The organism is Actinotignum urinale DSM 15805 (assembly GCF_000420445.1).
In the GTDB taxonomy this organism is placed as follows: domain Bacteria; phylum Actinomycetota; class Actinomycetes; order Actinomycetales; family Actinomycetaceae; genus Actinotignum; species Actinotignum urinale.
In genome coordinates, this window is sequence record NZ_ATUY01000001.1 from 57,672 (window position 1) to 115,342 (window position 57,671).

A 57,671-nucleotide genomic window follows, 5' to 3' on the forward strand; every position below is an offset into this window, starting at 1 on the left:
CGTATCGGATAGCGGGCAACCCGTGGATCTTCCGGAAGTTGAAGAAAAGCGCGATGCTTCAGGGCGCGCGTTACCTGCACCCATCCACGGAATCGGGTAAGGCACCTACCTCAAACGGCCATTCAGAAAAATCCGCCCTGCACCCAACCACGGAATCGGGTAGGGCGCCTACAGCTGGTACATAAATGTTTTTGTTTCGGCGCAGGCGGTGAAGCCCAATTTACGGTAGACCTCAAGGCGGGACTGCTCACGTGTTTGGTCGCCCGGCATATGGAGTGGCGGGTCCTTAACGATAGTCACATCCATAACACTGTATTCCATCCCGGAAGCGTGCTGAGCCGTCGTCGTTACATCTAGAAGTGTCACAAGATAATCGGTACTATACGTAGAATGGATCGCGAGTTCGTCGATATATCCTTCCTTCCAACCTAACGCATCCCAATCCTGGGGGTAGGCAGAAGCCAAGGCATAACCGGCAACTCGTGGCCGATCCCCTCGTTCGTCGAGGAGAAGATAACTCCAATCGCGGCGCATACTACTGCGCTCAACCTCCCACTGACTTGCGGAAAAGATTGGGTAGTCAATTTTTTCGTCGTGGAAAGAATTGTGGGCGAGAAGCGCCGTGTTATCTTCCTCTTCCGTAACATTCACGAGCCGCATCCCGGCAGGTAGTGGACGCGCATGCTCCACAGGCTCCTCGTCAAGACGTCGGCGCATTTGCAGATAAGAATAGATGTGGGTGAAACCGGCATCAAGGAGGAGGTGGGCGCGCATAGTATCCCATTCTTCCGTGTAGGCAACCGCTGTTGCATTCGATACCCCGTTCACCACCGCCATTTCGCGAGCTATGCTAATAAGCTGTGTGAGCTGTTCTGTGCTAAGTTTTTTCGCCTCGGCTTCGCTCATATCTGGGGAAAGAACACTGGAAATGATAATATGCGGATCGCTACCGGCGACGCCCGCCATACGCACAAGACCATAGGACACAAGGTTTGCCTCGTCGTCAAGGGTTCCGAAAATTTCGTATCGTTGCGCGCTGTCTAAAAGTTCATAAATTTCGTCCAGCGAGGTACGGAACGGCGCCTCCACTGCTTCTTGATAGGTAACGAGAAGGGCATGCATAGCCGGGGCGTTACTGCGATTAAGCGGATACCAAACTGACCCGGTGTGCCTCATAGTCCTCCTTTATTTGCGTGCTGTGCGCACTTCATAACTTGTGCCCTTTTCGCGTACATTCAGGATTCTATACGGTTAAAAGATTTTTTGCCCGCAAAACGTATGTTTCTTCAATATTCGACGATAAATCGGCTCATTTACCGCGTATGAAAATCGAGCGTCGTGAGGCAAAACCCCGCGCATTACCAGGTATTAAACCTAGGCATCAATATTCGATAGGGAAACGCTACTGGCTCCTTCCACAATAAAATCGCGGCGTGGCCCGACCTCGGTTCCCATGAGGATGTCAAAAACTGATTCGGCTTCTTTGAGCGCGGCTTCGTCTTCGATACGGATTCGACGCAGGGTGCGTTTGCCCGGTTCCATAGTGGTTTCAGCGAGCTGGTGTGCATCCATTTCGCCCAGGCCCTTGTAGCGTTGGATGGGTTCCTTGTAGGTTTTCCCTGATTTTTCAAGCTTTTTGAGTTCCCTATGCAGCTCTTCTTCGCTGTAGGTGTATATGTATTGCCCCTTCTTTCCGCCTCTGCCCGAGACTTCTATGCGGTGAAGGGGCGGAACGGCAGCAAATACACGGCCAGCCTCAACAAGGGGGCGCATGTATCGGAAGAAGAGTGTGAGGAGGAGGGTACGAATATGGGCTCCGTCCACATCCGCATCCGTCATCATAATGACTTTCCCGTAGCGCGCCGCATCGAGATCGAAGGTGCGCCCGCTACCGGCTCCCACCACTTGAATAATGCTCGCAACCTCCTGGTTGCGCAGAATTTCTGCTGCGGAGGCGCGTTGAACGTTCAAAATTTTTCCACGAATCGGCAAAAGCGCCTGATATTCACTGGATCGCGCCAGTTTAGCCGTCCCCAAAGCACTATCGCCCTCAACAATAAAGAGTTCACTTTTTTCGACGTCATCACTCCGGCAATCCGCCAGTTTTGCTGGAAGTGTGGAATTTTCGAGCGCATTTTTCCGTCGTGAAATTTCTTTATGGACACGAGCCGCAACCCTTGCGCGCATTTCCGCAACAACTTTTTCAAGTAACCGGTTCGTTTCCGTTTTCTGGTCACGTTTTGTAGATCCGAGGATTTTCTTCAACTCGTCGGCAACAACCTTCGCAATAATCGCGCGAACCGGAGCTGTCCCAAGAATTTCCTTGGTTTGCCCTTCGAATTGAGGCTCCGGGCACCGCACGGTAACCACCGCTGTAAGCCCGGCGAGAATATCGTCCTTCTCAATTTTTGCGTCCTTCGCGGTGATTTTCAGTCGCCTCGTATTGGCCTCAATCAGGGCGCGCACGGTTTTCACAACACCCGCTTCAAAGCCCTGCAGGTGCGTTCCTCCGCCCGGAGTACGAATAATGTTCACGAAGGATTCTTCAAGTGTTTCGTAGCCTGTCCCCCACCGCAGAGCAACATCGACCTGGCAGGTGCGCTCCATCTCTTTGGTGCGCATATGCCCGGATTTCTTGTCCAAAACCTGCACATTTTCCGTGTAGGTTCCCTCGCCTTGTAAACGCATTGTTGCTGTCATGGCAGAATCGGGGGCAAGGAAATCAACGAAATCGACAACCCCGCCCTCATAATGGAAGGTTTCTTCGTGACGCCCATCCTCCCCCGGGGTTCCTTTCAGGCCTCGCTCGTCCACAATTGTGATGGATAAACCGGGAACGAGGAACGCTGTTTGGCGGACACGTTCCACGAGTTTTTCGTAGGAGAATTGCGCGGTTTTCAGGAAGATTTCCGGGTCGGCCCAGTAGCGTACCGATGTTCCGGTATGTTTTTTTGGTGTTTTTCCGACGATATCCAAGGCGCTTTCGTCGGTAAACGGGATAAATGAAGAATCTGGGTGGAGATTTTTTCCGGTATCTGTGAAACGGCCGGGTTCGCCTCGTTTGAACTGCATCCGGTATATTTTTCCGTTGCGTTTGACGTTCACGTCCATTCGTGCGGAAAGAGCATTGACGACGGATGCGCCCACGCCGTGAAGTCCGCCAGATGTGGAGTAGGTACCTCCCCCAAATTTTCCGCCAGCATGGAGTTTTGTGTAAACAACCTCAACGCCACTGAGCCCCACGCCGGGAACATTGTCCACGGGCACGCCTCGCCCGTTATCTGTTACTTCAACACTTCCGTCGCTGTACAAGATGACGTGAATTTCGTTGGCGAAACCTTCCAGGGCTTCATCCACGCCGTTGTCAATAATTTCCCACAGGCAGTGCATGAGTCCACGCGAATCTGTGGAGCCAATGTACATGCCGGGGCGTTTGCGTACCGCTTCTAAGCCTTCGAGAACTTGAAGATGCCGGGCTGTATAGTTATCAGATTGAGACACGCCTTCTATTCTATCGTGAACTTCCCCCGCTCTTTATGGTGAGTCGCCCACAACCCACAACCACACCCACAAGACGAACTCCCCGGGATTAGCCGGGGAGTTATTAATGGATATTATTTTTTGATATTTTTAACGGATAGATACGATATTTTTCCTGATATTTTTACCTACAGGATGCGGTATTTTTCTGTTTTACTGTTTTTCTCTTTATTACTTGATAGATGCACGTTCATCTTGAATGTACATCGCCCCGTCTTTCAAAACATCGAGGTGCTTATTGGCGTGGTGGCCACAAAAAAGGAGTTCGCCATAGGGCATGCATACGCGAACATACGCTTGTGCTCCACAGGCATCGCAACGGTCAACTGCGGTTAATGCTTCAACGTCTTGCGCTTGAGCGCGTTCATCTGTCATTAAAGTATTCACATATATATCAAAGCATTACACGGCTGTAATATTCCCGATTGTCCACATGGTATTGTGTTTTTGTTTTATCTCACAACGACGGCGGATTGCTCACAACCAGCAGAAACCACTTTATGGATTCCTCAACGGCACAAGGAAAAAAGAGGTGATGAAAGAAGGAGGTGAGCTGAGAAACGCTATGCCGTCGAACATCTGAGATTATCCTTCCACGTAGGGCGAACATCGTATGTCGACGAGGGCGCGCACGAACTGCTCGGAAAAGTTGCGGTACCTACAGGGTAAGCTGAATGGCATGGTTGATATTCGCCCGAATGAGACACGGGGTTTCGCGGTTGTCGATGTGGAAACAACGGGTTTGAACCCGATGAAGGACCGCATTGTTGAAGTCGGAGTTGTTCTTGTGGATACCGACGGGCATGTGACGGGTGATTTTTCGTCATTGGTTAACCCGCAGATGCCGATGAGGGCAACGTTTGTCCACGGCATTCGTGATGAGGATGTTCGATGTGCTCCAGTGATGGCTGATATTGTTCCGGATTTAATGTCGTTTTTTGAAGGTCGCGCGATTGTTGCACATAATGCGCGTTTCGATATGGGGTTTTTGAATATGGCCTTCGCTAATGCCGGGTATTCGGTGAAAATACCTGCCGCGGCAACGGTGTGCACTATGGAGCTTTCTAAAATTTATTTACCGCCTGGGCGTCACTCTTTGGTTGCCACAGCTGGGCGTGCGGGTATCGAGGTAACCAACCATCATCGTGCTTTAGCTGATGCATATACGGCGGCAGGGCTTTTACGCGAATATATCGAGCGCGAAAAACGCGGGGAACGCTACCTTGATTGTGCATTTTCCCGTGCGGGCGATAATGTTCTTCCCGCTTCCTGGGAGCTTTCTCTCAACGAAAGTATTCGTATCCAGTGGCCTTCTAAGCCTTCCCCTCAAGATGGTGCTCAAGGAACGTTATTTTAGCTTAGCAACCCTATGTGATCCGCACGATTCTTCTTGGAAGAAAGTGCTCATCGAACAACACAGTTGAAGTGCTCAGAATAATCGAATAACACTCTTGAATTGAACACAATAATCGAACAACACATTTTTAGCCTGACTACATAGTGCTAAATGCCCTAAATAGTCAGGCTAAAACTGAAAATATGCATTTCTCGCTGTTACGCCAAAGCTCTCGCGGTTATCTTAGTTAAAGTTAAACGAGTAATCGCGTTGACGGACTCATCGCGTTTAATCGAAGTAGTCGCGTAGAACTTTAATCGAGATAGTCGCGCAGAACCTGAGAACGGCTTGGGTGGCGTAGCTTGCTCATTGTCTTGGATTCGATCTGGCGGATTCGCTCACGAGTTACGCCATAAACCTTCCCAATTTCATCGAGTGTTCGTGGCTGGCCGTCGGTAAGACCAAAACGCATAGACACAACACCGGCTTCGCGTTCGGACAGTGTGTCCAGTACGCGCCCGAGCTGTTCTTGCAAGAGCGTGAAGCCCACTGCGTCTGCCGGAACAACAGCTTCAGAGTCCTCAATAAGATCACCGAATTCGCTATCTCCGTCCTCTCCAAGTGGTGTGTGGAGGGAAATTGGTTCACGCCCATATTTTTGAACTTCAACGACTTTTTCTTCCGTCATATCGAGTTCTTTAGCGAGCTCTTCCGTGGTTGGTTCACGGCCAAGTTCCTGAAGCATTTGACGCTGGACTCGCGCCAACTTGTTAATAACTTCAACCATGTGGACAGGAATACGAATTGTTCGCGCCTGATCTGCCATGGCGCGAGTAATTGCTTGGCGAATCCACCATGTTGCGTAGGTTGAGAACTTATATCCCTTGGCGTAATCGAATTTTTCGACCGCACGCACAAGCCCCAGGTTTCCTTCCTGAATAAGATCCAGGAAAAGCATTCCACGCCCTGTGTATCGTTTCGCCAAGGAAACAACCAAACGCAGATTTGCTTCCAAAAGATGGTTTTTCGCTAGTTGCCCATCTCTTGAAATCGCACGCAACTCGCGAATGTATTTCTTGTCATTATCGGGATCTAAATCGCCTTCTTGGAGAAGATGGGTTGCATACAAACCTGCCTCAATACGCTTGGCGAGTTCCACTTCCTCAGCGGCGTTCAACAATGCCACTCGCCCGATTTGCTTCAGGTAATCTTTCACGGGGTCCGCTGTTGCGCCCGCCACGTGAATACGTACCGCAGGTTCATCGGATTCATCAGAATCCTTCACGGTAAATCCACCACGAGAAACATTGCTGGATTGTTTGGAATCTTCTTCCTTAACCTTCGCTATTTCTTCGTTTTCTTCTTCCTTAACCTTCGCTATTTCTTCGTTTTCTTCTCCCTCTTCTTCGCCCTCGTCTACTTCTTCTTCAAGGTCTTCTTCAAGATCTTCTTCAAGGTCTTCATCAAGGTCTTCATCGTCGACGATGTCTAAATCTTCATCATCGAGTTCATCATCAGCTGAATCAACATCTTCATCGACGACGACATCCAATTCATCGTCCTCATCAGGTACAACTGGTACTGTTTTTTTAGCCGTGGTTTTGGCTGTTTTCGTAGACGTTGTTTCTTCAACTTCGGGCGCGTTATCTTCGCCCTTTACCTTTTTCTTCGTTGATTTTTTCGGCTTTTTTGCGCTTGATTTTGCGGGCTTTTCCGCCTTGTCTGTTTTGCTGGCTTTTTTCGTGCTCTTTGTGGCTGTGGCTGTGCCGTTTTCAACATTTTCTACAGTTTCATCTGCGTTTTCAGCTTTTTCTGTAGCTTTTTTCGTTGATGTTGCTTTCTTCGACGTTGCCTTTTTCGCAGTTGCCTTCTTTTTAGCGGTTTTTGTGGCCGTTTTTTTCGCTGAGGTTTTTCGTGCGGGCTTTTCGACCTCAACGTCTTTTTCTACAACTTGTTGCGTAACGACTGCTTTTTCTTCAGTTGCTTGTTCTTCTGCTTTTTTCTTAGCCGAAGCTTTCTTTTCCGCCACGTAAGACCTTTCCTTGCACAGGGACACACTGTATTTGGAATGAAGATATAACTATCCCACAATATATACCAATCACCCAAACGTTTCCCAATCGTTTTTCATTCCAAAAGAACGAAAAAGTAGCCCACGCCACACCTGAACGTGGTGATCCTGAAATATCCTCGCCTTTTAGGGCATCTTATGTTCCTTTCAGCTCACTTCATTTCGCCACGCATTACCCCCTCCCGGCAAGCGGGCCAAGCTCATCGGTAACCTTTCAGCTCACTTCATTTCGCCACGCATTACCCCCTTTCAACTAACCCCATCTTCGCTTTGCCTGACCGCCTCACAACATTCTTCATCTTCTTGGTCAACTTTCAACCAAGGCGGCAAGGCGGCACAAAGTGTGACTTTATACAGCAACTGCGCAAGACTATAATCTGGATCTTCCATTACTGCCTCGAACGCCCTAGCCGCCGTATAGCTCATATTCCCCATCCACCAGGATAAATAGGCCGAACCCGCGAGCGCCTGCACTTGTCCGTAGGGCGCAATTCGTGCCACGTCGTCCAAAAGTGTACGCATTTTTCGCGCCCTGTCGATATTGGGCAATTCCTTGCGTGTTTTTTCAAGTAGCGCTATGGAATCAATCTGCGCTAGGGGAACAAGAGGTTTATGCGCGAGGGCAATGTGAAGAATCTTGTCTCGAATCTTGTGGTGGCGTAATCCGCGTAGCATCCACGCTGCCCGCCTGTAGTTTTCTTCATTCGCGTCGAGAAAGTCGTGTTCTTCTGTATCGTTTTCATTTTCTTGTTTTTCCTCAGCCTCAAGGTGTGTGCGAATAATATCGTCGATTTGTCGCTCGACCTCTTCGTCGCTAACCTCCCATAGTGGTTCGAGATATTTTTCGACGGCTTCCCTCGTCGCTCTTTTTCCTAAGCGTAAGGTGAGCTTCGGTTCGTATTCAAAGTTATCTTCTATATCGATGATCTTCCCTTCATGAGTTATTTTGGGTAGGTTTTCCCATTCTGTGTATTCTTCTTCCATCATGTCCATGTATCCTTCTTTGTCCGCGATGAAGCAGTCAATTCTCCATCCTTTTGGGTCCTTCTCCTCCCACATACATGCGATTGCTTTGGATATTTCGCTAACGAGTAGGAATACGCGCTGTGCGCGTGGCGTGTGTAAAAATGTTGATATTCGTGGCACGTAGGCCGTAATAAAACATTTTTTGAACGCACATAAACGTATGGCGTCCACGAGTTGTTCGCGCACTCTTTCTGTTATGTCTCCCTCATGAAGGTTGAGCTTAATAAGGGGTTGTGTTTCGCTACCGGCACGGGAGTGTTCTCCGCATTCCACTCCATAGATCACGAGGTGATTGGTTGGGTGGAAACCAAGCATCGAGGGAACAAATCCGAGTATTTCTTCGGGTTGTGTAACGATGTATTTTTTCAGTGTCATGTGTGTATTTCACCAGGTGTGCAGTTCAGCGTTTTGGCTGATACCCATTTCTCTGGATAACTGCCATCCCCGGCGCCTTGTGGATATCTTTTTTTCCACATTCTCCACAAGGTGTGGAAAGAATTAGCGGTCACGCCTTGGGCATCGTAGGATAGGAGAATGCTCAACCTCCAGGATTTCCATGCCCGCGTCAATCTCTGTATTTCTCGCGCCTTGGCGTCGTTAGGGCGTTGGGGTACGCCTGTTATGGACGAGCTTTTCGCTTCGGCAATCACCATGTCGTCGAGTGGAAAACGTACCCGCGCAACGCTCGTGTATGCAGGTCTTCTTTCCGCGTGTCCAACGCCGTCTGAGGAACTCGTCTCCCAAGCTGTTCGCGCCGCTACCTCTGTTGAGCTATGCCAACTTGCCACTCTTATTCACGACGATATTGCCGATTCTTCCTCTACCCGTCGCGGTTTTCCCACAACTCACGCCAGCCTCACCGATTGCCATTCTCGTAACCAATGGGATGGGGATAGTGCGCATTTTGGTCTCGCTTCGGGAATCATGGCGGCTGACGCTATTTTCGCTCTATCGACTCGTGAAATGCTCGCAACCGGTTGCTTTGCTGCCGTCGAACTTTTATCGGATATGAATGAGGAGGTTGCCGTCGGCCAGTATTTGGATATGCGGGCCGAATGTCACCCTCACTCCACTTTGTCGGATGCTTGGTCTGTGATTACCCACAAAACTGTTTCCTATTCCGCCTTATTCCCTCTGCGAATAGGTGCGTCACTTTCAACGACGACGGCTGGCGCTGCGTTCCTCCCTCATGCCCCTTCTCTTTCTTCACGAGACGCCCATTATGGGATTTCCGAAGAACTTGACACTCACCTTCTTGCCTTCGCAACACCTTTTGGTGAGGCTTTTCAACTTCGGGACGATATTTTAGGGATTGTCGGAAATCCGGAAGAGACGGGCAAGCCCGCAGCTCACGATGTCAGCGAGGGTAAAAAGACTGTTCTCTACGCATTATTGGTGGATAAAATTTCTCCTCAAGAACTTTCCTGGTTGCTTTCTTTACAAGGTACGTGTTTAGACGGTGAACATATCGCCCGCATTCGTGAGTTATATCGAAATACGGGCGTGCTGGCAGAGGTTGAAGCGATGATTCATGTTCGTGAGAATGCAGCGCGCACAGCACTTACTTCGATGAACGCACCTGCACGTGTCCTTCTCACCGAGCTAGTGGATGCTCTATCGTCGCGCACTTCCTAAACACACTAACCACGCACTAAACCCACGCACCCACACACTTAGCACCCACTGAACACACACTTACACTTCCTCAACCCTCACTAAACACGCACCCACCACGCATCTAGCAAAACCCTAATAACACGCACCAAACACACAGTTATCAAAACCCTAATAACACGCACCCCAAAACCGCACCCCAAAAGTCCCATGTTTCTCAATTTTCGCAAACGTAACAAAACTATCTTCCATCTCATCTTTCACGATAGCGTGACATTTTCACAATCATCCACTATTGTCACTAGTGGATATTTGTGTACACACCCGCGCAACTCGCGCACAAGAACAAGGAAGAGGTTCCTATGAACTCTTCACAACGACGTGCCCTCCTTATGGAAGCGAAGGCCACCCACACGCCCCTCTTCAGCGTCGAAGAATTACGAGCACAACTTCAGCAAGAAAATCTTCCATCCCGTCCAGAAGTGCAAAAAATCGTCGCACAAACAGCAGCTCTTATGGGCGTGAACCCTAAACTTGCCATGGGGATTGCCTATATAGAATCCGGTTTCGATCCCGCCAAGGTCTCGGATACAGGCGCAATTGGCCCCATGCAACTTCTTCCCGGGGCGGTTTCTTGGGCAGAGAAAATGGTGGGGCGCCCACTTAATATGTATTCGCCGCGAGACAACGCAACCGCAGGCGTCGCAATCCTTCGATATCTGCAACGGCATACAGACTCCACACACAACGCCATTGCCGCCTACTACCAGGGCTTACGGTCACTCCAGAACGACGGCGCCTACCCATCCACACAAAAATTCGTCCTCCGAGTGCTCAGAGCAGTTTCGCAACTCTAGCGTCAAGAAGATGACGCAACTCTAACGTCAAGCACTTTCAAGCCACGACTTACGTAGCCTCTCATCTCAAACCGTACACACACCTGGATAACGCCTCACGCCACCCATTTACCACGTATCCTAAAACTATGCATTCTTTCACCCCCGGAACAACGGTTGACGGACGCTACGTTCTGCGTTCCCCGCTCGCATCCGGAGGCATGGCACACATCTGGCTGGCCCACGATTCACGCCTGGGACGCGACGTCGCCCTCAAGGCCATTCGAGACAATTATTCGGGGCACCCTGATTTTGAGGCGCGTTTCGATCGAGAGGCTCGCGCCATTGCGTCCCTATCCAATCCTCACATTGTCAACATTTTCGACCGCGGCTACTGGCAGGGCCAAGCATATATCGTCATGGAATACATCCCCGGCCCCAATCTTCGCCAGGAATTGCGCCGCCTGGGCACCTTCCCCCTCGGCCACGTCCTCAACCTTATGGAACAAAACCTCCAGGGGCTCTCCACCGCGCACCGCGCCGGAATTATTCACCGCGATATTAAACCCGACAATATTCTTTTGGACGCTCCCCTGCCAAGCTCGTGGCATAGCGACGCCCCAATGCCACTCCTTCTTCTCGCCGACTTCGGCCTTGCCCGCCCCGTTTCTTTTACGACGACGGCACAGGCTCCTAGGATGGTAAGCGTCGCCTATTGCGCACCGGAAATTTTAGATGGTGAGACTGCTAGCCCTGCATCGGATATATATTCTGAAGGTATTTTGTTCTATGAGTTGCTCATGGGGCGCCCGCCTTTTCTTGGCGAAAGCATGGAGGCAACGGCCCGTATGCACAGAAATCAGGATATACCGCGGGTGACTGATACCGTTTCGTGGATTCCGAAAACTATTGATTCGCTTATTGGATTGTGGACGGCTAAGGATGTTTCGAGACGTCCACACAATGCTACGGTTGCTTTGCGCGCGCTTAAAAATGTGCACGAGAGCATTGAACCTGAAATTCTTAAGATGCGTGTCCCGCTCCTGCAGCCTCAACACGAAACACCTGTACTTGCGCCGGGTTCTACACCAGAATCTGAGCCGGGTTCCGCACCGGAATTTACGCCGAGATCCGCACCCGGCTCCATACCACCCGTAGTCCACCCATCTGCCCGCAATCTTCCCACAGGCACGGAAACTCTCACCCCCACAAGGAAAAGGGCAAAACCTCGTCGTAAAATTTTCCGTTCAGTGCTCGCACATAGCGGGCTTCTTCTTCTCGCAACTGGTGTTGGTGTGGGTGTCGCCTATATTCAGTCAACGCGCCAAGATACGGTTGTTGTTCCTGACGTAAAAGGACAAACCGTTAGCGAAGCTCGCAAAATGATAGAAAAGAAAGGGCTAGTGGCCAACACCGTCACGGAAAAAACGGGTGATTCGAAATCTTCTGGGCGTGTTATCCTCACCCAGCCGGCAGCTGGGAAAAATGCGCGCACGGGTGATTCGGTGACGTTGCGAATTGCGCCATAGTTACCGACGCCCTAGATTTTTTGTTAAGAATGAAAAGATGGATTCTTATCAGTTGATGACAGCTCGTATTTCCGGTTCTAAGGACGCGCAGTATACGGCGAAATTATCTCGCGAAAATTAATTACATTTAGCGGTGGCATGCCGTGGGGCGGATAGCAACGCTTTTGAAACTACGAGCCCTCCCCTATAGGTGGAACTCCCGCAACATCTCCGCAATCTGGTAGGCGACCTCCAGGGACTGCTGATGGTTCAAGCGCGGATCAACCAAAGATTCGTAGCGTTCCGCCAACGTATCTTCAAGAATTTCCTCACTACCGCCAAGAATTTCTGTTACGTCATCCCCAGTGAGCTCCACGTGAATACCGCCAGGGTGTGTACCCAATACCTCATGGACCTCAAAGAAACCACGAATTTCATCCATAATGTCGTTAAAACGCCGGGTCTTAATACCATTCGACGCCTTAATCGTATTTCCGTGCATCGGATCAGACACCCACGTTACGGGACGCCCATCCTTCTTGGCCGCTTCAACAATCTTGGGCATCGCCTCACGAATAGTTCCCGCACCCATACGCGTAATGAACGTCAGCCTACCCTCTTCACCGTCGGGATTGAGCTTATCAATTAAACGCAAAACGTCATCGGGGTTCGTCGTCGGCCCTAACTTCACACCAATCGGGTTCCTCACGTGAGAGAACATTTCCACGTGAGCATCATCGATACCGCGCGTCCTCTCACCAATCCACAGAAAATGCGCGGAAGTAAAGTACGGCGTGCGCGTGCGCGAATCAATACGCATCAGCGCCTCTTCAAAAGGAATCACCAATGCTTCGTGCGAAGAATAAATCTGTGTTTGCTTAAGTTCCGGCCCTTCAATACCCGAAGCGTGAACAAACTTCATGGCACGATTAATTTCCGAGGCCATATTCTCATAACGCTCATAAGCCGGATTGGACACAAAACCCTGATTCCACTTGTGGACGTTACGCAAATCCGCGAAACCACCTCGCGTAAACGCACGAACAAGGTTCAACGTAGAAACAGAATACAAGTACGCTTTCGTTAAACGTTCCGGATCGTGTAACCGCGACTCAGGAGTAAAATCGAAACCGTTAATAGAATCCCCAAGGTACGACGGAAGAGTTACGCCATCAATCGTTTCCGTATCTGAAGAACGGGGTTTGGAATACTGGCCGGCCATGCGTCCAATTTTTACGACGGGAACAGACGCGCCATACGTCAAAATAACGGCCATCTGCAAAATGGTGCGGACCTTATTGCCGATACGGTCTGCCGTGGTGTGTTCAAAAGATTCCGCACAATCCCCACCGAAAAGCATAAACGCCTCGCCCTTTTGCGCGTTGGCGATTTGGCCTTTCAACTGGTCACATTCGCCCGCAAAAACAAGGGGTGGCATAGTGCGAAGGTAATCCGTCACCTCTTTGAGGTGCTTGGGATCTTCGTAGCACGGCTGATGTTTCGCCGGTTTGTTACGCCACGTCTGGGCAAGGGATGTAATGACTGAATTATCGTCCTGAAACATGCGTTCAATACTAACGTTTTTTCCCGGTTTTTTCTTGAATGAACACAAAAAGAGGGGCGTCCCGATGTTTCTCACATTCGAAACGCCCCACTTCAGTTATTGCCATGCCGCTGTGGCATCTTGCCCTGCCCTTTAAGGACAGCGTGGAACAACTGCTGAACCTGTTATCCAGATTCGTTATCCTAGATTGGTTTTGATTTTAATTGTGGGTTTACGACGGTTGACTATCGTGTATAACACCTGTCCCCCATCGCACCGTATGTTTTAGTGGCCCTTAACTTCCTGACCGATGGACTTCATCGTGTCCTGGAACCAGGGCTGGGTGATGTCGAAAGCCTTGTGGCCCTTAATGCGGGCGAAGGCAATGTTTGTCAAAACATCTCCGTTTTCTTCATCGTGCCCAATCACGCCGGACTTATCGCCCAGCGCACAATCCACAGCCAAATCAACCATGCCCTTAATGAGGCGCAGATCTTCAGCATTGGCGTGCCATGCGCGGGAGAAGTAGCCGGACTTCTGAACCATCACCTTTTCGGCACCGAGCTTGGCTGCGAACTGCTTGGCGAACCATGCACCCGGGTTAATATCGTCGAGGCGAACATGGCCGAAGGGATCACGCGGAACTTCTTCGCCAGATGCTTCCATTTCTGCCACGATTTCATCAACGCCTGCACCTTCGGAAAGGAAAATGTTGACGTTGCCAATTTCGTCCATGACGGCCTTCAAACGCTTTGCTTCCGCTTCAAGATCAATCTTCATTTCGGGGAGGAATACTGCGTGAACATCCCAGCGTTCCTTGGTGAGCCCAAGAGCCGGAGCCCATTCCTGCTTGCCCACCCAGTCATGATAGTTCTTTGCGGCCTGAGCGGTGAGGTAACCACAGTTACGGCCCATTACTTCGTGAACAATAAGCATACGCGGGTTGGAACGATGCTCACCAATCACGTGCTGAGCGAAAAGTGAACTTTCTTCAGCTGCAGTCCATGCTCCCAGCGACTGACGAATCGGAATAATATCGTTATCGATTGTCTTGGGAAGGCCAACCACCGTCATGTGATAGCCGTTATCCTCAAGGTAGTGCGCCAAATCAGCTGCGGTGGTGTTGGTATCGTCGCCACCAATCGTGTGGAGAACGTCAACGCCATCTTCACGCAAACGATTCGCGGCGAATTCGAGCGGATTCACGCCTTCCTCAACAAGTCCACGCTTAACAAGATCTTTAGCGTTGGTGAGCTTTACACGAGAATTACCGATGGGGCTTCCGCCGTAATTGTGGAGAATCTTCGCTTGCTTGCGACCTTCGTCGGTAATCTTGACATAATTGCCTGTCAACAGACCGTGATATCCATACTGATAAGCAATAATTTCAACATCGGGCGCTACTTCTGTGTAACGTTCAATTAACCCTCCCACTGCGGAGGACAGGCAGGGGGCAAATCCACCTGCGGTAAGAAGAGCAACACGGCGAACAGTCATCTTTAACCTTCCAAATTAGCCTGATAGGAAATCTTCCCACAGCCAGTATAACGGCTATGATGGTTTTTTATGGAAGATAAGCACGCCGATGATATCTGGAAACGCTGCGAGCGAGATTTAAGCGAGGGCGAAACGTCGTCGCTCGGGTCGCTAAACTGGACACCAGATACCACTACGCCATTAGGTGGTCCACGCGACTGGATTCCCGCCGAAGAACCCGAATTTGATACAGATGAGTTTTTTGAAGAAGAAGCACGAGCTGAATTTTCAACTCCCCTTCCCTCGGGCAACAGGTGGGCGCTTCCCGCTTGGATTGGATGTATAGTGGGTGCGATTATTGCGTTGCTCAGCGGTAGCGGTTTACTTTTTTCCTCTACAACTATTACCGCATGTGGCGGAATTCTTGCTGTATTCGGGGCTGTTGTTGCCGTATTTTGTAGCGCACCTAAACACTCCGACACCGATCCTTGGGACGACGGAGCCCGCGTATAAACTGGCGGTTTTTTCACCTCTCACACATTGGCAAGCATTTCACCATAGTAGCAAGCCGGCACAGTTTATCTTTTCTCTATGTACCAAGATTTTCTGCACCCGGAAATATTAACTTAAATCAACTCACCATAAACCAAACTAACAGCGAACCCAACTTTCCCGCACCATACCAACGAAAACCCAGCAAAAAACAACACGTTCTGGCCAATACGCCGAAAACCTACGATTTAGTCCTATGCCCCGAAACATGTTGGCCGGTGGTGTCTTAGACACCACCGGCCAACATGTTTCGATGTTTTAGCCCCTAGTAGAAGCAGAGAATATCGGCAACAACCGCAATAGCTTTATCGGGTTTTGACGGATCTGGTGAAGGCGCTGTAATGAGCACACGGGACCCTTCTGGAATTCCTGCGAGTTTCTTAAAGAGTTCTTGAGAACTGGGGAATTCTCTGGCACCACTCGGAACTTCTTTCTTTGTCGGCTGCCAGGTATTTTCGATGTAATCAGGGTCGTTATCCCAGGCTGCCACTGCGAACTGGAGAACATATGTTCCCTGTTCGGGCAGAGGATTTCCATGCCCTCTCGCTATCACCTTTACCTGAATTTCTCCAGGCTTTTCCTGACCGTCTTTCACTTTGAGTTTTGTTACCGGCTCACCAACCGCACCTTCGTAGGAAACGGGAAGATTCTCAGGCGAGATTTCAACTGTGGCATCTTTTTGCCCGGCAGATGAAGGATTCCAAGATCCAAGAACCTCAACGTAAAAAACAATAACGTCATCTTTCCCAATTCCTGCCTGGGCGCTACCTCCCTGAGGTCCATAACCTAACTCAGCAGGAACAGAGACAATGATTTTGTCGCCAACATGGGCTTTTTCTAGAGAATACGTCCACCCAGGGATAACTTGCGAAAGTGGGAAAGAGATAGATTGCCCGCGTTTAAATGAAGAATCGAAAGCCTTATCTTTTCCCCACACTTGCCCAACGTAGTTCACTTTCACGCTAGCATTCTCACCAACAACAGCGCCGGAGCCTTTCTCCACGCTTTTCACCGTCAGTTTTTCCGGAGCTTTTTTATCTGCCACAGAAAAATCAAGAAGCGTATCCGCACCTTCGCCCTTTAATCCCGGCATACCCTTATCTGTGTACACGATTTCAGGTTTCTCAGTGGACTTTTGAGATTGCGAGCTTTGCGACGGATTATTCGTAGCTTTTGCAGACTTACTAGCCGATGAGCAAGCTGTCAACGCGAACGCCATGAGAGTGGCGAGTGAAGTGGCAAGTATTTTTCGCATAGTCTTCTTTCTGTTAGGAAATATCAAAGAATGCCCGGGCGCTTGTTGCGCATGGAAAATGCACTACTTGGTTTCACCAATCTTCTTGAGCATCAAGGCTTCAGCCAAAATAGCGTTACGCCAATCTCCCAAATCGAGAGACTCGTTGTGCGCATGTGCACGAGTATCAGGATCTTCAATACCCGTAATAAGAATAGCTGCGTTCGGGAATACTTCTGCCAAATCGGCGACGAACGGGATTGACCCGCCGGCTCCAATATCAACAGACTTATGCCCCCAGGCTTCCTCGAAAGCATCACGAGCAACCTGGATGTATGGAGAACTGGTGTCCACCAAGAAACCGGGGCCATCCTCTGCAACCGTTGTTTCCACAATGGCACCCCAGGGAGCATGTGCTTTCACGTGGCGAGCAAGCGCTTCACCAGCTTCATGCGTGTTCTGCCCTGGCGCGACACGCAAGGAAAGATACGCCTTACATGTTGGAGCAAGAGTGTTGGTTGCGTGGCTTGTTGGTGTTACATCCATTCCAACGACGCAAACATGCGGTTTCGTCCACAACGTTGACGTAATAGAGCCACTACCGAGCAACTGAACCTGATCAGGAATTGATGCATCCTGGCGGAACGTTTCTTCCGGATAATCAACATCCGTATGTTCCCAACCATCGAGACCTTCGACGCGGACGTCACCATTTTCGTCGTGAATAGAAGCAATAATGTGGGACATTGCCGTCACGGCATCAATTGCCGGGCCACCCATCAGCCCAGAGTGAATACCGTGATTCAACGTACGAACATTCACTTCGAGGCGAACAACACCACGCAACATTACGGTTAATGCCGGAATTCCGACCTGCCAATTCGCAGCATCTGCCACAACCATCACGTCGGATTCCAGACGATCCTTATACTTTTCCAAAAAGGCATGGAATGTGGGTGAACCAACTTCTTCTTCGCCCTCAATAAAGAGAGTGACATTCACGTTGAGATCATCGCCGAGAGCTTCCAGCGCCCCGAAGTGCATCATTACGCCAGCTTTATCATCCGCCGCGCCACGCCCGTACAAGCGACCGTTGCGTTCCACGGGTTCGTAAGGATCTTCTTGATCCCATCCTTCCAGGGTGCCTTCGGGCTGAACATCGTGGTGTCCGTACAAAAGAACTGTTGGACGATCCGCACCAACATGCTTATGTGCGAGAACCGCAGGGCGTCCTTTGCGTCCATCTTCTGTTTCAAGTTCAATTATTTCGACGTCAAAGCCCTGCTTGCGCGCAAGATCGGCAACAAAATTAGCGGATTTTTTCAGCATCGACTGGTCGAAAGATTCGACGGAAACTGAAGGAATACGGATAAAATCTTCAAGTTGCTCACGATGAAGGGGCAACTGCTTGTCTACAATAGTAGTTAGTTCTTGACTCATAATCTTTAGAATAGTCGTTTGAAGAAAATCGTGCCTGTCTAAGAACGTTATCTTTTTCAATTCGGGCTAATGGCGAAAATTCGACGTTTTACATGTAGACTCAGTAAGATATTTATGGATTAAAGATGGGTAGCACCATCGTCGTCATAAACAAGTTATTTTTTTGGGAGCATACATGGCTTTTGGTCGTAAAAAGTCTAGTCGTAACAACACGGAAGAAGAGAAGGTCACCCCACCTGCTCTTCCTAAGGGGTACACCCCGGGTAAGGGCGCTCCCACACCAAAGCGACGTGACGTTGAATCGCGCAAACGCAAACCCATTATTCCCGATAAAGTTTCGATGACGAAAGCTGAACGCAAGGCTCTGCGTGCCGAAGAACGCGCACGCAACAGTGCCCAGTGGGAACGTGAACAAAAGGCCTTGAAAGAGGGCGATATTAAGAACATGCCGATTGGGCACCGCGGTGAAGAACGCGCTTTCGCTCGTGATGCGCTCGACGCTCGTTTCCAGTTCGCCTCATATATGGCACTCATGGCGCTTGTTCTGATCGTTGGCATGTTTGTTGTTGGCCAGTATGGAACTCCCGCCCAGTTCAATGCTTTCGTGTTGAGCGTGTACGCCATCATCATTCTGATGTTTGTGGAGGCCTGGTTTAAGGCACGTAAAATTCGCCGTCTTGTTGCCTATCGTTTTGGTGACGCAAAAGTTCCGCCGCGCCTTGCCGGGCAAATGACTTCCCGCGCATTTACGCCGCGTCGTTTCCGTTTACCGCGTCCGCGTGTCAAACGTGGAGAATATCCTAAGGGTGGAGGCCCGGAAGATATGAAGGCGGCAATGCAATCCAAGTAAGTGACACTCCAAATAAGTGACACTCCAAGTAAACAATGCGGGTCACGTAGGTAAATAGATAAGTAAACAATGCTCGACGTAATGGCGTCGAGCATTGTGCATTTATTGCTTCAACCCCTAGTACTATTTTTCGCTTTTTGGCCCACGCACGTTGACAACTCACGCTTTGTTCAAACGCATTCGTTACTTGAGCGCCATTGCTTCAAGCACGTTACTTCAACAACACCCATTATTTCAAACGGTATTACTTCAAGCCCGGTTAACCATTGCGAAGTTTACACATTGCGAAGTGCGTGATGTGCCGGGCGCGACCAAATGAGCCACGCGAGGGCAAGAATCGCACCAACTGTGGGGAGATAAAAATAGGTACTTCCGGCTTCAAACCAGGGGTTCACGCGGTCAAATAATTCCGGTTTTATTCCCCCAATAACTGCGCACACAACATTGACGAACCATCCACACCCGGAAATCCACCTCATGCGACGCCCGTTGTGCAGTGCTCCGGTGGCCGCGAGCAACCACACTGTAGCCGCGACAAGTGTTGTGATAGATGTGGAAACATTACCCAGTTGAAAATCAAGTGTTGCATTCACGATGCCACGCCAAGCGAAAATAAGCGAGCCTGTAGCGAGAATAATAAGGAAAATAAGGGGCAACCCGCTAGCCGACCTTCGTTTGTCGCGAATTATTTCACATTTAACTCGTTCCACACGACATCCTATTTCTGTTCATTTCCGGACAATAGCAACGTGCATGACATATTTCCTACTAAAGCACCCATTATATATCCCATTGAATATTTATGCACCCTGGGCGCGAGACTACGCACGTACACCACAACACACGATTAATCTCCACTTGCGAAGCAACCTCCGCGGAACTTACACACGCACGCCGTCGCACAATCTTTTAAGAACGATGCGTGGCGTTCCAGTGACGCATTGATTCCGGGTATCCGACCTTCACAATTTCATAGAGAGGTACGCCGATTTCGTGAGCAATTGAGGCGGCCTCTTTAATTCCATTCACTCGGCGCCTTGTCCATTCCCCACTGCGGGCAACACACAAAATTGCCGCAGATTCACGAGGGGTTTCCGTTTCAAAATAGGCTTCCACGCCCTCACGGGTTTCCACAAACTCACGAAGATGGACGACGACGTGTTTGCGTTGAGGAAGTTCTATATTATCTGAGGTACGTTTTTTTCGTGAAAAGAATCGCATGGCTGAAGTCTACAATGACATCAATGCGCTTATTGCGATACAGGTAACAAAATAACGCTACTTTGATTACACTTTTAGGCAGAGCTTCTATGCTCAAAAACATTTTTTCAGGGAAGGGATTCGCATGGCAGAAACGAAAGAATATGACATCGTTATTCTAGGTGGCGGTAGTGGTGGATACGCCACCGCGTTGCGCGCCGGTCAGTTGGGCATGAAAGTTGCGCTTATTGAAGCCGATAAACTCGGCGGTACATGTTTACATCGTGGTTGTATCCCTACCAAAGCGCTCCTCCACGCAGCTGAAATTGCAGACGAAATGCGTGAGGCTGCAAGTGTTGGCGTGAAGGGTAGCTTTGAAGGTATTGATATGCCAACCTTGAATGCTTACAAGGATGGCGTTATCGACAAGATGTTCAAGGGCTTAACGGGTCTTGTTAAGTCTCGTAACGTTGATCTTATTTCCGGTTGGGGACGCCTCGTCGCAAAAGACACCATTGAAGCAAACGGTGTTCACTACAAGGGTAAGCATGTTGTTCTCGCCTCCGGATCCTTCTCCAAGACAATCGGGCAGGAAATCACCGGGCGTGTCCTTACCTCCACAGAAGCATTAAACATGCATGAAGCCCCCGGTTCTGTCATCGTTCTTGGCGGTGGCGTTATCGGCGTTGAATTTGCTTCCGCATGGCGTTCTTATGGAGCAGAAGTTCAAATTATTGAAGGTTTGCCACGTTTGGTTCCCAATGAAGATCCCGAAATCTCCAAGAACCTTGAACGTCAGTTCCGCAAGCGCGGTATCAAATTCGCGACGAAAACAATGTTCGATCATCTCGAGCAAACGCCCAACAGCGTTAAGGTCTTCACTCAGGACGGTAAGACATTCGAAGCTGATTACCTCTTGATTGCCATCGGGCGCGGTCCTTCCACCGCAAATCTTGGCTACGAAGAGCAGGGCATCGCAATGGATCGCGGATTTGTTCTCACCAACGAACGCCTTCAAACAAACGTCCCGGGCGTCTACGCCGTCGGCGATATTGTTCCTGGCCTTCAGCTTGCTCATCGTGGCTTCCTCCAGGGCATTTTCGTTGCAGAAGATATTGCCGGTTTGAATCCGAAGGTTATTAACGAAGATTACATTCCACGCGTCACCTTCTGCACACCTGAAATCGCATCCGTTGGTTTGAACCAGGATAAGGCTGAAGAAAAGTACGGCAAGGAAAACATCGTTGCCGCCTCCTTCAACCTCACCGGTAACGGTAAGTCTCAGATGCTCGGCGCTAACGGTTTCGTGAAACTCGTCAGCGTGAAGGACGGCCCCATTGTTGGCTTCCACGCCATTGGTGCTCGCATGTCCGAACAAATTGGTGAAGGTGAACTCATGGTTGCTTGGGAAGCCTACGCAAAGGACTTCGATGGCCTCATCCATGCTCACCCAACTCAGAACGAAGCAATCGGTGAAGCTGCTTTGGCGCTTGCCGGTAAGCCACTCCATAATCACTAGAAAGAACGAGGGAAAAAATATATGTCAGAACCCATTAAGATGCCGGCTCTCGGCGAATCAGTCACAACAGGAACCGTCACTGCTTGGCTTAAGGAAGTTGGCGATACTGTTTCTTTGGATGAACCTATTGTTGAAGTTTCCACAGACAAGGTAGATTCCGAAGTTCCCTCGCCTGCTGAAGGTGTTCTTGAACAGATTCTTGTTCAAGAAGATGAAGAAGTTGAAGTCGGTACGGTTCTTGCCTACATTGGCGACGGAAGCGGAGTTGGGACTAGCGCACCTGCTCCTGCTACTGTTGCTGAACCGGCACCTGAACCGGCTCCGGTAGCTCCTGTAGCTCCCGCCCCAGCTCCGGCAACCGCTGGCGTTGAGGTGAAGATGCCCGCTCTTGGCGAATCCGTAAACGAAGGAACCGTTACCTCCTGGTTGGTTGCTGAAGGAGATACCGTCGAAGAAGGCGATCCTATCGTTGAAGTTTCCACAGATAAGGTCGATTCCGAAGTTCCAGCTCCTGCAAGTGGCGTGCTTCAGAAGATTATGGTTCAGGAAGATGAAACGGTTGCTGTTGATACCGTTATCGCCCTTATTGGCGACGGCGCAGCGCCCGCAGCTCCTGCCCCTGCAGCACCGGCACCAGTAGCAGCTCCCGCACCGGCTCCTGCTCCAGCCGCCCCCGCTCCCGTTGCAGCACCCGTAGCTCCTGCGGCTCGCGCAACGGGCTACACAGAACCTGATGCTTACATCACCCCGATTGTCCGCAAGCTTGCTAAGGATCTCAATGTTGACCTCAGCAACGTTCAAGGTTCCGGTGTTGGTGGACGTATCCGTCGCCAGGATGTTGAAGAAGCAGCCGCAAAGGCTAAGGCTGTGGCAGATGCAGCAGCCACTCCTGCTCCGGTCGCTCCTGCTCCTGCTCCGGCAAAGAAGGCTCCTGTAGCTCCGTCCGCAGATGCAGCAAAGCTCCGTGGAACAACCCAGAAGATGACTCGCCTGCGTCAGGTTATTGCCAGCCGTATGGTCGAATCCTTGCAGACATCTGCTCAGCTCACCACGGTGATTAAGGTTGATGTTACGAAGCTGGTTAAGATCCGTGAAGCGAATAAGGCCGACTTCCAGAAGCGTGAAGCTACCAAGTTGACCTACTTGCCGTTCTTCGTCAAGGCAGCTGTTGATACTTTGAAGAACCATCCGAAGCTCAACGCAACTATCAAGGATAAGGACGTCGAATACTTCGACTACGAAAACATTGGTATTGCTGTTGATACGCCGAAGGGCCTCTTCGTTCCCGTTATCAAGAATGCTGGAGATTTGAACATTGCAGGAATTGCACGTCAGATCAACAGCCTTGCAGCTAAGGTTCGTGAAGGCTCCGCTGGTGCCGATGAACTGACAGGTGGCACATTCACCATTACAAACACCGGCTCCAACGGCGTTATGTTCGATACCCCGGTGTTGAATATGCCAGAAGTTGCCATTCTTGGCATCGGTGGAATTATGCGTGAACCAGGCATTGTGAAGGATGCGGATGGTAACGAAACCATCGGTATTCGCTCCTACCTGTACCCGGCAATCACCTACGATCACCGTTTGGTTGACGGCGCCGACGCAGGACGCTTCCTCAAGGACTTCAAGAAGCGTGTTGAAGAAGCAGACTTCCTCGGAGATCTGTAAAAATATCCACAATATGCATGTGTCTTCGCACAACCTGCGAAGCTAACGCATAAAAGCATAAACGTGCGGTAGCGATACATGTACATACTCTAAGTGTGGTGTGAGTTGAATCCTCAACTCACACCACACTTATTGTTTACAAAGCCCAAATGTTACAGAAATGCTCGATACATTTCGCCAGTATCGCACATCAACAATCCTGCTTGATTGTGCGATACTTTATTTCTTAACGGCACATATTCTTATTTCTACTATCAATAAATGTACGCGTTCTCTCCGTAGGTTTATCCCACCTCCTCAGCATTACAGACACATCGCTTATTGGCACGGCTCAACCAGACGCACAAGCCTCAAGCGTTCTTGGAGTTCTTAAGTGTTGCGAACGTTTTGAAGGCTCAACCACACGCACACGCCTCATGCGCACGCACACCCCAACAGATACGCTGACACAAGTACCACTACGGACACGGCTCGACCGCATGAACACGCCGCTCACTTTTGTTTAACGTCCACAAGGAACATTGCTGGCGTTGTTCAGGAACCACTTTTCCATCACGAAAACGCAACTTTTCCTGGACTGAAAACACCATCAATTTTCCGGCATCTTGCCACATAGCATCCCGCACAACCGTTTTCACTTCAGCAACCGGATGCGCTTCCAAGAACGACGAAATATTGCGCAAATATTCGTCGTTCCCTTCCCCAATAACATCCTTAACGAATTCAGGCCCCTGTGTAAAAGCAGTATCTAAGCTGGCCAGTAACTGCTGAGCAATATGTTGGGGCGAACCGTCCGTGTACAAAGCGCATTTTGCACCGTTTTTACACGCATTTTGTGACGGTCTTAAGGCTTGCGAACCTTCCGAACCCCGAGAACCCCGAGAATCCTGCAAACTTTGCGAATCTCGAGAGCTCCGCGAACCTTGTGAATCCCCCGAACTTTGCAAACCTTGCGAATCCCGCGAAATTTGCGAACCCTGCGTAGCTCGGGTTACTCGTGAATCTTGTGTACCCTGCGGACGAAATGTCCGATGCTCAACTGCTGTGGTTTCACTGTCCCTCCCCTGAGAAGGCATCGTCAATATTCCCCACGACAAACCTAAATATAGACCTATTGCAAAGCCACACAGTAAAATTGTTTCAACGCTTCGGCCTCGTCGACACCTGATTCGTCTCATAGTTTTCCCTCTCTTACCACATTTTTTGCGGTCGCGAAATGCCTCCAGTGTGAAAAATGTTTGATTTGGGCGCTAGATAGAGCATTACTCAGACTTTTCCACTAGAATTCACAGAAGTGACATATGGAAGGAAGAGCATGGCGAAGGACAAGAAAGCCAAAAAATCTAAGAAACCCGGAATGTTTAAAACTTTCCGTGATGCTTACAAGATAACGAAGAAAACCTATCCGAAAATCGGATGGCTTATGCTCGGGGGCGCAATTCTCGTCCTTGCTATCGCTTTGGGCATCGCCGCAGCTACCCAAAGCTGGATTTCATGGTCCATTATCGGCATACTTCTTATGGTTCTCACCCCCCTTGTTATTTTGACTCGTGGCGTACGCAAGGCAAGTTATGCACAGATTGAAGGCATGCCGGGCGCAGTCACCGCAATTATTGACTCCATGCGTGGCTCCTGGGTCAAGCAAAATGAACCCGTTCGCATTAACCCACGTACCCAAGATTTTGTGTTCCGTATCGTTGGACGTCCAGGCGTTGTCCTCGTTACTGAAGGACCTATCAACCGCGTACAAAAACTTGTTGACGACGAACGTCGCGCACTTCGTCGTATCTCCGCAAACGCACCTATTCACGTTATTTATGCAGGTAACGACGAAGGTCAGGTTCCTCTGCCCAAGCTCGAAAAGGCAATTAAGCGCCTCAAGAATCAAATTAGCCCCGGCGAAGTGTCCGCTCTTTCTCAACGCCTTGAAGCCCTAAGTAAAAACGCCCTCAATATTCCTAAGGGAATTGATCCGACGAACCCGCGCGCAGGACGTCGTTCTATGCGTTAAACGTAGGCTAACAAAGCCAAGTTGAGGTTACGGGGTCACCATCGCGGTGGCCCCGTCGTCGTACTGTGAACACACACAAAAGAGTGCAACATTTCACAACACCTCCTTACATAGAATCGATGGAAATCCGGCGAAAACCCGCCGTAAAACGAACCGTAAAACACGCATACAACACATTCTTTTTCTAGAAGATTGCGCTTCCACAAGACTATGAGAAAAGTCCAAAGGATTTTTTTCTTATCCACAGGTAGCCAATTATGCTCGCCACACCCTGTGTACAACTCGGCACTGGCTACCCACTTCAGAGTAAAATATGGACAAGTGCCCTGCCCCATAGGGTTTTATCCGAAAGGTTCCCGCGTTATGTTCTCCTCAGTGGAAGAAGTCGCAGCTTATATTGCAGATACGGATAACGGCATCGAGTTCCTCGATATTCGTTTCTGTGATCTGCCCGGCGTCATGCAACATTTCTCAATGCCCGCAAACGAAGCTACTGTGGATAATCTCAATGCAGGTTTCATGTTCGACGGTTCTTCAATACGCGGATTCACTTCAATTCAAGAATCAGATATGAAGCTCCTCCCCGATCCTTCATCCGCATTCATTGATCCCTTCCGCTCAAGCCCAACACTCGTAATGAATTTCCACGTGGTCGATCCCTTTACGGATGAGCATTTCGAACGCGATCCGCGCAACGTCGCAACCCGCGCCGAAGCCTACCTCAAGTCAACCGGTATTGCAGACACTGTGTATTTCGGCGCAGAAGCAGAATTCTATATTTTCGACGATGTACGCTACCAGGTCACAGCAAACCACAGCACCTACTTTGTTGATTCCGACGAAGGTTTCTGGAACTCCAACCGCAAAGAAGACGAGGGGAACCTGGGCTACAAGATTCCGAGCCAAAGTGGCTACTTCCCCGTCGCACCAACAGATTCCTTCGAAGATATACGTGATCTCATGTGCCACAACCTCACAGCGGTCGGTCTTCAGGTCGAGCGCGCACACCACGAAGTCGGAAGCGGAAGCCAGCAAGAAATCAACTATCGTTTCAACAGTTTACGCGCCGCTGCAGACGACCTCATGAAATTTAAATACGTTATCCGCAGAACCGCAGATATGTGCAACAAAACCGTAACCTTCATGCCAAAGCCACTTTACGGGCAGGCAGGTTCCGGTATGCACTGCCATATGAGCCTGTGGAAAAACGGCGAACCCCTATTCCACGATGAACGCGGATATGGCGGATTATCTGATATTGCGCGCTGGTACGTCGGAGGATTGTTGAAGCACGGACGTTCACTTGTGGCCTTCACCAACCCGTCGATTAACTCCTATCGACGCCTGGTTCCCGGGTTTGAAGCGCCGATTAACCTTGTGTACTCCGCACGCAACCGTAGCGCATGTATTCGTATTCCCGTCACGGGTTCCTCACCTAAGGCAAAGCGTGTTGAATTCCGTGTTCCCGATCCGATGGCGAACCCATATTTGGCGTTCTCTGCGGAGCTCATGGCAGGGCTCGATGGTATCCGTAACCGCATTGAACCCCCCGAACCCATCGATAAAGATATTTACGAACTTCCCCCGGAAGAACACGCAGCTATCGAGCAGGTTCCGGCTTCTCTGGAAGAAGCACTTGAGGCGCTCGCCAACGATTACGAATACCTTTTGGAAGGCGATGTCTTTACGGAAGAATTCATTCAGGCGTGGATTAACTACAAGATGGACACGGAAGTAACACCCCTGCGGGCACGCCCCCATCCTTACGAGTTCGAACTCTACTACTCCATGTAGCCTTGACTCTTACAACTATGTAGTCGTGTGGGCTTGTGGTTGCGATTATATATCGTAACCACAAGCCCACCTTTTCATGGTTTCGCCAAATCGGCACCTGTATTCCGAAGCCAGCACGCGCAAAACCACCACGACGCGCATGTGACTCACCTAAATTCTCCAATTTGCCCACAACCCAACACTCATTATCCAGCAGCTCGCTATGGGTGACATCAGTGCCGATGGCATTAAAGGCTACGCGATATTTAGGAATCTTCGCTTTGGGACGTGTAGCCGAAGAACAACTCCACAACTTTTGTGCGAGCCAAACGCACAGCGCGCGCTCGTTCTTCCAATAGTTCGCGCGACGTAGGAAAGTTAAGAATCGACACAACCCGTTGAAGCTCCCCCGGGTGGGTTGGCATTGCTTCCATACGTTTCCCCGTTTTGCCTGTGGCAAGGAACCTCGCGTCCCGCAAGGTCGCCGAAAGACTCCAGGCACGATACAACACCATGTAGGTTTCCTCATCAATAATTTTATGTTCCTTAAGGGCAGACAAGGCGCGCAATGTTGACGTTGTGCGAAGTTCCGGCACACGCGCCCCGTGCATCATTTGGAAAAGCTGCACAGTCCACTCCACATCCAACATTCCGCCCGGGCCGAGTTTCATGTGATCTCTGGCTGGCACCCCGCCCGGAATACGCTCTTTTTCCACACGGATTTTCATTTTTCTGACATTGATAATGCGTTCGCCGTCGCATATTTCTGGGTAACGATACGGATCAATAAGTTCCATAAAACGTTTCCCGAGATTATCGTCTCCCGCAACATGCCGTGCCTTAAGAAGAGCCTGGAACTCCCACGTTTTCGCCCATTGTTCATAATAGTCACGGAAACTGTGCATACTGCGGGCAAGTGGACCGTTTTTCCCTTCCGGACGCAAACCTGCATCGACATTTAAGGAGGGTTCCTCCCCCAAACTCGATAATAGTTTTAGTGTTTGTTGGGCAATTTCGCCCGCGTATTTCGCGCACTGCCGGCAATTCTTCGGGCAATCGTAGACAAAAAACAGGTCAGCATCGGAATAATACCCACATTCTTTGGCGCCGAAACTCCCCATGCCAATAACAGCCATGGGTGTTAAAGAGCCCGCTTCGCAACTCGCTACCGGCATTTGCATTCGCGCAGCGTGGTAGGCGGCTATCACCGCAATCTCGATTCCGAGACTCAACCCCTCATGAATATTTTCCACACTACTTAAACCCAAGGTTTGCGCCATTGCTTCGCGCATCATTTCACGACGACGCAAATACCGCCCGGCCTGCGCAATGCTCTCTGGCGTACTACGGCGGTCAATCATAGCCTTCAACTCGGTAACTAGCTGATCACGTGAAGGAGGATGTAAATGCTTGTCATCCTCAAGCCACGCCACCGATTCGGGCAACTCGGGAATGGCTTCCGCAAGGTATTGAGAGGTGGAAAGTATGTGTGCAAGCCGTTTCGCCACAGGCCCGCCGTCGCGCAACTCCCTCATATACCAACCGGTTCCGCCCATTTTTTCGGACAAAACACGGAAAGCAAGAAGTCCGGCATCGGGATCAGCCCCTTCAGCAAACCATCCGAGCATCACCGGAATAAGTTGCCGAGCAATCATGGCGGTTCGGCTTGTTCCGCGTGTCAACACATCAATATGTAGCATCGCCCCTCGCGGATCCTTATACCCAATAGCCTCCAAGCGGTCTTGAGCCGCCTCCGCATTCAAAGAAATATCTTCCGGGCTGAGCTTGGCCGCCTCTGGAAGGAGAGGGCGATAGAAAGTGTCACGATGAAGTGTGCGTACCGCGTGGCGTCGTCGTTCCAACTCCGTTACGAATTCTCCGCCCGTCCCCAAACGCATGGAACGGGCAAGCACGCGGAGTTGATCCTCCTTCACCGGCAGTAAAGGATTGCGACGCAACCGCCCTATCTGTAACCGATGTTCCACGCATCGCAACCAACGGTAATGGCTGTCAAATTCTTGCACCACCCTGCGGGACATATAACCCGCTTTACCGAGCGCTTCCAAGGCTCTCGTTGTTGTGGTTACCCGGATGCGTTCATCCGCACGCCCGTGAACAAGTTGGAGAAGTTGTACTGTAAATTCGACGTCGCGCAAGCCTCCTCGCCCAAGTTTAATATTGCGCGCATCTTCCCGGCCCAAATTCTGCTCCACCCGAGCCCGCATTTTCCGTGCGTCCTGGACAAAATTCGGGCGCGATGCTGCCTGCCATACGAAAGGCTGAATCGCCTGAATGTACGCGGTTCCCAACTGCGTATTCCCCGCCACCGCGCGCGCCTTGAGAAGCGCCTGATATTCCCAGCTCGCGCCCCACTTCTTGTAATACTCCACATGCGAGGCGAGCGCGCGAACCAAAGGCCCTGCCTTCCCCTCAGGGCGCAACGCCGTATCCACCGTCCACAGTGCCGGCTCGTTACTAGGGGCAGAAAGAATTTTCGCAATTTCCATAGCAAGAAGAGTCGCCCTGTCCGTATCCTCACTATTACCGACGTAAATGACGTCCACGTCAGAAACATAATTGAGTTCCCAGGCTCCGGTTTTCCCCAGAGCAATAACGGCAAGATCTTCTGGCGGATGAATCGGTAACTGACGACTACCTCGAAGATTCGCATCCGCTATAGCAAGTGCCCCCTCAAGAGCGGCACCCGCGAGCGCCGACAACCACCCGCAGATAAGGGGCATAATGAGCGTGGGGTCGGGTGCGTTCATATCGTATGATGCGATGCGCAGGACGCGATTGAAATAGTGAGCACGTAAAGCATCGCGAAGTTCAATCGTTTCGGGTGCCGTTTCGATTGCTTCACGCATCAAGCGTTTTTCTTCACCCTGCCACTGTTCCAATGTTTTTTCTTCGACTACGATAGGTGCTTTCACCTCCGGAAATTCTTCACAAAATACGGCAAGACTTTCCGGGTGCTGGACAATATGGTCGGCAAGCGCACGCGAGGATCCCAGAACAGCAAGGAGCCTCTGTGTTGCTTGGGTATCGAAAGTTTCATTACACGAGGTGCGAAGGCACTCTTCTTGTGGCGTTTCTTGTTGAGGGTTAACTTTTACGACTGCTTCTGCTACGTGAAATTCTGCCCCTTTGCCAGCGGTCCGTTCGGGCGTTAATGTAATTGAAGGATTGCTGGTTTCTTGTGTAGGTGACGGAAAAGGAATACGTAAAAGTTCTCGAAGAGCCTGGTCGGGATATGCGCAGTGTGCGAAACTGTGCGGGGTAACATTCCAGGCGAGAATACCTGGATCATTGAAGAGCTTTTCCGAAGAATCAATATCGGTAAAACCTGCGCTACGTAACTGCGGGCGAAGTGTAGAGCGCCCTTGGGAGCCTGGAATACCGCGATTTGGGCGTCCTGGTTCTGAAAGTCGCATGTATCCCCTCCTACCTAAATTGTTATCTGTCTGCGCAAAGTGCGTCTATTGCGTAGAGTGTGGCTTTTGCGCAAAGCGCATTTTTACACAAAGCGCGTCTATTACACAAAGCGCATCTGCCGATTTAAAGTGCTGTATTCCTGCGCAAAAAACCTCTTCATAGGCACATATATTTTTACCTACCCCGATTTTCTCTTCGCAGAACACGACACCGAATACCCTTACCAATCTGACCTGAAGCGTGCCCGTTCTAGAGGCGTGATTTGGCGCCTGTAGTTGTGCCATTCCGCTCGTTTATCTCGCAGATAGTAGTCGAAAGCATCCTCTCCGAGGAATCGTGCAACAAGTTCCGAATTCTCCATGGCTCGTAGTGCTGAATGAAGGGAACTGGGCAGTGATGCAATGCCGTTCACTATACGTTCCATATCGCTCATGGATTCAACATCTGTGTCGGTGGGCTCTTGGAGTTCGTATTTTCCTTCGATCCCGGCCAGTCCTGCCTCAAGAACCGCGGCGAAAGCTAGATAGGGATTGGCCGCCGTGTCGATTGCGCGATATTCCAGGCGTGCAGATTCAGGTTTGTTCGGTTTATATTCGGGAACGCGCACAAGTGCGGATTGATTATGCGGCCCCCAGCAAATATATGCTGGAGCTTCACCTTTACCCCACAGGCGCTTATAGGAGTTAACATATTGGTTTGTGACCGCCGTGATTTCGCGGGCGTGAATCATGAGACCTGCAAGGAACCTGCGTGCAGTAATGGACATTCCGTATTGTCCCACCGGATCGTGGAAAGCATTTTTATCTCCCTCAAACAGCGAAAAATGGGTGTGCATCCCAGATCCTGGCCATTTTTCGGAAGGTTTTGGCATAAAACTGGCTTCCACACCATGCCTCAATGCCACTTCTTTAATAAGGGAGCGGGCTGTCATAATCGAATCCGCCATGTCCAGACAATCGGCAAAACGCAAATCCACTTCTTGCTGCCCCGGCCCAATTTCGTGGTGAGAAAATTCGACGACGATTCCCACATCTTCCAGCGCTAACACCATGTCGCGCCTAAAGTTATGCGCAACAGAACGCGTGACGTAATCAAAATATGAGGCCGAGTCTATCGGCGTAGGATCTTCGTTCAAGGAGGATCCAGGCCTAAACAGGTAAAACTCGATTTCCGGATGCGCGTATGCCGTGAAACCCAGTTTTTCTGCGCGCGCCAGAGTTCTTTTCAAAATTGCTCGCGGGTCGGAGCGTGCCGGTTCTCCGTCGCGCGTCAACACATCGCAAAACATGAAAGCGAGGGTATCCGCCGGATCTTTTCCTCGAACAATCCTGAAAGTTGAAGCATCTGGACGTGCCAACATATCCGATTCGTAGACGCGCGTAAGCCCCTGGATTGCACTTCCGTCAAATCCGATACCTTCCATGAAGGCATCTTCAAGTTCTCCCGGCGATACTGCAACGGATTTTAAGGTTCCTGCAATATCGGGGAACCACAATCGTACGTACCGAACTTTTTCGTCGTTAATTGTTCTTAAAACGTGTTCTTGTTGGTTGTCCATTATCGTTCCTGTTCGGTCGGTGTGGTATCCGGCGTTTCTACCGTACCATCCTGAATTCTCAAGTGTGATGGGACGGAAAGTCTCATCCATGGGTTCAGCGCTTTGAAACGCATGGGATTCGCTTTGCATAATAATGAGGTCATTGAGGAAGTCACGTTCAAAGGGATTCGAATTAATCCTTTTTTCCTGTCGCAGGCACCATGACGAGGTGGTTGTGCAGTTCCGAGCCTTATTCGACCTTGCTTACATCCACAACATACGATAGTGAATCCATATGTCCTCCTGTATCCAAGAGTACACAACTATGAGATTCTTCGTGAATGTCGACGAAAATCTTCAGGATAATTAGCTGTACATCTTTATGCGACACAAGTTATATAGGTAGTGTAACTCTACTACTTTCGTCTGCCCCATCCTCCGCTATCGCCATACGTCCCACCTTCCGTTACCACCATCCGACTCACCGCGCACCTCGACATTAAAAGGTTTACAGTGGTGTGCATGAAATCTTTCCGCTCAGCTTTCGAGGACACATCGCCAATCATTGTCGGCTACCTACCTCTTGCTGTAACCTTCGGCTTATTCGCCGTATCGCAAGGCTTTCATTGGTGGTGGGCTGTCCTAACAGCAATGTGCGTCTATTCGGGCGCTTTGGAATTCATACTTGTTGCGTTATATACGGGAGGCGCGAGCCTCGCAACAGTTGCCACAGCTTCATTTTTCGTAAGTTTCCGCCATATTTTTTACGGCTTATCCGTCCCTATCTCTCCCGTTAAACCCTTGGCACGCCTCTATGTTATCCACGCCCTGACGGATGAGACGTACGCTCTGCTGTCCTCCCCCGCAGCCAAAACCTTCACGGGAGCACGTATTTTTTGGTGCCAGTTGCTCTGCCACTCAACCTGGGTTGCCGGCGTAGCCGTGGGCGCACTTGCCGGCACATATATTTCCGGCGATCTCACCTGGCTCGCCTTCACCCTCACCGCTCTTTTTGTCTGCATGTCTATTGACGCACTCAAAGCCTCCTCCCAACCCTGGCTTCTAGGAGCGATTGCCCTTGCATGTTCACTCATTTTCCTCTGGCTCGCCCCCGAATATACGATGATTGGTTCGCTCCTCACCTACGCCTGCATTAGCCTGATTGTCGGAAAAACCGAATGACCGCAAATGAACACAAACACCTGAAGGGCGCGTTTCTTTTCATCACTATCCGCCTTCTCATCACTCCGCACATCTGAAAGAGAACCATGCGCCTTATTCTTATTGTTGCTATCGCTTGGGCAATCACGTTCACCCTACGCTCTCTGCCCTTCGTTATCCGCTCCCGCGTAAAGAATTCCCGTTTTCTTCACCGGCTCAGCATCCTTATGCCCATCGGCATTATGATCGCGTTAACGATATACAGCATGAAGGGGCTTGAACATTTCGGCAAGATTCCTCTCATCGCTGGAATCATTACTGTTGCCGTACTTCATATGTGGCGTTCACACATGCTCCTATCTATCCTTGGCGGACTAGGCGTGTATGCTCTCGTTCTTGCCCTCACCGGCGCAATGTAATCACGCTTTCCACAACACCTTTTCCACACCCCATCCATCGCCATCTCTATCCACATCTACACCTATCCACAACCACTCTTTTCCACACCACCCTTTTCCACAACTAATTCCCACCCATCTCTATCCACACATCTCCATCCACATATCGTCCACACCTACACATATCGTCCACACCTACACATATCGTCCACACCTACACATATCGTCCACAACTACACATATCCACACGCTTTCCACCGCATTCCACACAACCTTTTCGCGCGTTCCGTTACCCCTCACTCATCGGGACGTGTAGAGTTGATATGAAAATGTCATATTCCGACGCGGTATTCACGTTCACCTCATACCGCTTCGGGTTCGTTTCGATTATTTTTTCGACGACGGCGACGGTGGCTTCGGTTATCGTCGTCGAAAATAAAAATGCTACCGGAGTCGAAAAATAAGGGAGAAGATAACACTATGAATTCGGCTTTAGCTTCACGCGCACCCCTGGGAAATACGCGCCCCGGAAAGCTTTCACCGGAACGTAAAGTTCCTAAGGGAATTGAGCGTCCCGAATATCTTTTTCATGATGGCCCGGAGGTCGTCACCGCAAGTGATGTGAAAGATGAGGAAACGATTGAGCGGATTCGCATTGCGGGGACAATTGCGGCCGATGCGATGTATGAAGCGGCAAAGCTCATTGCGCCAGGCGTGACAACCGATAAGCTGGATGCAGTCGCCCACGAATACATATGTGACCACGGGGCCTATCCTTCCTGCTTGAACTACATGGGTTTCAAGAAGTCGATATGTACGTCCATTAACGAGGTGATTTGCCACGGGATTCCCGATTCAAGGCCACTTGAGGAGGGCGATATTGTCAATCTCGATGTCACCGCGTTCAAGAGTGGCGTGCACGGGGATACAAACGCTACATTCCCTGTTGGTGACGTTGATGAAGAGTCACGCTTGCTGATTGAGCGCACCGCGCAGGCAACACTTCGCGGTATGAAAGCGGCGAAACCTGGGCGTGAGGTGAATGTGATTGGGCGTGTAATTGAAAAGTATGCCTCGCGGTTTGATTACGGAACAGTTCGCGATTTTACCGGGCATGGCGTGGGCGAGGCCTTCCATTCGGGGCTCATTATCCCCCATTTTGATTCGGCTCCCCTACACAACGATGTGATTGAAGTAGGCATGGTGTTCACAGTGGAACCGATGTTAACGTTGGGCGGAGTTGATTACGACATCTGGGATGATGGATGGACAGCGTCGACAAAAGACCGTGGACGCACAGCCCAGTTTGAACACACTCTCGTTGTGCGCGAGGGCGGGGTGGAGATTTTAACGCTTCCCAGCGACCCTACTGTTGGCTTAAGGCTGTAGGCACTGTGGGGAACGTTCCAGCGTTCCTTACACAAGAATGCGAATAAGTCAGCCTGTACGCCGGGTTCTGTTCCGCGAGCGCTGTTGCGCCCACGGCGGCAATCATCCATCTACGCCTACTGTTACCAGCAGGCTCTAGCAATCCACCCGTGCGCTCGGCGGGTCACCTACAAACGCGCACTATCTGATCTTGCTCCCGGTGGGGCTTGCCGTGCCAGTCATGTCACCATGCCCGCGGTGGTCTCTTACACCACCGTTTCACCCTTACCTTGCGCTACTGCGCCTGGCGGTCTACTCTCTGTTGCGCTTTCCCGCGGGTCACCCCGGGTGGGCGTTACCCACCACCGTGCCCTATGGAGCCCGGACGTTCCTCGAATGCGGTATCACCGCACGCGCGATTGCCCAGCTGACTTATTCGCTCACCTATTATATACACACCGCAAATTCTTGCAAGCTATCCATGACTAACGCACCACCCGTCTATCTCTAGATGCTTTTCCCTAGAAAATGCGCACTTAATATTTAGCAGGATAATAAAAATCAAGGTAGAACCGGGAAGAATAACTCCAGCCACTCAGCCACGGAAAATCGGGACATTAACATCAGTCGCTATATCGAGCTAACCCGCGACAGACTTCACGAGGTGATATAGGAAAATCCTTACGTATTTCGATATAGCGCACAGCATATTTTTAAGAGGCGTCAAGAGGATCTACGGTTTTCAAACCGATTTTATGCGCAACTCGTGCCATATTTTCATTGTGTGTGGCAACTGTCGTTAAACCACCTAATCTTAATGCAGAGGCAAGATGAATAGAATCTAAGGTTTTAATATGGGGAACAATAGATTCCGCCATTGTAAGTATCATTTCATCAATAGGGATAGTCGCAATACTATCCAATATTTTATCCCGTTCAAAAACATCGCGTTTTTGACGTCGAAGAACACGCGTGATTTCAGTTTGTAATATTCGTGAGGAAATAAGTCGTCCTTGATCGGCCATACCATCAAACCATCGAGCAACTGAAGGATCCCCATCCAATGCAAATACAGCTACGGACGCATCTACATACACATACTGCATTCTAATCCTCAGCCATTTCTTGAAGAAGTTTTTCAACTTTTTCGCGACCCACACGTGGCAAAGTTGGGTCTTGAGAGAGTCTATATTTTCCCGGGTGGCGAGCAGGGATGATACTCAACCCTGCTACATTTTTATCCTCATTAATAGGAATAAGTTGAGCAATAGGCACCTGATGGCGAGTGACGATATACGTTTCTCCCGCCTGCACTTCATTGAGGGCACGAGTTGGATTCTGCCTCATTTGTGCTACAGATATGGTATTCATATGATAAGAATAGACATAATATCTACATATTTCTAGGTATGCGTGTTGACACTACACACCGAAAATGCGGGAATTCCAAAACTTCTTCATGACGAGTGTGCGTGCCGGAGCGTCACGGCGCTTTTGTCCACCGGAAAGTTCGTCGATTTTTTTGTTGAGGTGATCTTGGAGATCAAGGAGAGCAATCATGTCCTTGATTTCGTCGTCAGTTGAGATTCCTGGGTTGTTACGCAAACCGTAAACGATGAAGTCGTATGCGGAAAGGTTTGTCTCCAAATGCTGAGGTCATTTAGGGGTGTTAATCCTACTCAACTTGTCCGGTCTCGGGATTCATTGAAAGATTGTCAAGATTCCCTAGTTCATTGAATGTCTTTGATCTATTCTCGGATTTACGACATTCCTGCGCGAGGATTTCTACTTCTTGCATACCCTGCTTTTTTGCTTCATCTTTAATCATTTGACGTTGTTCGGGGGTAATTTCTTGTCCAGAGGATTTCTTGTAGAGGTCGACGGCGATTTGTATCCAAACATCCAACTGGGCGTCCTAATCCAACGAGATGTACTCCTCGCAGGTTATTTTGCCACCTTTTGCCGCGATGCTAGCAGAGTCCTCCTTTGTCGCTTTGATGCTAGCAGAGTCCTCCTTTGTTGCTTTTTCGCTTGATGATTCCTTTGAGGAGGAACCTCCTCCACAGGCGCTCAATATCATCCCTGCTACAGACAATAAAGCAGTCGCCCTTAACAATCGAGCTTTCATTTTTCCTTTCGGTAAAGAGCGTTAAATCTACAATTAATTCATAACTTTACAGCCTTGCTTGGCACTTAGGTCACGTTTTCTTCACAACGGGCCCCACAAGAAGTTGTGGAGCCCGTAAAAAAATTTAGAAGAGTTTGCTACGCATAGATTCTGCAAGCATTATTGATAACGAGGAATCAGAAATTGACGATGACCCAGAATAACTATCGTTTGAAGAAGATTTATTTTTTTTGGACGAAGAACCCTTATCCTTTCCCGAAGAACTGGGGTCACTGAACCCTAAAACTTCTCCTACGGTTTTAGAACCATTTCCATCCCTTTTGCATACTTTGACTACTTGTTTTAGCAAGTATTTATCTTCCTTATAGCTCTTTCTTACATCTTGAATTTCTGAATCACTTATTTTGAAATTGTTAGATTCGGCGTACTTTTTTATAACCTCAACTATCACATCAACTTTGCCATCATCACTCATACTGACGAAACTCTTACATGTGGTATCAGCACCGTTGCTTGAACCGCAAGCACTCAAACCAAGACCAACAAAAGCGACAAGCATTGCTACAAGAATTTTTCGAGGATTCATTAATTATCCTTTCGTTTCGGAGCGACTCGCCACTCCTTACCTCAATACTTAATATCGTACGCCACGTGTACCATCGACACGTTATATATACATCCCCTTCTAGTGCACATTGTTCGCCACACTACCCAACCGGTCTCAACACGTTCTACAACTAATTGAATATTCGTAGCAAGAGAAAGAAAATGACGTTATTTTCAAGGAAAATACTACTTACCCATTTTTTTGTTAAGATTTTCTACCATCTCTTTAAGAGTCTGATCGTCCTTACCCTGACATCCGAATTCTATAATGTCCGTGTACATCTTTTTTTGACTTTTAGGAGCTTTTTCGAGTTTTTTGACATCTTTTCCTTTGCCATTACTTTCTGCAATAGACATTAGGAGCTTAAATCTTTCATCAAAGTTCATTTTCTTGTATTCACCACATGTGGTATTTTCACCCTTTGCTTGACTACCTGAGCATGCTCCAAGCGAGATGACACTAAGACCAACAAGAACTGCGGATATGAGACGGTAACGCATGTTATTTCCTTTCATACGAATGTGGTTACACCATAACAATTATTGCTCATATTTTTTATTCACACACGCAATATTACTCATCGAAATAACTGCGTTAGAAATTTTACGCCGTGAAATCCTACGAAATCGTCCTATAGCCCTAAATATTCCTGAAATAAAAAATCCGGGCACCTCTCAGATACCCGAATTTTTTGTCACGTCTTTCCTACATAGATTGTTGTAAAGCAACTGCCATTAGCCTAGGACTAACAGCAACCACCCTCGCTAGTTCATTTCGGTAAATTTCCTATCCCACGCCGTGCGCAAGGGGTTGGCATTCGCCAAAAGGGTATCGAATCGATCGTTGGAGATTTCCACAATCTGTCCAAGGGTCACGCGTCGCTCCTGTTCCGTCGAATTTTCAAGACGTCGCACACCTTCGTCGATCACACTTTGAACGGTATCGGTGGTGCGCAGGTAGGCAACAAACGGCATATCGAAACGCTGCCGGTACTCTTCGGCAACATTCCTCACAAGCTCACGTTCTTCCTCAGTAGGCTTTGTCAGAGCGTAGGAGCCACCGCCCTGGCTTGTGGAGGAATCTTCTTTGGGCTTGGTCAACATCACGGTTGCCATATCGGGGTAGTCGTGAATGAGCTCTTCTTTGCGAGCATCGTTGGCCGTCAGCACAGCAACCTGGATGGCTTCACGAAGTGCGGTCACGTTATCGAAGGGACGTGATTCCCACGCAACTTCCAAGGGCCAGGTCTGATTATTAAACAGTGAACGGAATGTTTCGACGAACTCGCCCTTATCCATCCTGTTAATCTGCCCGAGGGACACGGCTTTACCCTTGGCGTCGGCAGCCACGTATTCCTTCTGCTTACGCCCGGTGTGGAAGAAGAGAAGATTCAAAATAATAGCGGTAATCGCACCGATGGACATACCAGAGGAGACGAAAATTCGTGCCCATGCGGGGAATGCCTGCGCAACTTCCGGACGGAAGGATACGAGCATTGCCAAGCCGAGCGCCGTCGTAACAATAACAGCGTTGCGGTTATCGGACATATCCGCCTTGGCAATGGTTTGAAGCCCGACCCACGCAACGTTAGCGAACAGCGCAAGAGAGGCACCACCCAAAACAGAAGGAGGAATAGATGCGACGACGGCACCCGCCTTGGGCAAAAGCCCCAAAATAATCATGAACCCGGCGGCGGCCGTGGCAACCCAGCGTGACTTTACGCCGGTAACACGCACCAACCCAACGTTCTGCGCAAAACACGTGTAGGGGAAGGAATTCATAATGCCACCGAGCGTGGTCGAGAGGCCATCGGCACGTAGCGCGCGGCTAATATCGTTTTTCTGGATACGTTTCTTCACAATCTCACCTGTTGCGAAAACGTCTCCCGTCGTTTCCACCATGGTAATAATCATGACGATAATCATGGATATGCAAGCAACAATATTGAACTGGGGAATACCAAAGTAGAAGGGCGTAGTGACACCAAAGTTCGCAGCCTGGCCAACCTTGTCGAAGTCACTGTGTCCAAGAATCACCGATACTGCGGTTCCGCCAACAAGACCGATAAGCACCGCAATTGTTCCGAGGAATCCTTTAAAGAAGCGCTGAATGAGGACGATGGCAAGGAGCGTTCCGAAACCATAGGCAAGATCGCGAATCGCCGGGGATTGAGCTTTTTGCGCCAACATTCCGTAATAGTTGGTGAAGTCGTTGGCGGATACGGCAAGGAGCGAGGTTCCCATCACCAAGAGCACCGTTCCCGTCACAACGGGCGGGAAGAAGCGGAGGAATTTCGCAAACACCGGGGCTGCGAAGAAGGTGAAAATACCGGAAACAATGATTGCTCCGTAAATCATGGGTAGCGAAGCAACTCCGCCTTTACCGTTGGTGACGCCCAGACCGATGGCGATAATCGGCGCAACAGCTGTTGTTGTCACACCTTGGACAATGGGAAGGCGAACACCAACCCATTTCGTCAGACCAGCGGATTGGATAATTGTTGCAATACTGCAGGTAAGTAAGTCTGCGTTAATGAGGTGAATTGTTGTTTCCGCATCTAATTTCAACGATTGTGCAATAAGAAGGGGAACAATGACCGCTCCAGCATAGAATGCCAGAACATGTTGCAGGCCAAGAACTGTCAAGGCTGCGGGGTTGGGCACTTGGTCCACTGGATGTTTGAATTTAGCCGGTGCCGCTACGTTCATTAAATCAAGTCTCCTGGTTGTATGGATAAAAAATAAAAAGCCTTCGAATAGAAATTCAAACGCCGGAGTTTTTGATTACTTCTATTTTCGCTCAAGGTAAAAGTTTGTGGCGAGCCAGGTGAGAAAAATTTGGGAATTGAGATACAGAATACCTATTTTTACCTTTCTTGTATCACCTTTTGATATTTCATGTCCGCTTTTTGAGATTTCCATTTTTATAGTGTTTTTCGACGACGATACCCTTGCTTTCGTTTGCTACGGCACAAGAGGCACGATCGCTTGGCGCGACGCAACAGAGGTTGTCGCTCACTTAATAGCTCGGCTAGCAACCCCACCTCATCGCTCACCGCGGCACAACAAAAACTACAGAAAACCTCGTGCGTGACATTGAAAAAAGAGGGCGCCGGGGCAATAGGATGCAAAACACAACCCACACCTGAGTGACAGTGAAAGAGGGCATATTGAAAAGAGGGCGCCCCCCATAAGGGGCACCCTCTTTTCAGCCGATCGTAGCCTTAGCTTTCAGAGAAAAGACTTTTCCCTCCGAACCAAAAGCTACACATCACGCATAACGCATTAGCTCCAGCTCGCCGAGAGCGGACGGCCTTCCTCGTAACCGGAAGGCGATTGAACTCCAACTACGGCTTTATCGTGGAATTCTTCAAGATTTGCAGCACCCGCGTAGGTCATGGACGAGCGCACACCCGAGGTAATCCAATCTGCTAGATCTTCCACACCGGGACGCTTTGGATCCAAATACATCTTAGATGCGGAAATACCCTCTTCGAAAAGACTCGCCTTCGCGCGTTCAAAGCTGGAACGATATCGTGTCCGGTACCGAACCGCACGAGCCGACGCCATACCAAAACTTTCCTTGTAAGCACGGCCTTTTGCGTCGTGCAATACATCTCCCGTAGATTCGTTGGTTCCCGCGAACCAGCTACCCACCATCACGCTACCGGCGCCAGCCGCGAGAGCCAGGGCGACATCGCGCGGATGGCGAATACCGCCATCGGCCCAAATTGCGCCCCCGAGTTCGCGCGCCGCCGCTGCACATTCGAGAACTGCGCTGAACTGCGGGCGCCCTACACCTGTTTGCATACGTGTTGTACACATGGCTCCTGGCCCAACGCCTACCTTAATAATATCCGCGCCGGCGTTAAGTAAATCAATCACGCCTTCTCGCGTAACAATATTTCCGGCAACAATGGGAACTCGACACCCTGTTTTTTCTGCGTATTCATCGCGAACTTTGCTGACCGCCTTAATCACGTCAATCATTCGTTCCTGATGTCCGTGGGCGGTATCCAAAACAAGCACGTCGGCTTCGGCTTCCAGTAATTGGCGTGCCCTGCCTACAGAATCACCGCTAATTCCAATGGCCACAGCGATCTTCAAGCGTCCTTTATTATCCAGTGCGGGACGGTAAATAGAGGAACGCAATGCGCCTTTAGGGCTCATAATTCCAATTAATGCGCCATCGGCGTCGACGGCGACAGCAAAACCTGTTCGGGTTTTTTCTAAAGTAGTGAAAACTTCCTGGGGTGTAGCCTGAGGCGAAACTAAAGTGAAGGAATTCGTCATAACTTCATGGCATTGAACGAAACGATCAACCCCATCCGTTTCCCGCTCCCCCACAATTCCGAGTGGCCTGCGCTGATCATCAATCACGAGCACGGCTCCGTGGGAACGTTTCGTCATGAGATTCATAGCATCCCCCACTGTTGTTGTGGGGTCAACGATAACGGGTGTTTCAAACTGCGTAGGAGCATTTTTCACACGAGCAATGGACTGAACCAAAATATCTACAGGAATATCTTGCGGAAGAACCGCTAAACCACCTCGGCGCGCAATGGTTTCCGCCATCCGTCGCCCCGAAATTGCCGTCATATTCGCCACAACCAGAGGAAGGGGAAGATTCACGCCATCGGTGGAGGTCAAATCGACGTCGAACCGGGATCCGACCGCATTGCGATTCGGTGCCATAAAGACATCATTGTAGGTTAGTTCGTAAGCTGGTTTTTCTGTTAAAAATCGCACCCATTAATTCTGCCTTGTTGAGCAAAGAATGTCATCAGGTTTGTGAACTTTAATTGATACGTTCTCAGCTTTTCATATCTTTGACGACGAAAACTTATCACTTTTTGTGCCGGGCACCACAAGACATACGCAACACACAATTCAAAACTATTCACACTATCCACATTCAGCTCACATTTTTGTGTTGACGGTCACAATAATCCTGTAAAATCATGCTGTACATGATTGAGGGAGAATACTATGCCAGCCAATCCGAAACCCAATCCTCACCCAACACATACCTCACAACGCAAGGCGACAACAAAACGATGGCTTGTCGTCGCTATTATTCTTGCTCTCGTTGTAGCTTTCGGAATCGGTGGATACTTCGGATACAACGCTCTAACGAAAAAGAAGACTGACACGCCGATTTCTCCTCAAGCAAACCTCGCGAACGGCATAGAGAAAGCGTGGGAAAAGCCTGCTGAAATACATGTTCCTCACCTCATCGCCACCGGTATGTCCCCGCACGCTCTGGTCTTAAACAGCTCCCCAACAGACACACGTTACGCAATTATTGCTAACACCAAAGGCTCATCTCTAGCAATCATTGTGGACGATGAAGGCAAGGAAGTAGGAGATTCTATCGAACTTCCTGAGTGCGATTTAAACCCTGAATTAGGTGGCCGCATTTACACAGTCGATAACGGCAAAGTCGTTTGCAACACCCCAGAACTCGACCGCAAAGATATACGTTCTCAGAGTTCTGCATCACCATCAAAGAAAAACTCTGGAAGTTCTGAAACGAGCACAGACAACACCGCAACACCCTCTCCAGATTCGCAAAAACGTGATTCGAGAACCCCCTACCCTTATACTTTCCGAGAACAACTTTATGCAGATGACTCTGTTGTTATCGGCGTAACTCCCAAACGTTTTGGGGCACGAAGCATAGAAGCCTACAGCCCGGGAGAAAACCCCAAATTCCTGTGGAAAGAAAACTTCGATGTTCCAAGTAACGTTACTGTTTTCAAAGATGGCGTGCTCGTCGTATCTGAACGATTGGATCAGATACTCAACTTCCAGGTCTATAAACCACGTAAGGAACCCCTAGCGGAAAATATGATCCCGAGCACCCGTGGGCAACACACCTGGTGAGCGGACGAGAATCTCCCGCTATTGAAATAAATGAGAGAGTCATAAAGTATGGATTCGGATCCTTAGATTACATTCTAGAATTCAGAACAAGGAACAACACACCCTACCTCGAAAGAAAAGATAACAATTTTAAGGGCGAGAACCACGCTCCCTAATATAAACAGCGCACGTCCTCGTCTTTTAAGTAACACAGTCCCTAACACGGGGCGGTAACACAGGGTGGCGCCACAACACAGGACTCCACAACACAGGACGGTAACACACGGTGGCACCATAATCCAGGACGGTAACACAGGACGCCACAACACAGGGGCGTCGTAACACTCTACAAGATAGGTTTTAGGATGCCTTATTAACTTCTTTGTTCCAATCCTGGACATCCTTGCGGTTCGCAACCGTTAATGTGGGGCCACGCTTTTCTTTAATTGACATCACCACATAGTTAGTACCGAAATATTCCGCTCCACCTATGCCGTTTGCGTCTTCCATAGCGCGTTTCGCGGTTTTTTCATCGGCACCAAGAAGTTTGATAATGCATTGGGCGTCATTTTTCGTGAGCATCATTTTCCCTTCACGTTTCTCACCCACGACAATTCGCATTGCCTCGCCTTTTCCGAGAGGTTCAATGGTGATGGGCTGGCTACTGTCCCCTATAGTTTTTTCGACACCACAGCCTGTAGCGGCACGATAAAATTCGCTTTTCCCGGGCATCTTCTCCGCGCTGGGCATGCTCGGATTGCTAGGGCGCGCCTCAAGCGGATCCTTTTGTGATGAACACGCCCCCAATAATGAAACCCCGAACAACACGGACATTACTGCGCCCATGTATTTTTTCATGACAACCTCGTTTTCCGTTCCCCAAAACTGTTCACTCGTTTGACGCAACTTTTCAGTCTTGGAATATATTTTTAGGTTTGAGCACCGCTAATCGGTCTCCCGTAGAGCCTCCAGCTCCTCAAAATCAACGGGGACAATAATGCAGTCGTAATCTTCAGACAAATACACCTCATCCTCACCCTTATTTTTCACCAGCGCGACTTCCACCGGGGATAGATGAATGCCACCCGTCGTCGAACCATTGGGCGTTAATGCCATAACGGCATAATGTCCACGATTAGCTGCTCGTTCATAGAGTCCAACGAGTTTGCTATCAAGATTCGTGGCCACCGCATCACGTTGTTTCTTCAGCTCCGCAATCTGGGCGTCGCTTTGCGCAACCACATCCTCAAGCTCACTTTTCACGCGAAGCATTGAGGCGGTAAGCTCTTCAAACTGCACACCGAGTGCCCTCACATTTTCCTCAGAAGCCTCAACTTCTTCGAGTGCCTCAAACTCTACGGTGGAAAGCTCCTCAAGTTGAGCGCGCAACGTCGCCATTTCCTCTTCCAGGGTAAGCAAATCGCGAGAAGTCAAACCAACCCCGGCATTATATTTTGCTTCCTTATCCGCAACCTGCAACTGGACAGTTTCCGCCTCATTTTCCGCTTTTCTTAAGGCACGTGCCGCATTGTGCGCGCGTTCGCTACCTAAACGCTGATCACGGGAACACGCAGCAATTGCATTGACCAGTGCGCCGAGCTCCTTGCGAAGAGGATGCTGTTCATTATTTTTCCGTAACCGATTAATGTGAGAATCTAGCGCGGCAATGCGCAATAACTGAACCTGATCTGCATGTGGTGCTTTCATACGAACAACTTTACAGAAAAATAAACACGACCCCACATATTTCCCACCGTGTACGACGGAAAAGCCTTCTTTCCGCACCAACACCATCTGATCTTTACGCCCCACCATATACGACGGAAACACGTCAACAGTTAAGAAAAGGCATGGCACAAAGAAAAGTTATTTCACACGCAAGGCATACGGGACATGAAGCACGCGGGCGTTTTGGGAAACACTTTCGTCAATGTGTTGCACGTAGTAATACGCTAGCGGAGCTTTTTATCCACGGACAGCAATATTCCACGCATCTGTTGAGAGAGTGGAAATATATGTGTCGAGTTCGGGCAGTTCTCCAAGGAGGCGTTCTTCCATAACCTTCAAAAGTGGCCATTCGCTAGCAAAATGTGTGGCGCAAATCAGCGCGCATCCCCCACCCCAGATGTGATCCGTTGCTGGATGGTGGCGTAAATCCGCGGTAAAGTAAGCATCCGCGCCACTCGCGTTGGCTGAAGCAAGGAAAGAATCCCCACTTCCCGAGGAAATTGCGAGGCGTGTAATGAGCTGGTCGGGATTCCCGGAAGCCAAAAGACCTGCGGGGACTTTCGGTAGCCCATCCGCAAATTTTTCGACGAGAGCCTTCAGGGGCATGGGCTCACGTAAGGTCCCCACGCCGCCAATGCCACTTTCTTCATCGAGGGGGCGTTCAACATCCATGCCAACAATATCGGCAAGCGCTTTCGTAGAGGCCAGGACATCGGCGTTCGTGTGGGCGCTAAACAGGGCAAGCTGAGCGCGAATTGCTCGTGTAACCCAGGAACCCTTTGGTGTTGTTGCCGCAACTGTGGAAGTTCCTCGTAAATACAGCGGGTGGTGAGTGATCAACATATCTGCACCGCGCTCCAGTGCTTCATTGACAGTGGTTTCACAAGGATCCACTGCGAAGGCAACCTTGTGTACTGGATCTTCAGGAGCCCCTGCAATTAAACCAACCCTATCCCAAGGTTCGGCTAGAGAAGGAGGAAAAAGTTTATCGAGGATGGCACAAACGCTCTCAACTGTGTACGTCATGCTTTAACCGTACACGAGCAAGCAGAATCTGTCCCACGTAAGCTGTGTTACTTATGCGTTCACTAAGTACTAGGTGCGCTATAGGCGTGCTGTGCGTGTATTTTTACTGCGCATGTAGTGATCGTTGTGTACTAAGCACTAATTGTGTACTAAGCGTCCATTGTGTTCAACGTGCGCAGTGTGCTCTATACGCCCATTGTGCTTAACGTGCGCAGTGTATTCTACGTGCGCACAAGATTTAAAAATTTTGGGCATACTGGTGGGCCCGACCGGATTCGAACCGATGACACCCTGGGTGTAAACCAGGTGCTCTGACCAACTGAGCTACGAGCCCACGTAGGAGCTTACACAACAAATGGGATATTCCCAAATTGTTAGCGGGAATGAGAGTCAGCTCACCGAACTTCGTCGTAAAAAACTAAAACAACTCACCGCATCAACGCGACAACTAGCGTCGCGAACCGAGGTTAGTGAGCCGTACACCCGTCCACTCTTTGGAAATCGCCTGTGATGTTGTGGGTTGCATCCCGGCGGTTTCCGCAGCCTCTTCAACGAGACTTAGGCTTACTGAATTTTGTTGACGCATGGAGGGAATAAGTAGCCAGCACAAAGCCTGTCCACCATCAAGATTAGCTTTCACATCGAGGAGAAGATCGGCTAGATCATCGGCATCGCCGTCATCATCGCGCCACCAAGCAATAGCACCATCCACAACATCAGGATAGTCCTCATCAGCGAGTTCAGAACCAATTTCATCTTCAAGTGCATCACGTACATCGAAGGCTACGTCCTCGTCGTAACCAAATTCTTGGATGACGTTTCCCTTGTGGAAACCAAACAGAGTCATGCTTAAAGCACACAATAAAACCTCGATTTTTGCAAGCTGAGTCCATATTTCGACGTAGATATTTTTCATTTTTAAGACACGAAAATCTGAACTTAATCAGAATCATTCAAGGAAAAGGCGAGATATCAAGCGTGATGGAAACCCGCGTCACACGCCTATAACCAAGGTCTCAACCGGATAGCGAAATTCTCCTAAACCTCGGGGCAAAGTTGTAAACTGGAATTACTTATGTAGCGCCACTCACAAGTGCGCCTTGTAAGCGTTTTTTGAGATAAAACAAGGGGATGAAGTGACAGAACACGACGATAAGCATTTGGTACACGGCTATCTTCGGCAGTTGCCAGATAGTGATGCAGAAGAAACGCGCGAGTGGATTGATTCCATCGACGATTTGATTAAAGTCAGCGGAAAAGAACGCGCACGATTCATTATTGGTGCTATTCGCGAGCATGCACGCAAAGCCGGAGCTATTACAAAACCAGATTTGATGACGCAGTACGTCAACACTATTCCTTGGGATGAAGAACCCGAATATCCTGGAACTCCCGAAGAGCAGGATTTGGAACGTCAGTTCCGTAGTTGGACACGTTGGAACGCCGCCGTGATGGTTACTCGCGCACAGAAGCCGGGTATCGGCGTTGGTGGGCACATTTCCTCCTACGCCGCACAGGCGACACTGTACGAAGTCGGACAAAACCACTTCTTCCGTGGGCAGGACGCTCCCGGTGGAGGCGATCAGATCTTCTTCCAGGGCCATTCTTCACCTGGAAACTATGCACGCGCCTACCTTGAAGGACGTTTGACAGAAGCAGATCTCGATTCCTTCCGTCAGGAAGCATCCCGTACTTCCGGCGGACGTGGCCTTCCGTCCTACCCGCACCCGCATCAGATGAAAGATTTCTGGCAGTTCCCCACCGTTTCCTTGGGCTTGGGTGCCACAAACTCGATCTATCAGGCATGGTTCAACCGTTACCTGCACGAGCGCGGAATTAAAGATACCTCTGATCAGCATGTTTGGTGCTTCTTGGGCGACGGTGAAATGGACGAACCAGAATCACGCGGTATGCTCCAGCTTGCTGCAGGCCAGAAGCTCGATAACCTTACATGGGTTATTAACTGTAATCTTCAGCGCCTTGACGGCCCGGTTCGCGGTAACGCCAACATCGTTCAGGAACTTGAAGCATTCTTCAAGGGTGCCGGATGGAATGTTATTAAGGTTCTGTGGGGCGGTGGCTGGGATAAGCTCCTGCGCGAAGATAAGGATCACGCACTGTCTGATTTAATGAGCAACACGCTTGATGGTGATTACCAGGGTTATCGCGCCAATGACGGCGCCTACCTACGTAACAACTTCTTCGGGCGTGATCCTCGTACCAAGGCAATGGTTGAAGATTGGACCGATGATGAACTGTGGCAGCTTCGCCGAGGTGGCCACGATCACCACAAGATTTACGCAGCATACCGCGCAGCCCTCGCACACAAAGGAGAACCAACAGTTATCCTTGCTCAAACTGTGAAGGGCTACGATTTAGGATCCAACTTCGCCGGGCGTAACTCAACACACCAGATGAAGAAACTCTCTTCTTCTGATTTGAAGCTGTTGCGCGATACCCTGCAGATCCCGATTGATGATTCACAGCTGGAAGATCCCTACAGCGCACCTTACTATAAGCCAGCCGATGATCATCCGGCGCTTGTTCACATGCGTGAAATGCGCCAGAAGCTGGGTGGCTTCATTCCTGAACGTCGTGGCCAGCGTGAAGTTGTAGAATTGCCAACAGAAAAGCCGTTCAAGTCCATGGAAAAGGGCTCCGGTAAGCTCAAGGTTGCTACAACCATGGCTTTGGTTCGCCTCCTCAAGGATTTGATGCGCGATAAGAAGTTCGGTTTCCGCATGGTTCCAATCGTTCCCGATGAGGCTCGTACTTTCGGTATGGACGCGATGTTCCCGTCGTCAAAGATCTTCAATACGCTTGGGCAACACTACACCGCTGTCGATCACGATATGCTCCTGTCCTATAAGGAATCCACGCAGGGTCAACTCCTTCACACGGGTATTACAGAAGCCGGTTCTATGTCCGCGTTCTGCGCAGCCGGTACCTCTTACTCCACCCACAACAAGGTGATGATTCCGTTCTACATCTTCTACTCGATGTTCGGTTTCCAGCGCACGGGTGACCAGATGTGGCAGGCAATGGATCAGCTCACGAAGGGCTTCATTATTGGCGCAACCGCCGGGCGTACCACCCTTCAGGGTGAAGGCTCTCAGCACATGGACGGACACTCCCCCGTTCTTGCTTCCACCAACCCCGGAATGATTATTTACGACGCAGCATACGCCTACGAACTCGCACACATTTTCCGTGATGGTTTGGAGCGTATGTACGGCGAGGGTAGCGACGGACGTTCACAGGAAGTCATGTACTACTTGACGGTCTACAATGAGCCAATCCACCAACCCGCTGAACCCGAGAATGCCGATGTTGAAGGCATTATTCGTGGTATCCACAAGATTGCCGACGTTGACGGACAGGGAGGCCCGAAGGTCAACCTTTTGGCATCTGGTGTCGCCGTTCCGTGGGCGATGGAAGCAAAGAATATGCTTCGCAGGGACTGGGGTGTTGACGCAACCGTCTACTCCGTTACCTCATGGTATGAGCTTCGCAAGGACGGTTTGAAGGTTAACGAACACAACTATCTGCATCCTGAAGAAGCTCCGCAGAAGGCATTTGTCACCCAGAAGCTCGAAGGCGAAGAAGGCCCCTTCATTGCCTCCTCTGATTTCGAACATCAGGTTCAGGATTCTATCCGCGAATGGGTTCCTGGCACATATGAAACCTTGGGTGCTAATGGTATCGGGATTTCTGATACTCGCCCGGCTGCCCGCCGTCACTTCCGCATCGACGACGCTTCCATCGTTGTTCGCGCCCTATACGGACTCGCAAAGGAAGGCAAGATCGATCGGTCCGTTGTGAAGCAGGCCATCGATAAGTACGACCTGTTCAATGCCGTAGCTGGTAAAGCCATTCCGGAAGCATAAAAGGACTACAAGCAGTCACACTCAAGTTGAACGCATCATGAAAACACCAGCCATGGCGATAGAGAGAAATGCCGTGCACATGTAAATGCATGAGAAACTTCAACTTGTCGCATAATGTGGGGGTCAGTTAAAAACTGACCCCCACATTATGCGTACACAAGAAAAATATCCACTTGCGAACAAAGTGCAAAACACCAACGACGATAACGCTAGTGCCCAATAATGCTATTGCCCATTAACACTAGTCCCGATAATGCTAGCGCCCGACAACAACACTAGCGCCTTAACGCACACAAAATACCGCTAGTTTGCGTTAATTTTGGCGTTTAGCTCCACTGCCTGACGGTGCTTCTCAGCATCAAACTCCGCCCGGATTTCACCGCGCGCAAACCCGAAAAGAAGTGTTTCAAGCTGATCAACAGTATCTACGTGTTTCCAGGCAAGTTCCCATTCTTCAGGCCTTCCCGCGCCCCACGTAACCATAACCGTTGGGACACCGTTCTTGCCGGCGCCCTCAATATCGTAGATACGGTCACCAACCATGAGCGCCTCAGATGTATCCACACCGAGCGCACTCAAACGGTTCAATGCATCTTCAACAACATCAGCTTTGCTGTATCCCGGTCGCGTTTCAGGATCGCCAGCAATCACGTCAATATATTGCGCCAAACCCTGATGCTCCAGAATTGTGCGCGAATTCGTGTCTTTTTTCGACGTCGCAATTGCCAAGGGAACACCCGCATCATGGAGTTTTTTCACTAATTCTTCCATGCCGGGGAAACACGGCGTATCCAACATGTTTTTTTCGTAGCGAATACGGTATTCCATGACCATTTTCGCTGGGTCAGAAGCACCCATACGAGTGAAACCTTGCAAAAGGGGTGGCCCAATAAATTGTGTGAAATATTCAGGAGGTTCGGTGCGCCCTAAACATTCCTTAAGCGTGGCCCCAAAAGTTTGCTTAATAATCGCGGCTGAATCGTGCAGAGTGCCGTCCAAATCAATAAGAATGGGTTTCATAGGTTAATCCCGGTAATATCACCGGCTCCTTCGCGCGCTATCTTACCTTCCACAAGGTCAATCACTGTTGTTGGGCCGCTATCTGACGGACCATCCACAATAATATCAAGAGCGTGGCCGATTTCGTCGTCCACTTTCCAGCCCGCCATAAGCGGTTCTTCTTCTTCGGGAAGAATGAGGGTTGAGGACAGAAGTGGCTCACCAAGTTCTTCAACGATTGCCTGAGTAATATTGTGATCCGGTATGCGAATTCCAAGGGTATGTTTTTTCGGGTTCAACGTCATGCGCGGAACTTCTTTTGTTCCCTTCAAAATGAATGTGTAAGGCCCTGGCGTGAGACTTTTAATGAGACGAAAATCTGGATTCGATACAACAGCTAGTGCTCCGAGCTGGGCGAAATTATGGCAAAGTAACGTGAAATGGTGCTTATCTCCCACGCGACGAATCTCGCGAATACGGTCCAAGCCTTCTTTGTTTCCCATCGTACACACAATGGCATAGGCAGAATCTGTGGGGATAGCGGCCACTTCGCCACGACGCAGGGCTTCAACGACCTGATGGACAAACCTCTGCTGAGGATTTTCGGGGTGAATTGAAATAAATTGAGCCATACCTATATTCTACGAGAGTTTCCTGAACGTTTCCGAAACGCCCAGGAGTTATCCACAGGCTCCGTCGTTGAAAAACATCTGCCTACGGTATTCTTGACATGTGTGGTGTTTTTGCCTCTGCACATGTCGAACGGGCGCGCATGAAATTCCGCTCACCTACCTATTGTGCGGTCGAGATCGGCACAACCGCCAATCGGGAAAATATTGAACACAAGCCAGGCAGAACAATCCACACGTGTTTTTACGTCTGGGTAGCGATAGGGAAAATAATGGAGAAAATTCAAGAAGTGATGGCGACTATTCAGAACACGCTTCGCCTTGAGGGCTACCCGCATGCCACACCTAGTTTTTGTTTCGACGACGGAGATTGCGTCACCCGTTGGGCGGTTGCGGTTACCCTTGAACAGGTTGGAAAAGTGACGCTACCTGATTCTTCGATTAATGAAGCCACAACAGTTGCCGATTTACTTCGCCGTGCTTTTCCCGATGCGGATATTGACGAAGAAATGACGTACTTTGTCTCAGTTGGCACGGAAGCACAAGCATTAGAGAAAACGCCGTCAAAAGAGTCTCACGCAACGTCAACATCAAGTGGCGCGTCAAGTAAGGGCGTAGAGAAAACCGGAGGCTCAGCCTCCCCGCGCTTATCGCAGGACTCTTCCGGCACTGCTTTAGGAAATGAGTCCGGCAGGGAATCTGGACGCTTGCCCGATGGGGCAACCGATACGGCAACTGATATGACAACCAATGCGACAACCGGTACAGCAACAAATACGACAACCGGTACGGAAACCGATGCCGCAACCGGTACGGAAACCGATTCCGCAACCGAAACGGCCTCGGGAACGACAACGGAGGATGGACATCAGTTAGCGAGCCTTGAAGATCTTCTTAATTCGGGGCTTTTCAACTAAATTGCCGGGAAGCTCGCGTTTATCCAACGCGGTGAAGCCAGCGGACGGGCGCACCTGCCCCTGCATAACGGAATGGCTCAAGTTCATCATCCCAGGCTTGGCCGAGGGCGAGGTCGAGGAGACGCCGGAGTTCATGTGCGTTTCCAGCGGATTGTTCAATGGCTGCACGCACACGGTTTTCGGGAACAACGACGTTACCTGTGAGGTCGGTTTGTGCGTAGAAAATACCGAGTCCGGGCGTCGCGCTCCAGCGACCACCTTCGGAGATAGCGGTTCCGTCCTCAGTGATTTCGTAGCGAAGATGTTCCCACCCGTTAAAAGCGGAAGCGAGTTTTGCGCCAGTGCCCACTTCACCCGTCCATGACGCTTCTGCGCGGTTCATGTTAGGTAGGGCAGGTTGGGAAGTCCATTCGAAATGCGGTTGGTATCCGAGCACATTTGATGCCGCCCATTCAACATGCTTTTGAACGGCCGGCGTAACAGAATGAATAAATATGACGCCTCGAGTAGCGTATTTGTGTGCCATAGCATTCCTCCTGAACGTAAGTGGCTTTCCCCTTGCTACTTATTCGCTCAAGAATGCTGTAAATATTATATCTGTGCGCCGGAGCAAATCCAACAGTTCACAAAAATGTTCCCGCGTCCACAAAAAGGCGCCACTCACAACAAAAAAGCACCCACCGCGAGGTGAGTGCCCTAGTTAGGAGCTCCCGCAGCTGGATTCGAACCAGCAACCCTTCGATTAACAGTCGAATGCTCTGCCGTTGAGCTATGCGGGATTATTGCAACGCGTTATAGCTTACCAGCCGTGGCAGTATTCTCCAAATCTAAAACCACCTCCATGAAGAGGTTTACATCACAGGGAATGGCTACCACCGCTGACGCACCGCTCAATGTTGTGGCACGAGAATCTACAACGACGACGGAGGAGCCCGGCACGGAATTCATATTGCTTCGGAACATTTTCCCTGCGAAAAACATGAACACCATGAGCGCAACGCCGAATACGCCGGCGATAATCATGCGCCTGCGGGCGATTCGGCGCAGTTCATCCATGTCAATCTCGGAAGTTACTTCCTCAGCTTCGTCGTTCTTCATAATGCTTCTCCTTAAAACCCTGTCTCGCTCGGTTGCGGATAGTATTCCTTCATAATTTTCTTCTGGCGAATCCCGCTTAAAGCCTGATATGCCAGGCGCTTTACGTGCCAATCCTTCTTATAGGCCAAGGGATTCACTACATCCCCACGTCTGCGAATCGCACGTACTTTCCCGTAGAGTTCGAGATCGCGCAAATAGGTTTTATTCGCCAGAGAAATCGGCACAATTGCGAAAATCGCTTCTTTTGAAATGCGTTGCGCACCCGGTTCGCGCCCCAACACATCGTCAAGAAGTGCCCGCGCGTAATCCACTCCCCCGACCTTCATGTAGTAGTGCCCGCGTCCCGGCCTCGGATTCAAATCCAGCCAGTACTCCGTGCCGTCGCGCGGATCTACTTTCACGTCGAAGGAGAAGAATCCGCGCAAACCAATCTTCTCAACCACACGAATTGCCTCGTCGACAAAACGGCTATCCGGATCCGTCAAAATAAACGCGGCCGTCCCGAAATAGAACGGGTGATGTAGATTCAACAACACACGCCCGGACCCAGCGGCCGTCACGCGCCCGCGCGAATCCACATACCCGTTGACCACATACTGGGTGGTATCGTCGCCGGGAATGAGCTGCTGAACAAAAACGGGGAATTCTAAACCGTTCTCGCGCAACGCGCTCAGCTTCGCGTTAAGTTCCTCATAGGTATCAAATTTTTCAACCTTTTCGAGCCCCTTCGCGTGCTGCTCAAGTTTCCCCACAGACACCGCCGGTTTCATGACGACGGGGAACCTGATTCCCCCCACGGCTTCCTGCCACGTTTCGGGACGTTGTGGATTAAGTTCGACGCCACGGGCAATATGTAAGCCTAAAGATTCATAAATCTCAGCCATCGCAGTTTTTGAATCGGCTACCGCGATAACGGCCGGGTCGGCAACGGGAAGGAACCAGCGTGATGCGAATTCACGGGCATGTTTGGCAAAAGTGGCGCTAATTTCGTCGCTATTCGTTAAACCGATGAAGGTTTTGTCCGGGTAATCCTCTTCGATTTCCCGCATTACCTTCACCAACCCCTCTTCCGTATCGAAACCTTCAACCGGTATTTTACGAAAGTCGAGAATCGTCGACGGTTGGATTGCTCCACGCGAAACGTGAGCAACAACAAGAGGTTTAATCCCTACACTTTCGTGGAAAAGTCGGGCAAAGGCGTAAGCCTCAACCTCATAACCGAAAATAACGGGAAGAAACATATCTTTTTTCATAACGCTACCTTCTGACAACCTTCCGAACGATTCTCGCAACGGGGTGAATAAGACGAAGAATTTCCTCGATTTTCAAAACATACGCGAGCGCAAAATACACCACAACAATGGCGCTACCGCCACAAATGCACTGTATCAACGCGGTGTCCCGGCTCATTAGCCCGAAAAGCGGGCCAATCATTCGAGTGGCAAAATACCCAGCGCTTCCTGCGCAAACAATAACTATGTACAGTTTAGCGTGATAGCTGATTAATCCCTTTTTATCCCAGCCACCAACACGTTTGTTGAGGCCGATAAACATGAGGAGAGCGGCAAGGAAGTTTGAGAGCGACATCGTGATCCCCACGCCGATAACCGCCCACTGCGGAGGCAAGTAGAGGCAACCGATGCTAATAAAACTCCCGACAATCTGGAAGGGAAGGGTAATGAAGAAGGCTCCTCGCGTATCTTCGAAGGCGTAATACACGCGGTTCAGGACGCTAAACATGCCAATCCAGAACAGCCCGAAACTCATGGAACACACAACGTAACCGAGGGTGGCGGCTTCCTCCGCGCTGGACGAGAGGGCAAATAGGCGCGAGATGGGGACGCATAGAACAACCATGGCTGTGGCGCAAAGGAACATGATTGCGGAAACGAGCTTGACGGTGCGAGTAACGTCGGCTTTGAGTCTGTCAATATTTCCCTGGGCAGCGGCGCGAGATATGCGGGTGAATACGGCTGTTGCGACGGATACGACGAAAAGGGAGGTGGGGATGGAATAGATGGTGTAGGCGGTGTCGTAGGCGAAGTTACCCGCGATTTTTTCCATGTCCATACCGGCGTGGAGGGCGCGATCCGAGGCGCCAGCGGCAACGTTGGAGTCGAGGGCGGTGGGGACAATAGAAATAATCATCATGAGGAACACCCACCAGGATGCCTTCCCCGCGCTACCCAAACCGGAACCGCGCCAACGGAAATCGGGGCGGTAACGGATGCCGATACGCTTCATCGGCCATAATAAAATCAGCGCCTGAACGACGATACCGAGCGTGGACACCCCGCCCAGGAGAGCGACCCTCATAGACGTCCACTGTTGGGCGTCAACCGCATCTTGGGCTGTGACCGGACCGCAAATATAGAGAATCCCGACCATACCCAGAATTGCAACAACATTATTTGCGACGGGCGCCCACATATAGGGACCAAAGTTTTCTTTTGCGTTAAGAATCTGCCCTAACACGGTGTACATGCCGTAGAAGAAAACTTGAGGCAAACACCAGTATGCCCACGCAACAGTGAGGCGATACCAATCGTCGGACATTGTCGCCGCCATTATTTTTACGACGAAGGGCGAAGCGAGGGTAATAACAATCGTGAGGGAACCTAGGGCGACGATGGCGAGGGTGAGGAGCTTATTAATGAAAGCTTCGCCTTCTTTTTCGCCTTTTTCCGTGGCTCGCACAATAGCCGGGACGAGAACTGCGTTAATAAGCCCGCCGGCAATAATCATGTAGATAAGGTTGGGAAGTTTGTTCGCAACTCCAAAAGCGTTACCTGCGGGCGTGGTGAGCCCAACTACTGCGCCAAGCATAATGGGGGAACGGACGAGGCCAAGGATTCTGGAAACAAAGGTTCCCATGAACATAATGAAAGAATTTTTGGCGACGGAGGCTTTTTCGACCGTTTCTTCTATATTCTCTGAATTCTCTGTTTTCTCTGTAGGCGATTCCCCGGGAACCTTTTCCAAAGCGTCTGGTAATGATTCTGTTTGCGGTGTTCGTCCTTCGTTAGATACATTACTCCCTTGAGTGCGTGTATCGTCCCGATGTTGATGCATGTCTTGATACTAACGGGTAAAAGGTTCACATGCGAAATCAACACTCAGAAAAAGGGTGTTTTGCGAATACGCGGAATGTGAAAATTCGATGAATTTCGGGTAAAAAAGTACCCCCGCTGGGACTTGAACCCAGGACCAATGGATTATGAGTCCACTGCTCTAACCGGCTGAGCTACAGGGGCAACATGGACATAATACCAGGATTAGCTCCCGATGCCCATTTGTTCTTCACATTGGCGTTTTTGTTTTTCAAGTGCGACGAGACGTTCGGCCGCAACCCGCCGTGATGGATCATTTTCAGGCATACGCATAAGGGCTGAACGGGCTTCCGCAATCTGGCGAATAACGCCCTGTCGAATAATTCCAACAACAACTTCCCACGCGTATTTCATCACATTATCGGGGTTTCCTATGGGCAACGGCTCCGCCGTGATTTGCGATACAGCTAAGGCTAGCGCAGGGCCTGCCTGTTCTTTCACCGCTGAAATATATTGGGTTGTGGCATATCTCTCCGCGTCCCCTTCTGCCACGCCACGCGCCTGCGCTTCAGCTTGATGCGTCATAAAAGTATGGGTTCCCCCGGCTGCGCGTATTGCGTCGTGAATAGAACGATATGT

Annotated in this window: 52 protein-coding genes, 3 tRNA genes and 1 other RNA gene (2 of these 56 cut by a window edge); 19 read left to right on the top strand and 37 right to left on the bottom strand. The window is 50.0% G+C overall.

Going from position 1 to position 57,671, the window contains the following annotated elements; all coding sequences use genetic code 11:
- Window positions 1-100, top strand: partial view of a DNA gyrase/topoisomerase IV subunit A gene (locus tag G445_RS0100260; RefSeq protein ID WP_022865575.1) — the 3' end only. It extends 2,327 nt beyond the left edge of the window; the window shows 100 of its 2,427 coding nt (coding positions 2,328-2,427); the start codon falls outside the window, past its left edge; the stop codon is at window positions 98-100.
- A 68-nt stretch (window positions 101-168) separates the two neighbouring features.
- On the opposite strand, the gene G445_RS0100265 is transcribed toward G445_RS0100260, so the two are convergent.
- The 3 genes from G445_RS0100265 to G445_RS0100275 all read right to left on the bottom strand — a co-directional run bounded on the left by G445_RS0100265 (window position 169) and on the right by G445_RS0100275 (window position 3,915).
- Window positions 169-1,176: a hypothetical protein gene (locus tag G445_RS0100265; protein ID WP_022865576.1), complete on the bottom strand. Its 1,008-nt coding sequence runs from the start codon at window positions 1,174-1,176 to the stop codon at window positions 169-171.
- A gap of 198 nt (window positions 1,177-1,374) precedes the next feature.
- On the bottom strand, window positions 1,375-3,501 hold the full coding sequence (locus tag G445_RS0100270; RefSeq protein WP_022865577.1) for a DNA gyrase/topoisomerase IV subunit B: 2,127 nt from the start codon (window positions 3,499-3,501) through the stop codon (window positions 1,375-1,377).
- Window positions 3,502-3,711: 210 nt separating this feature from the next.
- Window positions 3,712-3,915, bottom strand: a complete 204-nt coding sequence (locus G445_RS0100275; protein ID WP_022865578.1) for a DUF7455 domain-containing protein — start codon at window positions 3,913-3,915, stop codon at window positions 3,712-3,714.
- A 304-nt stretch (window positions 3,916-4,219) separates the two neighbouring features.
- On the opposite strand from G445_RS0100275, the gene G445_RS08830 reads away from it, so the two are divergent.
- Window positions 4,220-4,897: a 3'-5' exonuclease gene (locus G445_RS08830; protein WP_022865579.1), complete on the top strand. Its 678-nt coding sequence runs from the start codon at window positions 4,220-4,222 to the stop codon at window positions 4,895-4,897.
- A gap of 292 nt (window positions 4,898-5,189) precedes the next feature.
- Here the strand turns inward: G445_RS08830 and G445_RS0100285 are convergent, their stop codons facing one another.
- Together G445_RS0100285 and G445_RS0100290 are read right to left on the bottom strand one after the other, a co-directional pair.
- On the bottom strand, window positions 5,190-6,905 hold the full coding sequence (locus tag G445_RS0100285) for an RNA polymerase sigma factor (RefSeq protein ID WP_022865580.1): 1,716 nt from the start codon (window positions 6,903-6,905) through the stop codon (window positions 5,190-5,192).
- A 291-nt stretch (window positions 6,906-7,196) separates the two neighbouring features.
- Window positions 7,197-8,348 (bottom strand): DUF4192 family protein, encoded by a 1,152-nt coding sequence (locus tag G445_RS0100290; RefSeq protein WP_022865581.1) that lies wholly within the window; start codon window positions 8,346-8,348, stop codon window positions 7,197-7,199.
- Window positions 8,349-8,507: 159 nt separating this feature from the next.
- On the opposite strand from G445_RS0100290, the gene G445_RS08835 reads away from it, so the two are divergent.
- The 3 genes from G445_RS08835 (at window position 8,508) to G445_RS10660 (ending at window position 11,952) form a co-directional block, all read left to right on the top strand.
- On the top strand, window positions 8,508-9,608 hold the full coding sequence (locus G445_RS08835) for a polyprenyl synthetase family protein (RefSeq protein ID WP_022865582.1): 1,101 nt from the start codon (window positions 8,508-8,510) through the stop codon (window positions 9,606-9,608).
- 341 nt (window positions 9,609-9,949) lie between these two features.
- The gene (locus G445_RS0100300; protein ID WP_022865583.1) at window positions 9,950-10,444 is read left to right on the top strand and encodes a lytic transglycosylase domain-containing protein; all 495 of its coding nucleotides are present in this window, start codon (window positions 9,950-9,952) and stop codon (window positions 10,442-10,444) included.
- Window positions 10,445-10,572: 128 nt separating this feature from the next.
- A complete protein-coding gene (locus G445_RS10660; RefSeq protein WP_022865584.1) occupies window positions 10,573-11,952 on the top strand; it encodes a protein kinase domain-containing protein in 1,380 nt (459 codons plus the stop codon).
- Between the two features lie 184 nt (window positions 11,953-12,136).
- Here the strand turns inward: G445_RS10660 and G445_RS0100310 are convergent, their stop codons facing one another.
- Together G445_RS0100310 and G445_RS0100315 are read right to left on the bottom strand one after the other, a co-directional pair.
- The gene (locus G445_RS0100310) at window positions 12,137-13,495 is read right to left on the bottom strand and encodes a class II 3-deoxy-7-phosphoheptulonate synthase (RefSeq protein WP_022865585.1); all 1,359 of its coding nucleotides are present in this window, start codon (window positions 13,493-13,495) and stop codon (window positions 12,137-12,139) included.
- 264 nt (window positions 13,496-13,759) lie between these two features.
- Entirely contained in the window at window positions 13,760-14,971 is a 1,212-nt protein-coding gene (locus tag G445_RS0100315; protein ID WP_022865586.1) for a pyrophosphate--fructose-6-phosphate 1-phosphotransferase, read from the bottom strand.
- Window positions 14,972-15,040: 69 nt separating this feature from the next.
- On the opposite strand from G445_RS0100315, the gene G445_RS0100320 reads away from it, so the two are divergent.
- Window positions 15,041-15,463: a hypothetical protein gene (locus G445_RS0100320; RefSeq protein WP_022865587.1), complete on the top strand. Its 423-nt coding sequence runs from the start codon at window positions 15,041-15,043 to the stop codon at window positions 15,461-15,463.
- Window positions 15,464-15,767: 304 nt separating this feature from the next.
- Here G445_RS0100320 and G445_RS10665 read toward each other — a convergent pair whose 3' ends face one another.
- Both G445_RS10665 and G445_RS0100330 read right to left on the bottom strand, forming a co-directional pair.
- Window positions 15,768-16,757, bottom strand: a complete 990-nt coding sequence (locus G445_RS10665) for an FKBP-type peptidyl-prolyl cis-trans isomerase (protein ID WP_051126963.1) — start codon at window positions 16,755-16,757, stop codon at window positions 15,768-15,770.
- A gap of 63 nt (window positions 16,758-16,820) precedes the next feature.
- Window positions 16,821-18,176: a dipeptidase gene (locus G445_RS0100330; RefSeq protein WP_022865589.1), complete on the bottom strand. Its 1,356-nt coding sequence runs from the start codon at window positions 18,174-18,176 to the stop codon at window positions 16,821-16,823.
- Window positions 18,177-18,351: 175 nt separating this feature from the next.
- Here G445_RS0100330 and G445_RS0100335 point away from each other — a divergent pair, with 175 nt between their 5' ends.
- A complete protein-coding gene (locus tag G445_RS0100335) occupies window positions 18,352-19,026 on the top strand; it encodes a DUF3043 domain-containing protein (RefSeq protein WP_022865590.1) in 675 nt (224 codons plus the stop codon).
- A 275-nt stretch (window positions 19,027-19,301) separates the two neighbouring features.
- Here G445_RS0100335 and G445_RS0100340 read toward each other — a convergent pair whose 3' ends face one another.
- Together G445_RS0100340 and G445_RS0100345 are read right to left on the bottom strand one after the other, a co-directional pair.
- Entirely contained in the window at window positions 19,302-19,736 is a 435-nt protein-coding gene (locus G445_RS0100340) for a hypothetical protein (RefSeq protein ID WP_040430088.1), read from the bottom strand.
- Window positions 19,737-19,935: 199 nt separating this feature from the next.
- A complete protein-coding gene (locus G445_RS0100345) occupies window positions 19,936-20,247 on the bottom strand; it encodes a hypothetical protein (RefSeq protein ID WP_022865592.1) in 312 nt (103 codons plus the stop codon).
- A gap of 124 nt (window positions 20,248-20,371) precedes the next feature.
- Here G445_RS0100345 and lpdA point away from each other — a divergent pair, with 124 nt between their 5' ends.
- Together lpdA and sucB are read left to right on the top strand one after the other, a co-directional pair.
- Window positions 20,372-21,745, top strand: a complete 1,374-nt coding sequence (gene lpdA / locus G445_RS0100350) for a dihydrolipoyl dehydrogenase (protein WP_022865593.1) — start codon at window positions 20,372-20,374, stop codon at window positions 21,743-21,745.
- A 21-nt stretch (window positions 21,746-21,766) separates the two neighbouring features.
- Window positions 21,767-23,416 (top strand): 2-oxoglutarate dehydrogenase, E2 component, dihydrolipoamide succinyltransferase, encoded by a 1,650-nt coding sequence (sucB, locus tag G445_RS0100355; protein ID WP_022865594.1) that lies wholly within the window; start codon window positions 21,767-21,769, stop codon window positions 23,414-23,416.
- Window positions 23,417-23,874: 458 nt separating this feature from the next.
- Here the strand turns inward: sucB and G445_RS11320 are convergent, their stop codons facing one another.
- Window positions 23,875-24,219 (bottom strand): hypothetical protein, encoded by a 345-nt coding sequence (locus G445_RS11320; RefSeq protein WP_146002341.1) that lies wholly within the window; start codon window positions 24,217-24,219, stop codon window positions 23,875-23,877.
- Between the two features lie 512 nt (window positions 24,220-24,731).
- Between G445_RS11320 and G445_RS0100365 the strand changes: the two genes are divergently transcribed.
- Both G445_RS0100365 and glnA read left to right on the top strand, forming a co-directional pair.
- Window positions 24,732-25,427 carry a DUF4191 domain-containing protein gene (locus tag G445_RS0100365; RefSeq protein ID WP_022865596.1) on the top strand — a complete coding sequence of 232 codons (696 nt, stop codon included), beginning with the start codon at window positions 24,732-24,734 and terminating at the stop codon, window positions 25,425-25,427.
- Window positions 25,428-25,790: 363 nt separating this feature from the next.
- Window positions 25,791-27,221 (top strand): type I glutamate--ammonia ligase, encoded by a 1,431-nt coding sequence (glnA, locus tag G445_RS0100370; protein WP_022865597.1) that lies wholly within the window; start codon window positions 25,791-25,793, stop codon window positions 27,219-27,221.
- 245 nt (window positions 27,222-27,466) lie between these two features.
- Here glnA and G445_RS08850 read toward each other — a convergent pair whose 3' ends face one another.
- Window positions 27,467-30,634 (bottom strand): bifunctional [glutamine synthetase] adenylyltransferase/[glutamine synthetase]-adenylyl-L-tyrosine phosphorylase, encoded by a 3,168-nt coding sequence (locus G445_RS08850; protein ID WP_022865598.1) that lies wholly within the window; start codon window positions 30,632-30,634, stop codon window positions 27,467-27,469.
- 221 nt (window positions 30,635-30,855) lie between these two features.
- A complete protein-coding gene (locus G445_RS0100380) occupies window positions 30,856-32,193 on the bottom strand; it encodes a glutamine synthetase family protein (RefSeq protein WP_022865599.1) in 1,338 nt (445 codons plus the stop codon).
- Between the two features lie 501 nt (window positions 32,194-32,694).
- Between G445_RS0100380 and G445_RS08855 the strand changes: the two genes are divergently transcribed.
- The 4 genes from G445_RS08855 to map all read left to right on the top strand — a co-directional run bounded on the left by G445_RS08855 (window position 32,695) and on the right by map (window position 35,120).
- Window positions 32,695-33,354 (top strand): AzlC family ABC transporter permease, encoded by a 660-nt coding sequence (locus tag G445_RS08855; protein ID WP_022865600.1) that lies wholly within the window; start codon window positions 32,695-32,697, stop codon window positions 33,352-33,354.
- Window positions 33,355-33,440: 86 nt separating this feature from the next.
- Entirely contained in the window at window positions 33,441-33,752 is a 312-nt protein-coding gene (locus G445_RS0100395; protein WP_022865601.1) for an AzlD domain-containing protein, read from the top strand.
- A 302-nt stretch (window positions 33,753-34,054) separates the two neighbouring features.
- On the top strand, window positions 34,055-34,195 hold the full coding sequence (locus G445_RS11705) for a hypothetical protein (RefSeq protein WP_156825504.1): 141 nt from the start codon (window positions 34,055-34,057) through the stop codon (window positions 34,193-34,195).
- A gap of 16 nt (window positions 34,196-34,211) precedes the next feature.
- Entirely contained in the window at window positions 34,212-35,120 is a 909-nt protein-coding gene (gene map, locus G445_RS0100405; RefSeq protein WP_022865603.1) for a type I methionyl aminopeptidase, read from the top strand.
- 40 nt (window positions 35,121-35,160) lie between these two features.
- Here the strand turns inward: map and rnpB are convergent.
- The 5 genes from rnpB to G445_RS0100425 all read right to left on the bottom strand — a co-directional run bounded on the left by rnpB (window position 35,161) and on the right by G445_RS0100425 (window position 37,005).
- Window positions 35,161-35,534: RNase P RNA component class A (gene rnpB, locus G445_RS10690), an RNA gene on the bottom strand.
- 278 nt (window positions 35,535-35,812) lie between these two features.
- Window positions 35,813-36,205: a type II toxin-antitoxin system VapC family toxin gene (locus tag G445_RS0100410; RefSeq protein ID WP_022865604.1), complete on the bottom strand. Its 393-nt coding sequence runs from the start codon at window positions 36,203-36,205 to the stop codon at window positions 35,813-35,815.
- A gap of 1 nt (window position 36,206) precedes the next feature.
- Window positions 36,207-36,470 carry a type II toxin-antitoxin system Phd/YefM family antitoxin gene (locus G445_RS08860; protein WP_022865605.1) on the bottom strand — a complete coding sequence of 88 codons (264 nt, stop codon included), beginning with the start codon at window positions 36,468-36,470 and terminating at the stop codon, window positions 36,207-36,209.
- Window positions 36,471-36,521: 51 nt separating this feature from the next.
- Entirely contained in the window at window positions 36,522-36,746 is a 225-nt protein-coding gene (locus G445_RS11035) for a P-loop NTPase family protein (protein WP_180962135.1), read from the bottom strand.
- 28 nt (window positions 36,747-36,774) lie between these two features.
- Window positions 36,775-37,005, bottom strand: coding sequence for a hypothetical protein (locus tag G445_RS0100425; protein WP_022865607.1), 231 nt, complete (start codon window positions 37,003-37,005; stop codon window positions 36,775-36,777).
- A gap of 22 nt (window positions 37,006-37,027) precedes the next feature.
- On the opposite strand from G445_RS0100425, the gene G445_RS11330 reads away from it, so the two are divergent.
- Window positions 37,028-37,252 (top strand): hypothetical protein, encoded by a 225-nt coding sequence (locus G445_RS11330; protein ID WP_022865608.1) that lies wholly within the window; start codon window positions 37,028-37,030, stop codon window positions 37,250-37,252.
- Between the two features lie 99 nt (window positions 37,253-37,351).
- On the opposite strand, the gene G445_RS0100435 is transcribed toward G445_RS11330, so the two are convergent.
- The 4 genes from G445_RS0100435 to G445_RS0100455 all read right to left on the bottom strand — a co-directional run bounded on the left by G445_RS0100435 (window position 37,352) and on the right by G445_RS0100455 (window position 42,582).
- On the bottom strand, window positions 37,352-37,813 hold the full coding sequence (locus G445_RS0100435) for a peptidylprolyl isomerase PrsA family protein (protein WP_022865609.1): 462 nt from the start codon (window positions 37,811-37,813) through the stop codon (window positions 37,352-37,354).
- 206 nt (window positions 37,814-38,019) lie between these two features.
- Window positions 38,020-38,349, bottom strand: coding sequence for a hypothetical protein (locus tag G445_RS08865; RefSeq protein ID WP_146002343.1), 330 nt, complete (start codon window positions 38,347-38,349; stop codon window positions 38,020-38,022).
- A 249-nt stretch (window positions 38,350-38,598) separates the two neighbouring features.
- Window positions 38,599-40,542 (bottom strand): solute carrier family 23 protein, encoded by a 1,944-nt coding sequence (locus tag G445_RS0100445; protein WP_022865611.1) that lies wholly within the window; start codon window positions 40,540-40,542, stop codon window positions 38,599-38,601.
- A gap of 576 nt (window positions 40,543-41,118) precedes the next feature.
- Window positions 41,119-42,582 (bottom strand): GuaB1 family IMP dehydrogenase-related protein, encoded by a 1,464-nt coding sequence (locus tag G445_RS0100455; protein WP_022865613.1) that lies wholly within the window; start codon window positions 42,580-42,582, stop codon window positions 41,119-41,121.
- 240 nt (window positions 42,583-42,822) lie between these two features.
- Here G445_RS0100455 and G445_RS0100460 point away from each other — a divergent pair, with 240 nt between their 5' ends.
- Window positions 42,823-43,719 carry a hypothetical protein gene (locus G445_RS0100460; RefSeq protein ID WP_022865614.1) on the top strand — a complete coding sequence of 299 codons (897 nt, stop codon included), beginning with the start codon at window positions 42,823-42,825 and terminating at the stop codon, window positions 43,717-43,719.
- 339 nt (window positions 43,720-44,058) lie between these two features.
- On the opposite strand, the gene G445_RS0100465 is transcribed toward G445_RS0100460, so the two are convergent.
- From G445_RS0100465 to G445_RS0100485, 5 genes are all read right to left on the bottom strand, one after another.
- Window positions 44,059-44,604 carry a hypothetical protein gene (locus G445_RS0100465; protein ID WP_156825505.1) on the bottom strand — a complete coding sequence of 182 codons (546 nt, stop codon included), beginning with the start codon at window positions 44,602-44,604 and terminating at the stop codon, window positions 44,059-44,061.
- A gap of 39 nt (window positions 44,605-44,643) precedes the next feature.
- On the bottom strand, window positions 44,644-45,405 hold the full coding sequence (locus G445_RS0100470) for a zinc ribbon domain-containing protein (RefSeq protein WP_026420811.1): 762 nt from the start codon (window positions 45,403-45,405) through the stop codon (window positions 44,644-44,646).
- A 258-nt stretch (window positions 45,406-45,663) separates the two neighbouring features.
- Window positions 45,664-46,452, bottom strand: coding sequence for a Nif3-like dinuclear metal center hexameric protein (locus tag G445_RS0100475; protein WP_022865617.1), 789 nt, complete (start codon window positions 46,450-46,452; stop codon window positions 45,664-45,666).
- A gap of 257 nt (window positions 46,453-46,709) precedes the next feature.
- Window positions 46,710-46,786 (bottom strand) — tRNA-Val (locus tag G445_RS0100480).
- Window positions 46,787-46,900: 114 nt separating this feature from the next.
- Window positions 46,901-47,299, bottom strand: a complete 399-nt coding sequence (locus G445_RS0100485) for a DUF3052 family protein (RefSeq protein ID WP_026420812.1) — start codon at window positions 47,297-47,299, stop codon at window positions 46,901-46,903.
- Between the two features lie 289 nt (window positions 47,300-47,588).
- On the opposite strand from G445_RS0100485, the gene aceE reads away from it, so the two are divergent.
- The gene (aceE, locus tag G445_RS0100490; protein ID WP_022865619.1) at window positions 47,589-50,339 is read left to right on the top strand and encodes a pyruvate dehydrogenase (acetyl-transferring), homodimeric type; all 2,751 of its coding nucleotides are present in this window, start codon (window positions 47,589-47,591) and stop codon (window positions 50,337-50,339) included.
- Between the two features lie 303 nt (window positions 50,340-50,642).
- On the opposite strand, the gene G445_RS08870 is transcribed toward aceE, so the two are convergent.
- Window positions 50,643-51,359, bottom strand: a complete 717-nt coding sequence (locus G445_RS08870; RefSeq protein WP_022865620.1) for an HAD hydrolase-like protein — start codon at window positions 51,357-51,359, stop codon at window positions 50,643-50,645.
- On the bottom strand, window positions 51,356-51,970 hold the full coding sequence (locus G445_RS0100500; protein WP_022865621.1) for an L-threonylcarbamoyladenylate synthase: 615 nt from the start codon (window positions 51,968-51,970) through the stop codon (window positions 51,356-51,358). Before G445_RS0100500 ends, G445_RS08870 begins: the two co-directional genes overlap by 4 nt.
- 269 nt (window positions 51,971-52,239) lie before the next feature.
- On the opposite strand from G445_RS0100500, the gene G445_RS0100505 reads away from it, so the two are divergent.
- Complete coding sequence (locus G445_RS0100505; protein ID WP_022865622.1) at window positions 52,240-52,884, top strand: hypothetical protein; 645 nt, start codon at window positions 52,240-52,242, stop codon at window positions 52,882-52,884.
- Window positions 52,885-52,903: 19 nt separating this feature from the next.
- Here G445_RS0100505 and G445_RS0100510 read toward each other — a convergent pair whose 3' ends face one another.
- The 7 genes from G445_RS0100510 to dnaG form a co-directional block, all read right to left on the bottom strand.
- Window positions 52,904-53,410 carry a DUF3145 domain-containing protein gene (locus tag G445_RS0100510; protein WP_022865623.1) on the bottom strand — a complete coding sequence of 169 codons (507 nt, stop codon included), beginning with the start codon at window positions 53,408-53,410 and terminating at the stop codon, window positions 52,904-52,906.
- A 181-nt stretch (window positions 53,411-53,591) separates the two neighbouring features.
- Window positions 53,592-53,663 (bottom strand) — tRNA-Asn (locus tag G445_RS0100515).
- A gap of 13 nt (window positions 53,664-53,676) precedes the next feature.
- Window positions 53,677-53,982 carry a hypothetical protein gene (locus tag G445_RS0100520; protein ID WP_022865624.1) on the bottom strand — a complete coding sequence of 102 codons (306 nt, stop codon included), beginning with the start codon at window positions 53,980-53,982 and terminating at the stop codon, window positions 53,677-53,679.
- A gap of 11 nt (window positions 53,983-53,993) precedes the next feature.
- Complete coding sequence (locus G445_RS0100525) at window positions 53,994-55,235, bottom strand: carboxylate--amine ligase (RefSeq protein WP_022865625.1); 1,242 nt, start codon at window positions 55,233-55,235, stop codon at window positions 53,994-53,996.
- A gap of 4 nt (window positions 55,236-55,239) precedes the next feature.
- On the bottom strand, window positions 55,240-57,054 hold the full coding sequence (murJ, locus tag G445_RS08875; protein ID WP_022865626.1) for a murein biosynthesis integral membrane protein MurJ: 1,815 nt from the start codon (window positions 57,052-57,054) through the stop codon (window positions 55,240-55,242).
- 108 nt (window positions 57,055-57,162) lie between these two features.
- Window positions 57,163-57,236, bottom strand: a tRNA-Ile gene (locus G445_RS0100535).
- Window positions 57,237-57,257: 21 nt separating this feature from the next.
- On the bottom strand, window positions 57,258-57,671 hold the 3' end of the coding sequence (gene dnaG / locus G445_RS0100540; RefSeq protein ID WP_022865627.1) for a DNA primase. It continues 1,578 nt past the right edge of the window; only the last 414 of its 1,992 coding nucleotides appear in the window; the start codon falls outside the window, past its right edge; its stop codon occupies window positions 57,258-57,260.

Coding starts and splice junctions, on each gene's coding strand:
- G445_RS0100520 (WP_022865624.1), bottom strand. CDS start 53,982: ATGAAGAACGACGAAGCTGAGGAAGTAACTTCCGAGATTGACATGGAT.
- sucB (WP_022865594.1), top strand. CDS start 21,767: ATGTCAGAACCCATTAAGATGCCGGCTCTCGGCGAATCAGTCACAACA.
- G445_RS0100510 (WP_022865623.1), bottom strand. CDS start 53,410: ATGGCACACAAATACGCTACTCGAGGCGTCATATTTATTCATTCTGTT.
- glnA (WP_022865597.1), top strand. CDS start 25,791: ATGTTCTCCTCAGTGGAAGAAGTCGCAGCTTATATTGCAGATACGGAT.
- G445_RS08870 (WP_022865620.1), bottom strand. CDS start 51,359: ATGAAACCCATTCTTATTGATTTGGACGGCACTCTGCACGATTCAGCC.
- G445_RS0100395 (WP_022865601.1), top strand. CDS start 33,441: ATGCGCCTTATTCTTATTGTTGCTATCGCTTGGGCAATCACGTTCACC.
- G445_RS10665 (WP_051126963.1), bottom strand. CDS start 16,757: ATGCGAAAAATACTTGCCACTTCACTCGCCACTCTCATGGCGTTCGCG.
- G445_RS0100435 (WP_022865609.1), bottom strand. CDS start 37,813: ATGAATCCTCGAAAAATTCTTGTAGCAATGCTTGTCGCTTTTGTTGGT.
- G445_RS0100505 (WP_022865622.1), top strand. CDS start 52,240: ATGGAGAAAATTCAAGAAGTGATGGCGACTATTCAGAACACGCTTCGC.
- murJ (WP_022865626.1), bottom strand. CDS start 57,054: ATGCATCAACATCGGGACGATACACGCACTCAAGGGAGTAATGTATCT.
- G445_RS0100410 (WP_022865604.1), bottom strand. CDS start 36,205: ATGCAGTATGTGTATGTAGATGCGTCCGTAGCTGTATTTGCATTGGAT.
- G445_RS08860 (WP_022865605.1), bottom strand. CDS start 36,470: ATGAATACCATATCTGTAGCACAAATGAGGCAGAATCCAACTCGTGCC.
- G445_RS0100380 (WP_022865599.1), bottom strand. CDS start 32,193: ATGGACAACCAACAAGAACACGTTTTAAGAACAATTAACGACGAAAAA.
- G445_RS0100335 (WP_022865590.1), top strand. CDS start 18,352: ATGGCTTTTGGTCGTAAAAAGTCTAGTCGTAACAACACGGAAGAAGAG.
- G445_RS0100300 (WP_022865583.1), top strand. CDS start 9,950: ATGAACTCTTCACAACGACGTGCCCTCCTTATGGAAGCGAAGGCCACC.
- G445_RS0100485 (WP_026420812.1), bottom strand. CDS start 47,299: ATGACTCTGTTTGGTTTCCACAAGGGAAACGTCATCCAAGAATTTGGT.
- G445_RS08830 (WP_022865579.1), top strand. CDS start 4,220: ATGGTTGATATTCGCCCGAATGAGACACGGGGTTTCGCGGTTGTCGAT.
- G445_RS0100315 (WP_022865586.1), bottom strand. CDS start 14,971: ATGACTGTTCGCCGTGTTGCTCTTCTTACCGCAGGTGGATTTGCCCCC.
- G445_RS0100290 (WP_022865581.1), bottom strand. CDS start 8,348: ATGACACTGAAAAAATACATCGTTACACAACCCGAAGAAATACTCGGA.
- G445_RS0100525 (WP_022865625.1), bottom strand. CDS start 55,235: ATGAAAAAAGATATGTTTCTTCCCGTTATTTTCGGTTATGAGGTTGAG.
- G445_RS11330 (WP_022865608.1), top strand. CDS start 37,028: ATGTACTCCTCGCAGGTTATTTTGCCACCTTTTGCCGCGATGCTAGCA.
- G445_RS0100330 (WP_022865589.1), bottom strand. CDS start 18,176: ATGAGTCAAGAACTAACTACTATTGTAGACAAGCAGTTGCCCCTTCAT.
- G445_RS0100445 (WP_022865611.1), bottom strand. CDS start 40,542: ATGAACGTAGCGGCACCGGCTAAATTCAAACATCCAGTGGACCAAGTG.
- G445_RS0100310 (WP_022865585.1), bottom strand. CDS start 13,495: ATGTTTCAGGACGATAATTCAGTCATTACATCCCTTGCCCAGACGTGG.
- G445_RS08865 (WP_146002343.1), bottom strand. CDS start 38,349: ATGAAAGGAAATAACATGCGTTACCGTCTCATATCCGCAGTTCTTGTT.
- G445_RS08850 (WP_022865598.1), bottom strand. CDS start 30,634: ATGCGACTTTCAGAACCAGGACGCCCAAATCGCGGTATTCCAGGCTCC.
- map (WP_022865603.1), top strand. CDS start 34,212: ATGAATTCGGCTTTAGCTTCACGCGCACCCCTGGGAAATACGCGCCCC.
- G445_RS08855 (WP_022865600.1), top strand. CDS start 32,695: ATGAAATCTTTCCGCTCAGCTTTCGAGGACACATCGCCAATCATTGTC.
- lpdA (WP_022865593.1), top strand. CDS start 20,372: ATGGCAGAAACGAAAGAATATGACATCGTTATTCTAGGTGGCGGTAGT.
- G445_RS10660 (WP_022865584.1), top strand. CDS start 10,573: ATGCATTCTTTCACCCCCGGAACAACGGTTGACGGACGCTACGTTCTG.
- G445_RS0100460 (WP_022865614.1), top strand. CDS start 42,823: ATGCCAGCCAATCCGAAACCCAATCCTCACCCAACACATACCTCACAA.
- G445_RS0100320 (WP_022865587.1), top strand. CDS start 15,041: ATGGAAGATAAGCACGCCGATGATATCTGGAAACGCTGCGAGCGAGAT.
- G445_RS0100470 (WP_026420811.1), bottom strand. CDS start 45,405: ATGAAAGCACCACATGCAGATCAGGTTCAGTTATTGCGCATTGCCGCG.
- G445_RS0100475 (WP_022865617.1), bottom strand. CDS start 46,452: ATGACGTACACAGTTGAGAGCGTTTGTGCCATCCTCGATAAACTTTTT.
- G445_RS08835 (WP_022865582.1), top strand. CDS start 8,508: ATGCTCAACCTCCAGGATTTCCATGCCCGCGTCAATCTCTGTATTTCT.
- G445_RS0100265 (WP_022865576.1), bottom strand. CDS start 1,176: ATGAGGCACACCGGGTCAGTTTGGTATCCGCTTAATCGCAGTAACGCC.
- G445_RS0100275 (WP_022865578.1), bottom strand. CDS start 3,915: ATGACAGATGAACGCGCTCAAGCGCAAGACGTTGAAGCATTAACCGCA.
- G445_RS0100500 (WP_022865621.1), bottom strand. CDS start 51,970: ATGGCTCAATTTATTTCAATTCACCCCGAAAATCCTCAGCAGAGGTTT.
- G445_RS0100365 (WP_022865596.1), top strand. CDS start 24,732: ATGGCGAAGGACAAGAAAGCCAAAAAATCTAAGAAACCCGGAATGTTT.
- G445_RS11705 (WP_156825504.1), top strand. CDS start 34,055: ATGAAAATGTCATATTCCGACGCGGTATTCACGTTCACCTCATACCGC.
- G445_RS0100345 (WP_022865592.1), bottom strand. CDS start 20,247: ATGCGATTCTTTTCACGAAAAAAACGTACCTCAGATAATATAGAACTT.